This is a genomic window from Enterobacter sp. LU1, assembly GCF_008271405.2.
GTDB classification, from domain to species: domain Bacteria; phylum Pseudomonadota; class Gammaproteobacteria; order Enterobacterales; family Enterobacteriaceae; genus Enterobacter; species Enterobacter hormaechei_C.
Genome location: NZ_CP043438.2, coordinates 573487 through 629557, shown reverse-complemented (window position 1 = coordinate 629557; position 56071 = coordinate 573487). Strand labels below are relative to the sequence as shown.

At 58.8% G+C, this 56071-nt stretch carries 56 protein-coding genes (2 of these 56 running past the window's edge); 32 read left to right on the top strand and 24 right to left on the bottom strand.

What is annotated here, in order from left to right; all coding sequences use genetic code 11:
• A protein-coding gene (hpaR, locus tag FZF21_RS02995) for a homoprotocatechuate degradation operon regulator HpaR (RefSeq protein WP_017383846.1) crosses the window boundary here: on the bottom strand, positions 1 to 235 show its 5' portion. The gene continues 206 nt to the left of window position 1, outside the view; only the first 235 of its 441 coding nucleotides appear in the window; its start codon is at positions 233 to 235; its stop codon lies off the left edge, out of view.
• A gap of 268 nt (positions 236 to 503) precedes the next feature.
• On the opposite strand from hpaR, the gene hpaG reads away from it, so the two are divergent.
• The 14 genes from hpaG to yjiA all read left to right on the top strand — a co-directional run bounded on the left by hpaG (position 504) and on the right by yjiA (position 14698).
• The gene (hpaG, locus tag FZF21_RS02990) at positions 504 to 1781 is read left to right on the top strand and encodes a 4-hydroxyphenylacetate degradation bifunctional isomerase/decarboxylase (protein ID WP_023295879.1); all 1278 of its coding nucleotides are present in this window, start codon (positions 504 to 506) and stop codon (positions 1779 to 1781) included.
• Entirely contained in the window at positions 1778 to 3244 is a 1467-nt protein-coding gene (gene hpaE, locus FZF21_RS02985; protein ID WP_149121077.1) for a 5-carboxymethyl-2-hydroxymuconate semialdehyde dehydrogenase, read from the top strand. The genes hpaG and hpaE overlap by 4 nt, the downstream gene beginning before the upstream one ends.
• A gap of 2 nt (positions 3245 to 3246) precedes the next feature.
• Complete coding sequence (gene hpaD / locus FZF21_RS02980; protein WP_149121078.1) at positions 3247 to 4098, top strand: 3,4-dihydroxyphenylacetate 2,3-dioxygenase; 852 nt, start codon at positions 3247 to 3249, stop codon at positions 4096 to 4098.
• 9 nt (positions 4099 to 4107) lie between these two features.
• Entirely contained in the window at positions 4108 to 4488 is a 381-nt protein-coding gene (locus FZF21_RS02975; protein WP_023295876.1) for a 5-carboxymethyl-2-hydroxymuconate Delta-isomerase, read from the top strand.
• Positions 4489 to 4594: 106 nt separating this feature from the next.
• Entirely contained in the window at positions 4595 to 5398 is an 804-nt protein-coding gene (gene hpaH / locus FZF21_RS02970) for a 2-oxo-hept-4-ene-1,7-dioate hydratase (RefSeq protein ID WP_045259529.1), read from the top strand.
• A 9-nt stretch (positions 5399 to 5407) separates the two neighbouring features.
• A complete protein-coding gene (gene hpaI, locus FZF21_RS02965; protein ID WP_015572592.1) occupies positions 5408 to 6202 on the top strand; it encodes a 4-hydroxy-2-oxoheptanedioate aldolase in 795 nt (264 codons plus the stop codon).
• A 21-nt stretch (positions 6203 to 6223) separates the two neighbouring features.
• On the top strand, positions 6224 to 7567 hold the full coding sequence (gene hpaX, locus FZF21_RS02960) for a 4-hydroxyphenylacetate permease (RefSeq protein ID WP_047736938.1): 1344 nt from the start codon (positions 6224 to 6226) through the stop codon (positions 7565 to 7567).
• A complete protein-coding gene (gene hpaA, locus FZF21_RS02955) occupies positions 7539 to 8429 on the top strand; it encodes a 4-hydroxyphenylacetate catabolism regulatory protein HpaA (protein WP_017383853.1) in 891 nt (296 codons plus the stop codon). Before hpaX ends, hpaA begins: the two co-directional genes overlap by 29 nt.
• A 195-nt stretch (positions 8430 to 8624) precedes the next feature.
• Positions 8625 to 10187 carry a 4-hydroxyphenylacetate 3-monooxygenase, oxygenase component gene (gene hpaB / locus FZF21_RS02950; RefSeq protein WP_023295873.1) on the top strand — a complete coding sequence of 521 codons (1563 nt, stop codon included), beginning with the start codon at positions 8625 to 8627 and terminating at the stop codon, positions 10185 to 10187.
• A 17-nt stretch (positions 10188 to 10204) separates the two neighbouring features.
• Positions 10205 to 10714, top strand: a complete 510-nt coding sequence (locus FZF21_RS02945; RefSeq protein ID WP_017383854.1) for a 4-hydroxyphenylacetate 3-monooxygenase reductase subunit — start codon at positions 10205 to 10207, stop codon at positions 10712 to 10714.
• Positions 10715 to 10834: 120 nt separating this feature from the next.
• Positions 10835 to 11092, top strand: coding sequence for an HTH domain-containing protein (locus FZF21_RS02940; protein WP_015572587.1), 258 nt, complete (start codon positions 10835 to 10837; stop codon positions 11090 to 11092).
• Between the two features lie 219 nt (positions 11093 to 11311).
• Positions 11312 to 13465, top strand: coding sequence for a carbon starvation CstA family protein (locus FZF21_RS02935; protein WP_149121079.1), 2154 nt, complete (start codon positions 11312 to 11314; stop codon positions 13463 to 13465).
• Between the two features lie 65 nt (positions 13466 to 13530).
• Positions 13531 to 13734 carry a YbdD/YjiX family protein gene (locus FZF21_RS02930; protein ID WP_003856610.1) on the top strand — a complete coding sequence of 68 codons (204 nt, stop codon included), beginning with the start codon at positions 13531 to 13533 and terminating at the stop codon, positions 13732 to 13734.
• A 10-nt stretch (positions 13735 to 13744) separates the two neighbouring features.
• The gene (gene yjiA / locus FZF21_RS02925; RefSeq protein ID WP_045141645.1) at positions 13745 to 14698 is read left to right on the top strand and encodes a GTPase; all 954 of its coding nucleotides are present in this window, start codon (positions 13745 to 13747) and stop codon (positions 14696 to 14698) included.
• Positions 14699 to 14752: 54 nt separating this feature from the next.
• Here the strand turns inward: yjiA and FZF21_RS02920 are convergent, their stop codons facing one another.
• A complete protein-coding gene (locus FZF21_RS02920) occupies positions 14753 to 16111 on the bottom strand; it encodes an esterase-like activity of phytase family protein (RefSeq protein ID WP_045330235.1) in 1359 nt (452 codons plus the stop codon).
• Between the two features lie 411 nt (positions 16112 to 16522).
• On the opposite strand from FZF21_RS02920, the gene FZF21_RS02915 reads away from it, so the two are divergent.
• Entirely contained in the window at positions 16523 to 17068 is a 546-nt protein-coding gene (locus FZF21_RS02915) for a YfaZ family outer membrane protein (protein WP_006810254.1), read from the top strand.
• Positions 17069 to 17248: 180 nt separating this feature from the next.
• Here FZF21_RS02915 and FZF21_RS02910 read toward each other — a convergent pair whose 3' ends face one another.
• The gene (locus tag FZF21_RS02910) at positions 17249 to 18619 is read right to left on the bottom strand and encodes an NAD-dependent succinate-semialdehyde dehydrogenase (RefSeq protein ID WP_015572583.1); all 1371 of its coding nucleotides are present in this window, start codon (positions 18617 to 18619) and stop codon (positions 17249 to 17251) included.
• Positions 18620 to 18772: 153 nt separating this feature from the next.
• On the opposite strand from FZF21_RS02910, the gene FZF21_RS02905 reads away from it, so the two are divergent.
• Together FZF21_RS02905 and FZF21_RS02900 are read left to right on the top strand one after the other, a co-directional pair.
• On the top strand, positions 18773 to 19525 hold the full coding sequence (locus tag FZF21_RS02905; RefSeq protein WP_017383861.1) for an AraC family transcriptional regulator: 753 nt from the start codon (positions 18773 to 18775) through the stop codon (positions 19523 to 19525).
• A 38-nt stretch (positions 19526 to 19563) separates the two neighbouring features.
• Positions 19564 to 20202 (top strand): LysE family translocator, encoded by a 639-nt coding sequence (locus FZF21_RS02900; RefSeq protein WP_047736941.1) that lies wholly within the window; start codon positions 19564 to 19566, stop codon positions 20200 to 20202.
• A gap of 28 nt (positions 20203 to 20230) precedes the next feature.
• Here FZF21_RS02900 and FZF21_RS02895 read toward each other — a convergent pair whose 3' ends face one another.
• Positions 20231 to 20533, bottom strand: a complete 303-nt coding sequence (locus FZF21_RS02895) for a BrnA antitoxin family protein (protein WP_017694570.1) — start codon at positions 20531 to 20533, stop codon at positions 20231 to 20233.
• The gene (locus FZF21_RS02890; RefSeq protein WP_015572580.1) at positions 20520 to 20807 is read right to left on the bottom strand and encodes a BrnT family toxin; all 288 of its coding nucleotides are present in this window, start codon (positions 20805 to 20807) and stop codon (positions 20520 to 20522) included. Before FZF21_RS02890 ends, FZF21_RS02895 begins: the two co-directional genes overlap by 14 nt.
• A 169-nt stretch (positions 20808 to 20976) precedes the next feature.
• Here FZF21_RS02890 and FZF21_RS02885 point away from each other — a divergent pair, with 169 nt between their 5' ends.
• Positions 20977 to 22248 (top strand): DUF445 domain-containing protein, encoded by a 1272-nt coding sequence (locus tag FZF21_RS02885; protein ID WP_015572579.1) that lies wholly within the window; start codon positions 20977 to 20979, stop codon positions 22246 to 22248.
• On the opposite strand, the gene FZF21_RS02880 is transcribed toward FZF21_RS02885, so the two are convergent.
• From FZF21_RS02880 to FZF21_RS02855, 6 genes are all read right to left on the bottom strand, one after another.
• Complete coding sequence (locus FZF21_RS02880; protein ID WP_015572578.1) at positions 22245 to 23321, bottom strand: DUF2955 domain-containing protein; 1077 nt, start codon at positions 23319 to 23321, stop codon at positions 22245 to 22247. The two genes, FZF21_RS02885 and FZF21_RS02880, sit on opposite strands and share 4 nt — an antisense overlap.
• Positions 23311 to 24378 (bottom strand): HlyD family secretion protein, encoded by a 1068-nt coding sequence (locus tag FZF21_RS02875; RefSeq protein ID WP_026094404.1) that lies wholly within the window; start codon positions 24376 to 24378, stop codon positions 23311 to 23313. The genes FZF21_RS02880 and FZF21_RS02875 overlap by 11 nt, the downstream gene beginning before the upstream one ends.
• Complete coding sequence (locus FZF21_RS02870; protein WP_023303035.1) at positions 24375 to 24845, bottom strand: MarR family transcriptional regulator; 471 nt, start codon at positions 24843 to 24845, stop codon at positions 24375 to 24377. The genes FZF21_RS02875 and FZF21_RS02870 overlap by 4 nt, the downstream gene beginning before the upstream one ends.
• A 149-nt stretch (positions 24846 to 24994) precedes the next feature.
• Entirely contained in the window at positions 24995 to 25714 is a 720-nt protein-coding gene (locus tag FZF21_RS02865) for a winged helix-turn-helix domain-containing protein (RefSeq protein ID WP_047062293.1), read from the bottom strand.
• Complete coding sequence (locus FZF21_RS02860) at positions 25707 to 26030, bottom strand: antibiotic biosynthesis monooxygenase (RefSeq protein WP_015572574.1); 324 nt, start codon at positions 26028 to 26030, stop codon at positions 25707 to 25709. The genes FZF21_RS02865 and FZF21_RS02860 overlap by 8 nt, the downstream gene beginning before the upstream one ends.
• A gap of 259 nt (positions 26031 to 26289) precedes the next feature.
• On the bottom strand, positions 26290 to 26769 hold the full coding sequence (locus FZF21_RS02855) for a carboxymuconolactone decarboxylase family protein (RefSeq protein ID WP_010427243.1): 480 nt from the start codon (positions 26767 to 26769) through the stop codon (positions 26290 to 26292).
• A 102-nt stretch (positions 26770 to 26871) separates the two neighbouring features.
• Here FZF21_RS02855 and FZF21_RS02850 point away from each other — a divergent pair, with 102 nt between their 5' ends.
• Complete coding sequence (locus tag FZF21_RS02850) at positions 26872 to 28260, top strand: PLP-dependent aminotransferase family protein (protein ID WP_017694575.1); 1389 nt, start codon at positions 26872 to 26874, stop codon at positions 28258 to 28260.
• 85 nt (positions 28261 to 28345) lie between these two features.
• On the opposite strand, the gene FZF21_RS02845 is transcribed toward FZF21_RS02850, so the two are convergent.
• The gene (locus tag FZF21_RS02845; protein WP_003863073.1) at positions 28346 to 28507 is read right to left on the bottom strand and encodes a DUF1127 domain-containing protein; all 162 of its coding nucleotides are present in this window, start codon (positions 28505 to 28507) and stop codon (positions 28346 to 28348) included.
• 176 nt (positions 28508 to 28683) lie between these two features.
• Between FZF21_RS02845 and FZF21_RS02840 the strand changes: the two genes are divergently transcribed.
• Positions 28684 to 30099 carry a PLP-dependent aminotransferase family protein gene (locus tag FZF21_RS02840; protein ID WP_026080655.1) on the top strand — a complete coding sequence of 472 codons (1416 nt, stop codon included), beginning with the start codon at positions 28684 to 28686 and terminating at the stop codon, positions 30097 to 30099.
• Between the two features lie 76 nt (positions 30100 to 30175).
• Here FZF21_RS02840 and foxA read toward each other — a convergent pair whose 3' ends face one another.
• The 3 genes from foxA to FZF21_RS02825 form a co-directional block, all read right to left on the bottom strand.
• Positions 30176 to 32284, bottom strand: coding sequence for a ferrioxamine B receptor FoxA (gene foxA / locus FZF21_RS02835; RefSeq protein WP_149121080.1), 2109 nt, complete (start codon positions 32282 to 32284; stop codon positions 30176 to 30178).
• 121 nt (positions 32285 to 32405) lie between these two features.
• Positions 32406 to 33362: an AraC family transcriptional regulator gene (locus tag FZF21_RS02830; protein ID WP_149121081.1), complete on the bottom strand. Its 957-nt coding sequence runs from the start codon at positions 33360 to 33362 to the stop codon at positions 32406 to 32408.
• Positions 33363 to 33497: 135 nt separating this feature from the next.
• Entirely contained in the window at positions 33498 to 33731 is a 234-nt protein-coding gene (locus FZF21_RS02825) for a DUF2171 domain-containing protein (protein WP_003863067.1), read from the bottom strand.
• 219 nt (positions 33732 to 33950) lie between these two features.
• Between FZF21_RS02825 and FZF21_RS02820 the strand changes: the two genes are divergently transcribed.
• Entirely contained in the window at positions 33951 to 34136 is a 186-nt protein-coding gene (locus FZF21_RS02820) for a DUF2767 domain-containing protein (protein ID WP_149121082.1), read from the top strand.
• Between the two features lie 38 nt (positions 34137 to 34174).
• Here FZF21_RS02820 and FZF21_RS02815 read toward each other — a convergent pair whose 3' ends face one another.
• Together FZF21_RS02815 and FZF21_RS02810 are read right to left on the bottom strand one after the other, a co-directional pair.
• Positions 34175 to 35296, bottom strand: coding sequence for a cupin domain-containing protein (locus tag FZF21_RS02815; RefSeq protein WP_015572567.1), 1122 nt, complete (start codon positions 35294 to 35296; stop codon positions 34175 to 34177).
• 134 nt (positions 35297 to 35430) lie between these two features.
• Entirely contained in the window at positions 35431 to 36033 is a 603-nt protein-coding gene (locus tag FZF21_RS02810) for an ATP-dependent Clp protease proteolytic subunit (protein ID WP_015572566.1), read from the bottom strand.
• An 88-nt stretch (positions 36034 to 36121) separates the two neighbouring features.
• Between FZF21_RS02810 and FZF21_RS02805 the strand changes: the two genes are divergently transcribed.
• Together FZF21_RS02805 and FZF21_RS02800 are read left to right on the top strand one after the other, a co-directional pair.
• Positions 36122 to 36508, top strand: a complete 387-nt coding sequence (locus FZF21_RS02805) for a VOC family protein (protein ID WP_017383871.1) — start codon at positions 36122 to 36124, stop codon at positions 36506 to 36508.
• A gap of 179 nt (positions 36509 to 36687) precedes the next feature.
• On the top strand, positions 36688 to 37305 hold the full coding sequence (locus FZF21_RS02800) for a response regulator (protein WP_017383872.1): 618 nt from the start codon (positions 36688 to 36690) through the stop codon (positions 37303 to 37305).
• A 3-nt stretch (positions 37306 to 37308) separates the two neighbouring features.
• Here FZF21_RS02800 and FZF21_RS02795 read toward each other — a convergent pair whose 3' ends face one another.
• From FZF21_RS02795 to FZF21_RS02775, 5 genes are all read right to left on the bottom strand, one after another.
• Positions 37309 to 42894 carry an ATP-binding sensor histidine kinase gene (locus FZF21_RS02795; RefSeq protein ID WP_149121083.1) on the bottom strand — a complete coding sequence of 1862 codons (5586 nt, stop codon included), beginning with the start codon at positions 42892 to 42894 and terminating at the stop codon, positions 37309 to 37311.
• A gap of 9 nt (positions 42895 to 42903) precedes the next feature.
• Positions 42904 to 43284, bottom strand: a complete 381-nt coding sequence (locus FZF21_RS02790) for a response regulator (RefSeq protein ID WP_023295862.1) — start codon at positions 43282 to 43284, stop codon at positions 42904 to 42906.
• Between the two features lie 23 nt (positions 43285 to 43307).
• Positions 43308 to 43568: a XapX domain-containing protein gene (locus FZF21_RS02785; RefSeq protein ID WP_003863056.1), complete on the bottom strand. Its 261-nt coding sequence runs from the start codon at positions 43566 to 43568 to the stop codon at positions 43308 to 43310.
• Positions 43565 to 43786, bottom strand: coding sequence for a DUF1427 family protein (locus FZF21_RS02780; RefSeq protein ID WP_017383875.1), 222 nt, complete (start codon positions 43784 to 43786; stop codon positions 43565 to 43567). Before FZF21_RS02780 ends, FZF21_RS02785 begins: the two co-directional genes overlap by 4 nt.
• 61 nt (positions 43787 to 43847) lie before the next feature.
• Entirely contained in the window at positions 43848 to 44534 is a 687-nt protein-coding gene (locus FZF21_RS02775) for a hydrolase (protein ID WP_015572562.1), read from the bottom strand.
• 220 nt (positions 44535 to 44754) lie between these two features.
• On the opposite strand from FZF21_RS02775, the gene FZF21_RS02770 reads away from it, so the two are divergent.
• The 4 genes from FZF21_RS02770 to FZF21_RS02755 are packed head-to-tail and all read left to right on the top strand — an operon-like array spanning position 44755 to position 49495.
• Positions 44755 to 46626: an amidohydrolase gene (locus tag FZF21_RS02770; protein ID WP_045141653.1), complete on the top strand. Its 1872-nt coding sequence runs from the start codon at positions 44755 to 44757 to the stop codon at positions 46624 to 46626.
• Entirely contained in the window at positions 46626 to 47033 is a 408-nt protein-coding gene (locus FZF21_RS02765) for a DoxX family protein (protein WP_039271837.1), read from the top strand. Before FZF21_RS02770 ends, FZF21_RS02765 begins: the two co-directional genes overlap by 1 nt.
• Positions 47030 to 48643 (top strand): MFS transporter, encoded by a 1614-nt coding sequence (locus tag FZF21_RS02760; RefSeq protein ID WP_032647119.1) that lies wholly within the window; start codon positions 47030 to 47032, stop codon positions 48641 to 48643. The genes FZF21_RS02765 and FZF21_RS02760 overlap by 4 nt, the downstream gene beginning before the upstream one ends.
• A 30-nt stretch (positions 48644 to 48673) precedes the next feature.
• Positions 48674 to 49495 carry an alpha/beta hydrolase gene (locus FZF21_RS02755; RefSeq protein ID WP_023295858.1) on the top strand — a complete coding sequence of 274 codons (822 nt, stop codon included), beginning with the start codon at positions 48674 to 48676 and terminating at the stop codon, positions 49493 to 49495.
• A 39-nt stretch (positions 49496 to 49534) separates the two neighbouring features.
• Here the strand turns inward: FZF21_RS02755 and FZF21_RS02750 are convergent, their stop codons facing one another.
• Together FZF21_RS02750 and FZF21_RS02745 are read right to left on the bottom strand one after the other, a co-directional pair.
• Positions 49535 to 50929 carry an MFS transporter gene (locus tag FZF21_RS02750; protein WP_047637762.1) on the bottom strand — a complete coding sequence of 465 codons (1395 nt, stop codon included), beginning with the start codon at positions 50927 to 50929 and terminating at the stop codon, positions 49535 to 49537.
• A 45-nt stretch (positions 50930 to 50974) separates the two neighbouring features.
• Positions 50975 to 52063 (bottom strand): cellulase family glycosylhydrolase, encoded by a 1089-nt coding sequence (locus FZF21_RS02745; protein WP_149121084.1) that lies wholly within the window; start codon positions 52061 to 52063, stop codon positions 50975 to 50977.
• Positions 52064 to 52248: 185 nt separating this feature from the next.
• On the opposite strand from FZF21_RS02745, the gene FZF21_RS02740 reads away from it, so the two are divergent.
• From FZF21_RS02740 to FZF21_RS02725, 5 genes are all read left to right on the top strand, one after another.
• Positions 52249 to 53259: a LacI family DNA-binding transcriptional regulator gene (locus FZF21_RS02740; RefSeq protein WP_149121085.1), complete on the top strand. Its 1011-nt coding sequence runs from the start codon at positions 52249 to 52251 to the stop codon at positions 53257 to 53259.
• A 194-nt stretch (positions 53260 to 53453) separates the two neighbouring features.
• The gene (gene trpS / locus FZF21_RS02735) at positions 53454 to 54455 is read left to right on the top strand and encodes a tryptophan--tRNA ligase (protein ID WP_149121086.1); all 1002 of its coding nucleotides are present in this window, start codon (positions 53454 to 53456) and stop codon (positions 54453 to 54455) included.
• Between the two features lie 251 nt (positions 54456 to 54706).
• Positions 54707 to 54928 (top strand): hypothetical protein, encoded by a 222-nt coding sequence (locus tag FZF21_RS22165; RefSeq protein WP_244323625.1) that lies wholly within the window; start codon positions 54707 to 54709, stop codon positions 54926 to 54928.
• Between the two features lie 6 nt (positions 54929 to 54934).
• Positions 54935 to 55189, top strand: coding sequence for a hypothetical protein (locus FZF21_RS22160; RefSeq protein ID WP_244323624.1), 255 nt, complete (start codon positions 54935 to 54937; stop codon positions 55187 to 55189).
• A gap of 3 nt (positions 55190 to 55192) precedes the next feature.
• Positions 55193 to 56071 carry the 5' portion of an S-type pyocin domain-containing protein gene (locus FZF21_RS02725; RefSeq protein ID WP_149121087.1) on the top strand. The gene runs 780 nt beyond the window's last position, so 879 of the gene's 1659 nt are visible here — the first part of the coding sequence; its start codon is at positions 55193 to 55195; its stop codon lies off the right edge, out of view.

Here is a 56071-nt window from a genome sequence, read left to right as displayed (position 1 = left end):
TTAAGCGCAGCACCAGACCGTCGCGCTCCATCCGCGTCAGAATGCCGGTCAGGCTTGGGCGCAAAATACAGGTGCGGAACGCCAGATCGTGAAAATCCATGGAGGGATGCTCGGCCAGCACGCGGACGATACGCCACTGCTGCTCGGTCAGATTATGCCGCTTCACTATCGGGCGGAAGTAGCCCATCGCCGCTTCACGCGCCTGCAACAGCGCGATGGTTAATGAGTCATGCATCATCTACCCCTTACATCATTAACAAATAAACAATTAAAAACAGATGCTTTTATAGACAACACGTTTTAACCCAAAAAGTCTAACAGAAACAAAGCTATTTTTTTAACTTATTGATTTAAATATCAATCCACCCTTTTATGTAAATTTATTGTTATTTGCATCACAAATTATTCACTTCTGATTGCGAAACGAACAGCAAAAGCATAAAACCAGATCATTAACATATTAATGAAATCAAAACCGGACAGCCGGTTTGAGGAGTATGGGAATGAAAGGTACTGTTTTTGCCGTAGCGCTAAACCACCAAAGCCAGCGTGTGGCCTGGGCTGAGGCGTTTGAAAAAGCCCCCTATAACGCGCCGCCAAAAACGGCGGTGTGGTTTATCAAGCCACATAACACTGTTATCCGCGCAGGCGAACCGATTCCCTTCCCGCAGGGAGAAACCGTGTTAAGCGGCGCGACGGTGGCGCTGGTGGTGGGCAAAACCGCCAGCAAAGTACGCGTTGAAGAGGCGGCGGCGTACATCGCCGGCTACGCGCTGGCTAACGAAATCAGCCTGCCGGAAGAGAGCTTCTACCGTCCGGCGATCAAAGCCAAATGCCGGGATGGATTTTGCCCGCTCGGCGAACCTGTCGCCGTTGATAACGTGGATAATCTGACCATCATCACCGAGATCAACGGCCGCGAAGCGGACCACTGGAACACGGCCGATCTGCACCGCAACGCCGCCGAACTGCTGAGCGCCCTGAGCGAATTTGCCACCCTGAACCCCGGCGATGCGATATTGCTCGGCACTCCGCAAAGCCGCGTCGAAGTTCGCCCGGGCGATCGGGTACGTATTCTGGCAGAAGGATTTCCGCCGCTGGAAAACCCGGTGGTGGAGGAACGCGACGTTGCCATCGCTTCGCGCACGCCGCCGCTCGCCACGCTGTTTGCCCTCGGTCTGAACTATGCCGACCACGCCAGCGAGCTGGACTTCAAGCCACCCACCGAGCCGCTGGTGTTTATCAAAGCGCCAAACACCTTTAACGGCGACAACCAGACCTCGGTGCGCCCAGACAACATTGAATACATGCATTACGAAGCCGAGCTGGTGGTGGTCATCGGCAAAACCGCGCGCAAGGTCAGCGAAGCCGAGGCGATGGACTATGTTGCGGGCTACACGGTGTGCAACGACTACGCCATCCGCGATTATCTCGAAAACTACTATCGCCCGAACCTGCGGGTGAAAAGCCGCGACGGGCTGACCCCAATCAGCCCGAACGTAGTGCCAAAAGAAGCCATTCCTGACCCGCACAACCTTCGTCTTCGCACCTACGTCAACGGTGAACTGCGTCAGGAAGGCACCACGGCAGACCTGATCTTCAGCATCCCCTACTTGATTGCGTATCTGAGTGATTTCATGACCCTGCAACCGGGCGACATGATTGCCACCGGCACGCCGAAGGGGCTGTCCGACGTGGTGCCGGGCGATGAGGTAGTGGTGGAAGTGGAAGGCGTAGGCCGTCTGGTAAACCGAATTGTCAGTGAGGAGACTGCAAAATGAAAAAGATTAACCACTGGATCAACGGTAAAAACGTCGCCGGAAGTGAGTACTTTCAAACCACTAACCCGGCCTCCGGCGAGGTGCTGGCAGAAGTGGCCTCAGGCGGCGAAGCCGAAATCCATCAGGCCGTTGCCGCCGCCAAAGAGGCGTTTCCGAAATGGGCCAACCTGCCGATGAAGGAGCGCGCGCGCCTGATGCGTCGCCTGGGGGATCTGATTGACCAGAACGTGCCGGACATTGCCGCGATGGAAACCGCCGACACCGGCCTGCCGATCCACCAGACCAAAAACGTGCTCATTCCGCGCGCCTCGCACAACTTCGAGTTCTTCGCCGAGGTGTGCCAGCAGATGAACGGCAAAACCTACCCGGTCGACGACAAGATGCTCAACTACACCCTGGTGCAGCCGGTGGGTGTCTGCGCGCTGGTGTCGCCGTGGAACGTGCCGTTTATGACCGCCACCTGGAAGGTCGCGCCGTGCCTGGCCTTAGGGAATACCGCGGTGCTGAAGATGTCTGAACTCTCCCCGCTGACCGCTGACCGTCTGGGCGAGCTGGCTCTCGAAGCGGGCATTCCGGCGGGCGTGCTCAACATGGTGCAGGGCTATGGCGCCACGGCGGGCGACGCGCTGGTGCGTCATCATGACGTGCGCGCCGTCTCCTTCACCGGCGGTACCGCCACCGGGCGCAACATCATGAAAAACGCCGGGCTGAAGAAGTATTCCATGGAGCTGGGCGGCAAATCGCCGGTGCTGATTTTCGAAGATGCCGACATTGAGCGCGCGCTGGACGCCGCCCTGTTTACCATCTTCTCCATCAACGGCGAACGCTGCACCGCCGGCTCGCGCATCTTCATCCAGCAGAGCATCTACCCGGAGTTCGTCAAACGCTTTGCCGAGCGCGCCAACCGCCTGCGCGTGGGCGACCCGACCGATCCGAACACCCAGATTGGCGCGCTCATCAGCCAGCAGCACTGGGAAAAAGTCTCCGGCTATATCCGCCTCGGCATTGAAGAGGGGGCAACCCTGCTGGCGGGCGGCCCGGACAAACCGACCGATCTGCCTGCGCACCTGAAAGGCGGCAACTTCCTGCGCCCGACCGTGCTGGCGGATGTCGATAACCGCATGCGCGTGGCGCAGGAGGAGATCTTCGGGCCAGTGGCCTGCCTGCTGCCGTTTAAGGATGAAGCGGAAGGCCTGCGCCTGGCGAACGACGTGGAGTACGGCCTGGCATCTTACATCTGGACCCAGGACGTTAGCAAAGTGCTGCGTCTGGCGCGCAGCATCGAAGCGGGCATGGTGTTCGTCAACACCCAGAACGTGCGCGACCTACGCCAGCCGTTTGGCGGCGTGAAGGCCTCCGGCACCGGCCGTGAGGGCGGCGAGTACAGCTTCGAGGTCTTCGCGGAGATGAAGAACGTCTGTATCTCCATGGGCGACCATCCGATTCCAAAGTGGGGGATCTGATCATGGGAAAATTAGCCTTAGCAGCAAAAATCACACACGTTCCGTCAATGTATCTCTCTGAACTGCCGGGCAAAAACCACGGCTGCCGCCAGTCGGCCATCGACGGGCATAAAGAGATCAGCAAGCGCTGCCGCGAGCTGGGCGTGGACACCATTATCGTCTTCGACACCCACTGGCTGGTGAACAGCGCGTATCACATCAACTGCGCGGACCATTTTTCGGGCGTCTACACCAGCAACGAGCTGCCGCATTTTATTCGCGACATGACCTACGACTACGACGGCAACCCGGAACTCGGCCAGCTGATTGCCGACGAAGCGGTGAAGCTTGGCGTTCGCGCCAAGGCGCACAACATCCCGAGCCTGAAGCTGGAGTACGGCACGCTGGTGCCGATGCGCTACATGAACGCGGATAAGCACTTCAAAGTGATCTCCATCTCGGCGTTCTGCACGGTTCACGACTTCGCCGACAGCCGCAGGCTGGGCGAGGCCATCATCAGTGCCATCGAAAAATACGACGGCACCGTGGCAGTGCTCGCCAGCGGCTCGCTGTCGCACCGCTTTATGGACGACCAGCGCGCGGAGGAAGGGATGAACAGCTACACCCGCGAGTTTGACCGTCAGATGGACGAGCGCGTGGTGAAGCTGTGGCGCGAGGGGCAGTTCAAGGAGTTTTGCAGCATGCTGCCGGAGTACGCCGACTACTGCTACGGCGAGGGCAATATGCACGACACGGTGATGCTGCTGGGGATGCTCGGCTGGGACAAATACGACGGTAAGGTGGAGTTTCTCACCGAGCTGTTCGCCAGCTCCGGCACCGGCCAGGTCAACGCCGTTTTCCCGCTGCCCGCGTAAGGAGCCGCCATGCCGCACTTTATTGCTGAATGTACCGACAACATCCGCGAGCAGGCCGACCTGCCAGGGCTGTTCGCCAAAGTGAACGAGGCGCTCGCCGCTACGGGCATCTTCCCCATCGGCGGTATCCGCAGCCGCGCCCACTGGCTGGACACCTGGCAGATGGCAGACGGTAAGCACGATTACGCCTTTGTGCATATGACGCTGAAGATTGGCGCGGGGCGCAGCCTGGAAAGCCGGAAAGAGGTCGGTGAAATGCTGTTTGCGCTGATCAAAACGCACTTCGCGGAGCTAATGGCGGGCCGTTATCTGGCGCTCTCTTTCGCCATGGAAGAACTCGATCCGACGCTGAACTACAAACAAAACAACGTGCACGCGTTGTTTAAGTAGACATCTTTTTCGCCCGGTGGCGCTTCGCTTACCGGGCCTACAACGGCTCGAACGTAGGCCGGGTAAGCGAAGCGCCACCCGGCAACAGCCGCACAAAGGATACGCCATGCTCGACAAACACACCCATACCCTGATCGCCCACCGCCTGCATCAGGCGGAACAATCCCGGGAGCAGATCCGCGCGATCTCGCTGGAGTACCCGGAGATCACCATTGAAGACGCCTACGCCGTCCAGCGCGAATGGGTGAGCCTGAAAATCGCCGAAGGCCGCGTGCTGAAAGGCCACAAGATCGGCCTCACCTCCAAAGCGATGCAGGCCAGCTCGCAGATCAGCGAGCCGGACTACGGCGCGCTGCTGGACGATATGTTCTTCCACGACGGCAGCGACATCCCCGTGGATCGCTTTATCGTCCCGCGCATCGAAGTGGAGCTGGCCTTCGTGCTGGCAAAACCGCTGCGCGGCCCGAACTGCACGATCTTCGACGTCTACAACGCCACGGATTACGTCATCCCCGCCCTGGAGCTGATCGACGCCCGCTGCCATAACGTTGACCCGGAAACCCAGCGCCCGCGCAAGGTGTTCGACACCATCTCCGATAACGCCGCCAACGCGGGCGTGATCCTCGGCGGCCGCCCGATTAAACCCGACGCGCTGGATCTGCGCTGGATCTCCGCCCTGCTCTACCGCAACGGTGTGATCGAAGAGACCGGGGTCGCCGCAGGCGTGCTTAACCACCCGGCAAACGGCGTGGCGTGGCTGGCGAACAAACTCGCGCCATACGACGTGCAGCTTGAGCCAGGCCAGATCATCCTCGGCGGCTCGTTTACCCGCCCGGTTGCCGCCAGCAGAGGCGACACCTTCCACGTCGACTACGGCAACATGGGCTCGATTAGCTGCCGCTTTGTGTAGGAGTGCACCATGGAAAACGCATTTAAGACCGCGCTGAAAGCAGGAAAGCCACAAATCGGCCTGTGGCTGGGGCTGACCAGCAGCTACAGCGCTGAGCTACTGGCCGGGGCCGGTTTTGACTGGCTGCTGATCGACGGGGAGCACGCGCCGAACAGCGTGCAGACCGTCCTGACTCAGCTCCAGGCCATCGCCCCTTATCCCAGCCAGCCGGTGGTGCGCCCATCGTGGAACGATCCGGTGCAGATCAAGCAGCTGCTGGACGTGGGGGCGCAAACCCTGCTGGTGCCGATGGTGCAAAACGCCGACGAAGCCCGTCTGGCGGTCAGCGCCACCCGCTATCCGCCTGCCGGCATTCGCGGCGTCGGCAGCGCGCTGGCGCGGGCGTCGCGCTGGAACCGCATCCCGGAGTATCTGCATCAGGCTAACGACGCCATGTGCGTGCTGGTGCAAATCGAAACTCGCGAGGCGCTGAAAAACCTGCCGCAGATCCTGGACGTGGAAGGGGTGGACGGCGTGTTTATCGGCCCGGCGGATCTGAGCGCCGACATGGGCTTCGCCGGTAATCCGCAGCACCCGGAGGTGCAGGCCGCCATTGAACAGGCGATCGCGCAGATCCTCAGCGCGGGCAAAGCGCCCGGCATCCTGATGGCGAATGAACAGTTGGCAAAACGCTATCTCAGCCTCGGCGCGTTGTTTGTCGCGGTCGGCGTGGATACCACCCTGCTCGCCCGCAGCGCCGAAGCGCTGGCGGCCCGCTTTACCGACGTCACCACAGCAGTTGATAACAATAAATCCGTCTACTAAACGTACGATGTGGAGCGCAACATGACGACCTCAACCCTGCATAATAAAGCTGTTGAACATCGCGTTATTAATAAGCTGTTCCGTCGTTTGATCGTGTTTCTTTTTATCCTGTTTGTTTTCTCGTTTCTCGATCGCATCAACATCGGCTTTGCCGGGCTGACGATGGGCAAAGATCTGGGCCTCACGTCAACCATGTTTGGCCTGGCCGCGACGCTGTTTTACGTGACCTACGTGCTGTGCGGTATCCCCAGCAACATCATGCTGGCGAAGGTCGGCGCCCGCCGCTGGATCGCCGGGATCATGGTGGTGTGGGGCATCGCCTCTACCTGCACCATGTTCGCCACCAGCCCCGAAACGCTTTATGTCCTGCGCATGCTGGTGGGCATTGCCGAAGCCGGTTTCCTGCCAGGCATTCTGGTCTATCTCACCTGGTGGTTCCCGGCGTATCACCGCGCCCGCGCCAACGCGCTGTTTATGATCGCCATGCCGGTGACCATGATGCTCGGCTCGATCCTCTCCGGGTACATTCTGGCGATGGACGGGCTGTGGAACCTGAAGGGCTGGCAGTGGCTGTTCCTGCTGGAGGGGCTGCCATCGGTGGTGCTCGGCGTGGTGACCTGGTTCTACCTTAACGACACCCCGGATCAGGCCACCTGGCTGGATGATTACGAAAAGCAGGCACTCAAAACGATGATCGCCCGCGAGCAGGAGCTGGCCATTGCGCACGCCGCCACGCCGCGCTCGACGCTGCGCGAGGTGCTGACGCCCGCCGTGCTGCTCTACACGCTGGCCTACTTCTGCCTGACGAATACGCTGAGCGCGATCAACATCTGGACGCCGCAGATCCTGCAAAGCTTCAACACCGGCAGCAGCAATATTGTGATTGGCCTGCTGGCGGCGATCCCGCAGTTTTGCACCATCCTCGGGATGATCTGGTGGAGCCGCCGCTCCGACAGGCTGAAAGAGCGAAAAAAGCACACCATCCTGCCGTATCTGTTTGCAGCGGCGGGATGGATGCTGGCCTCGGCGACCGATCACAGCCTGATCCAGCTGCTTGGCATCATCATGGCCTCAACCGGATCGTTTACCGCCATGGCGATATTCTGGACCACGCCGGATCAGGTGATTAGCCTGCAATCCCGCGCGGTGGCGCTGGCGGTGATCAACGCCATCGGCAACGTCGGGTCTGCCGTCAGCCCATTGCTGATAGGTATTCTGCGCGACGCGACCGGCAGCTTCAGCTCGGGACTGTGGTTCGTGGCGGGTCTGCTGGTGGTGGGCGCGCTGGTGCTGACGCGCATTCCGATGACGCAGCGGGATCAACAGAGGAACGATCATGTGCCAGAGCCCCATCGCCAACATTGATATCAGCAAGGATTACGACGAAAGTCTGGGCACCGACGATGTGCACTACCAGTCGTTTGCCCGCATGGCGGCCTTTTTTGGCCGCGACATGCAGGCGCACCGCCACGACCAGTATTTTCAGATGCATTTTCTCGACACCGGGCAGATTGAGCTCCAGCTCGACGACCACCGTTACTCGGTGCAGGCGCCGCTGTTCGTGCTAACGCCACCGTCGGTGCCGCACGCGTTTATTACCGAATCCGACAGCGACGGCCACGTGCTGACGGTGCGCGAGGATCTCATCTGGCCGCTGTTAGAAGTGCTCTACCCCGGTACGCGGGAAGCGTTCGGCCTGCCGGGGATCTGCCTGTCGCTTGCCGACAGGCCTGACGAGCTGGCGGCGCTGAAGCACTACTGGCAGCTGATTGCCCGGGAATCCACGGAACAACTGCCCGGTCGCGAGCATACGCTGGTCCTGCTGGCCCAGGCCGTTTTTACCCTGCTGCTGCGCAACGCGAAGCTCGACGACCACGCGTCAGGCGGCATGCGCGGTGAGCTGAAGCTTTTTCAGCGCTTTAACCAGCTGACAGATGCTCATTACCACGAGCACTGGACGGTGCCGGAGTATGCAAGCGAATTGCATCTCACCGAATCTCGCCTGACCGATATCTGTCGCCGCTTCGCCAACCGCTCGCCGAAACGGCTGATCTTCGACCGCCAGCTGCGGGAAGCCAGGCGTTTGCTGCTGTTTTCCGACAGCACAGTGAGCGAAATTGCCTGGCAGCTGGGGTTTAAAGATCCGGCCTATTTCGCCCGTTTTTTTAACCGACTGACGGGGTGTTCACCCAGTGCATACCGGGCGCAGAAAGTACCGGTTTCCTGAACGCATAACGGTTCGTAGGGCGGGTAAGCGCAGCGCCACCCGCCGAAAAGCCGCACAGATCACAAATCCACCTCTCACCCGAAAAGTACCTGCCGTTGTCCCAATCGTCCCTTCACGTTTCGCCCCTCTCACGCTTCAATTAAACAACAAAAACAAAACATAAATTTAACAACCATCTTCCGATACGAGGTCCCTATGAAGCCTGAAGATTTCCGCGCTGATGCCAAACGTCCGTTAACCGGTGAAGAGTATTTAAAAAGCCTGCAAGATGGCCGTGAGATTTATATCTACGGCGAGCGCGTTAAGGACGTCACTACCCACCCGGCATTTCGCAATGCGGCGGCGTCCATCGCCCAGATGTACGATGCCCTGCACAAGCCAGACATGCAGGATACCCTCTGCTGGGGTACCGACACCGGCAGCGGCGGCTACACCCATAAATTCTTCCGCGTGGCGAAAAGTGCCGACGATCTGCGCCAGCAGCGTGACGCCATCGCCGAGTGGTCGCGCCTGAGCTACGGCTGGATGGGGCGTACGCCGGACTACAAAGCCGCGTTCGGCTGCGCGCTCGGCGCTAACCCTGCCTTCTACGGTCAGTTCGAGCAGAACGCCCGCAACTGGTACACCCGTATTCAGGAAACCGGACTGTACTTTAACCACGCCATCGTCAACCCGCCGATCGATCGCCATAAACCGGCGGACGAGGTGAAAGACGTTTACATCAAGCTGGAGAAAGAGACCGACGCCGGGATCATCGTCAGCGGCGCGAAAGTGGTGGCCACCAACTCGGCATTGACCCACTACAACATGATCGGCTTCGGCTCCGCGCAGGTGATGGGGGAAAATCCGGACTTCGCGCTGATGTTCGTCGCGCCGATGGATGCCGAAGGGGTGAAGCTGATCTCCCGCGCCTCATACGAGATGGTGGCAGGGGCGACAGGCTCTCCGTACGACTACCCGCTCTCCAGCCGCTTTGACGAGAACGACGCCATTCTGGTAATGGATCATGTGCTGATCCCGTGGGAAAACGTGCTGATCTACCGTGATTTCGACCGCTGCCGTCGCTGGACGATGGAAGGTGGCTTCGCCCGCATGTACCCGCTTCAGGCCTGCGTGCGTCTGGCAGTGAAGCTCGACTTCATCACCGCTCTGCTGAAGAAGTCGCTGGAGTGTACCGGCACCCTCGAGTTCCGCGGCGTGCAGGCGGATCTCGGCGAAGTGGTGGCATGGCGCAACATGTTCTGGGCGCTGAGCGACTCCATGTGCTCCGAAGCCACGCCGTGGGTAAACGGCGCGTATCTGCCTGACCACGCGGCGTTACAGACCTACCGCGTGATGGCGCCAATGGCCTATGCGAAGATCAAGAACATCATCGAACGTAACGTGACCTCGGGGCTGATCTATCTGCCGTCCAGCGCGCGGGACCTGAACAACCCGCAGATCGACCAGTACCTGGCGAAGTACGTGCGCGGCTCCAACGGGATGGATCATGTCGAACGCATCAAGATTCTGAAACTGATGTGGGATGCCATCGGCAGCGAGTTTGGCGGACGTCACGAGCTGTACGAAATCAACTACTCCGGTAGCCAGGATGAGGTCCGCCTGCAATGCCTGCGTCAGGCGCAAAGCTCCGGCAACATGGACAAGATGATGGCGATGGTTGACCGCTGCATGTCCGAGTACGACCAGCACGGCTGGACCGTACCGCACCTGCACAACAACACTGATATCAATATGCTGGATAAGCTGCTGAAATAACGCAGCGGGAGGTTTCAATGCAATCTGAAGAACGCCTGCGTTTTCGAGACGCGATGGCCAGCCTGTCGGCGGCGGTGAATGTGGTCACTACCGAGGGCGATGCGGGTCGCTGCGGCATTACCGCCACCGCCGTCTGTTCGGTCACGGACACCCCGCCCTCGGTCATGGTCTGCATCAACGCCAACAGCGCCATGAACCCGGTCTTCCAGGGCAACGGCAAACTGTGCGTCAACGTGCTGAACCATGAGCAGGAGATCATGGCCCGCCACTTTGCCGGGATGACTGGCATGGCAATGGAGGAACGCTTTGCTCTCTCCTGCTGGCAGAAAGGACCGCTGGCGCAGCCGGTGCTGAAAGGCGCTCTGGCAAGCCTGGAAGGTGAGATAACCCAGGTGCAAACCATCGGCACCCATCTGGTTTACCTTGTAGAGATTAAGAACATCATCCTCAGCAGCGAGGGGCACGGCCTGATCTACTTCAAACGCCGTTTCCACCCGGTGATGATGGAGATGGAAGCCGCGATTTGATCCCGTTGCACAAAAAAACGCTAAGGTTTCCGCAAAGGTGCGCCGTTAACTATCCATAAGATAAATTTTCCGGGGCGGCTGGCAACGTCGTCAGCCGCCCCCTTAACGCTGGAAAGTCTTATGGCCCCTTCACCCCGAAGCCGCTCGGCTGAACGTCTGGTTGAAATCATTATTGCCCTGCATCGCAACGGAAGCGTTAATCGCCGCGATCTGATGCAAAAATTTGGCATTACCGAACGCACGGTGTACCGCGATTTACAGGCGCTTTCCCCGATTATTGAACACGACGGCAAAGGGCGCTATCAGCTGCTGCCCGCGTATCAGCCCTGCCGCTGCGTACACTACCCTGAAGCGAACGACAAAAGCCCACAGGGCTAGATTATTCTCAGTGATCTCAATCACATATTTTCTCCCACCGGGGGTGAGCCTTAACCACTCACCCTCGCTTTTGACCGCTCACGCATCGCTTTCAACCACTCACCCATTTACCGTGCTTTACACGCGCGAGGATCTGGCACGATCGCTCCAGCATTAATCAATACCTCCTCACAACGAACCCTGACCCTTTTTTCTTTACATAAAAAACCAGGTCTTATTATGGATACTAAAAAACTACTTAAGCACGTGCCCTGGGCCATCCTCGGGATCATCGGTGCTTTCTGTCTGGCGGTTGTCGCATTACGCCGGGGCGAGCACGTCAGCGCCCTGTGGATCGTGGTCGCGTCGGTTTCCGTCTACCTTGTGGCTTATCGCTACTACAGCTTGTACATCGCGCAGAAGGTTATGAAGCTCGACCCGACGCGCGCCACGCCGGCGGTTATTAACAACGACGGCCTGAACTACGTGCCAACCAACCGTTACGTGCTGTTTGGTCACCACTTCGCCGCCATTGCAGGCGCGGGTCCGCTGGTCGGTCCGGTGCTGGCTGCGCAGATGGGCTACCTGCCGGGTACGCTCTGGCTGCTGGCGGGCGTGGTGCTGGCGGGAGCGGTGCAGGACTTTATGGTGCTGTTTGTCTCCTCGCGCCGTAACGGTTCGTCGCTGGGCGAAATGATCAAAGAGGAGATGGGCCGCGTGCCAGGCACGATCGCCCTGTTCGGCTGCTTCCTGATCATGATCATCATCCTGGCGGTGCTGGCCCTGATCGTGGTGAAAGCGCTGGCCGAAAGTCCGTGGGGCGTCTTCACCGTCTGCTCTACCGTACCGATTGCGCTGTTCATGGGCATCTACATGCGCTTCCTGCGCCCTGGCCGCGTTGGCGAGGTGTCGATCATCGGTATCGTGCTGCTGGTCGCCTCCATCTACTTCGGCGGCGTGATTGCGCACGACCCGTACTGGGGTCCGGCGCTGACCTTTAAAGACACCACCATCACCTTCGCGCTGATCGGCTACGCATTCATCTCAGCGCTGCTGCCGGTGTGGCTGATTCTGGCTCCGCGTGACTACCTGGCAACCTTCCTGAAAATCGGCGTTATCGTCGGGCTGGCCATTGGTATTGTGATCATCAACCCGGAGCTGAAAATGCCGGCGGTGACGCAGTACATTGACGGTACCGGTCCGCTGTGGAAAGGCGCCCTGTTCCCGTTCCTGTTTATCACCATTGCCTGCGGTGCCGTGTCTGGCTTCCACGCGCTGATCGCCTCCGGCACCACGCCGAAGCTGATGGCCAACGAAACCGACGCGCGCTTCATCGGTTACGGCGCGATGCTGATGGAATCCTTCGTGGCGATCATGGCGCTGGTTGCGGCGTCGATTATCGAGCCTGGCCTGTACTTTGCGATGAACACCCCGCCGGCGGGTCTCGGCATTACCATGCCAAACCTGCATGAGATGGGCGGCGAAAATACCGCGCTGATCCTGGCACAGCTGAAAGACGCCAGCGCGCATGCGGCGGCGACCGTCAGCTCCTGGGGCTTCGTGATTTCGCCCGAGCAGATCATGCAGACCGCGAAAGACATCGGCGAACCGTCCGTGCTGAACCGCGCAGGTGGCGCGCCAACGCTGGCGGTGGGTATCGCACACGTGTTCCACAAAGTGCTGCCGTGGGCGGACATGGGCTTCTGGTACCACTTCGGTATTCTGTTTGAAGCGCTGTTCATCCTCACCGCGCTGGATGCCGGTACGCGTGCAGGCCGCTTCATGTTGCAGGATCTGCTGGGTAACTTCGTGCCATTCCTGAAGAAAACCGACTCTCTGGTGGCCGGCGTTCTGGGCACTGCGGGCTGCGTAGGCCTGTGGGGTTATCTGCTGTATCAGGGCGTTGTTGACCCGTTGGGCGGCGTGAAGAGCCTGTGGCCGCTGTTCGGTATCTCTAACCAGATGCTGGCGGCTGTGGCCCTGGTGCTGGGTACCGTTGTCCTCGTGAAGATGAAACGCACCAAATACATCTGGGTCACCGTGGTGCCTGCGCTGTGGCTGCTGCTCTGCACTACCTGGGCGCTGGGTCTGAAACTGTTCAGCACCAACCCGCAGCTGGAAGGCTTCTTCTTCATGGCTAACCAGTACAAAGAGAAGATTGCCGCAGGCGGCGCGGATCTGACCGCGCAGCAGATTGCCAACATGAACCATATCGTGGTGAACAACTACACCAACGCGGGTCTGAGCATTCTGTTCCTGGTGGTGGTGTACAGCATTATCTTCTACGGCATCAAAACCTGGATGAAAGTGCGTAACGTTGAGGGCCGTACGGACAAAGAGACCCCGTACGTACCGGTGCCGGAAGGCGGCGTGAAGACCTCCTCACACCATTAATTAAGCATGTTACTGTAGGCCCGGTAAGCGTAGCGCCACCGGGCTTCTTCTATCTGGAACCCTCAATGTTTGGTAACTTAGGCGAAGCAAAAAAATACCTCGGTCAGGCGGCGAAAATGCTGATTGGCATTCCGGACTATGACAACTACGTTGAGCATATGAAGACCAACCATCCGGATAAGCCGTACATGACCTACACTGAATTCTTCCGCGAGCGCCAGGAAGCGCGCTACGGCGGAAGTGGAGAAGGCGGCGTCCGCTGCTGCTAAAGGAGAAACCATGACCCCGATTGCCGTTACCCTGCTGACCGGTTTCCTCGGCGCCGGTAAAACCACCCTGCTGCGCCACATTCTGAACGAGCAGCACGGCTTCAAAATCGCCGTCATCGAAAACGAATTTGGCGAAGTCTCCGTTGACGATCAGCTGATTGGCGACCGCGCCACCCAGATCAAAACCCTGACCAACGGCTGCATCTGCTGCACCCGCTCTAACGAATTAGAAGACGCCCTGCTGGACCTGCTCGACAGCCGCGATCGCGGTGACATCGACTTCGACCGTCTGGTGATCGAGTGCACCGGCATGGCCGACCCCGGCCCGATTATTCAGACTTTTTTCTCTCATGAGATCATCTGCCAGCGCTACCTGCTGGACGGCGTCATCGCTCTGGTGGATGCGGTCCATGCCGACGAGCAGATGAACCAGTTCACCATCGCCCAGTCCCAGGTTGGCTACGCCGACCGCATCCTGCTGACCAAAACCGACGTGGCGGGTGAAAGCGAAAAACTGCGCGAGCGCCTGACGCGCATCAACTCGCGTGCGCCAGTTTACACGGTGACGCACGGCGATATCGATCTCGCCCAGCTGTTCAACACCAACGGCTTTATGCTGGAAGAGAACGTCACCGCGAAACCGCGCTTCCACTTTATGTCCGACAAGCAAAACGACGTGACGTCGATTGTGGTGGAGCTGGACTACCCGGTGGACATCAGCGAGGTCTCCCGCGTGATGGAGAACCTGCTGCTGTCATTTGCCGACAAGCTGCTGCGCTATAAAGGGATGCTGTGGATCGACGGCGAGCCGAACCGCCTGCTGTTCCAGGGCGTGCAGCGCCTGTACAGCGCCGACTGGGATCGCCCGTGGGACGATGAGGCGCCGCACAGCGTGATGGTGTTTATTGGAATACAGCTGCCGGAAGAAGAAATTCGGGCAGCGTTTGCGGGGCTGAAGAAATAACCCCACCGATCATCCCCTCTCCCCCGCGGGGAGGGGGTTAGGGTGAGGGGGAACTTATTTCAACGCCTCCGGCAGCGTCACAATCCACAGCTCGCTGTCGGACTCCGGTTTCTTCAACGGCTTCACGCTGAGGGTGGTTTCAACCGGTTTGTCATCCAGCGTCAGCGCCCCCTGCGCGTTCACCCGATAATCCTTGAGCTTCTTGCCCTCGACTGGCTTCTGCATCGCCACCTTCACGCCAAAGTCATTATCGTTCGCTACCGCCAGCGTTTTGCTGTCAATCAGCGCCAGCCCTTCGGCCTTTTCCTGCTGCCAGCCTAGCGCACGCAGATCGACCACCTGCGTTTTTTCCGCAAGCGTGATGCCGCGCTGCGCCAGCGTTTTCTCATCATCAAACTCCGGGTATTCGCCCGGCTTGTCGAAGGCCGCCAGATCGCTCGCCTTGCTCAGATCAACCCTGTAGATGAGGTTACGCATTGCGTCATTTTTATCCTCGCCCTGTTCAATCAGCAGGATGGTGTGGTTATCCAGCGCCACTATGTCACCGATTTTGGCGTCGCTGTTTTTGCTGTAGGCCGCGCTGTCGACAGGGTAGCCGTACATCGCGGTTTTCCCGGTCGCCGGATCGAAGCTCACCAGACGCGTAAACAGCGCCTGTTTTTTGCTCTTCCCGTCGATATCCAGCGTGCTTTGCACGGCGGCGATAATGCGTCCGTCCGGCATGCGGGTCAGCCCTTCAAAGCCCCGGTTTGCCTGACGCCATTTGATAACGTTTGGCAGACCGCCCGCGATGGATTTCTCCCCTTCCGTCGCCTGCGGACCGTGGATCGCGAGGATTTTCCCTTTACTGTCGACGTTAATCAGGAACGGGCCATACTCATCGCACAGCCAGTAACCGCCCTTACCGTCCGGCGTGATGCCTTCCGTATCCAGCCCGCGGTTATCACCTTTCAGCACTTTTAAGGTGTCGCTTAGCGCGACTTCATTGGTAGATCCAATCACGCCGCTTTGCAGCGGCAGGCCGTTGATCTCGCCTTTATCGTCATGCAGCGGTCGCGCGTCCACGGCCTCCGCTTTGCCGTTTAGCACACGGATCGTCATCAGCAGCGGGGCGAAATCCGGGGTAGCAAAGATTTTGGCATCGTTTTTCCCCATTTTTGGCGAATCCGCGTTAGGACCGCGATCGGTCACGGTCGCAAACGTCAGCGCATCGCCCTGCTTGCCCGTGAATAACAAACCCGAACCAATCCCCACCGGGAGCCCGTTCGGGAATGCGCTGGCAAACGCACCGCTGTATTTGACATGCGCGCCTTCGGGAAAGCTGACGACGTAGCGCTCCGCGGTTGGCTGTGCCGCCAGGCCAGAGAAAGAGAGCGCACAACCGATTAGCACAGGAATAATTTTTCTTTTCATATTGTTAGCATCCAGTAAGTGAAGCCAACAACGTAATGAAGAAACGTGTCAGAAAAATGACATGTAATGGCAACGAAGCGGCGCGTACGGACGTATATCAATCACCAGAAATGTAAACCTCTGTCTTTATCTGTGTCAGCTGAAATACTTTTGGAAATTATTAGAAACCCAATTAATTCATGGCGAAGGACTATTTTCGCCTCGTTCATTTTACGTTTAGCCAGGAATGTAAACTGTCCCTAAACGCGAATGTATTGGACATTGACGATTTGCCATATAAACAATTCATCAACATTTACCATTCAAAAACCCAACACAAACAGCATATAAATGCGAGACCTATCACATTTGCAGTCATAAACATCGCTTGTTAAGGTGCCCTCAGATTAATTTAATGACGAGGAAACACTCATGAAAAAACTTAACATCCTGATCCTTTCTGCTCTGACCGCCGTATCGGGCTCCGCACTGGCCATGGGTGGCAGCATTGAGCAGGGTAAAAACTTTACTAACCTCAATCTGGAAATGGGGAAATCCTCATCCGGCCTGTATGCGGAGAGCAACTGGCTGAAAAACACCGATGACGGCACCCAGACCGGCGGCGTTGGGGCAGGCTACAACCTGGAAGTGGGTCCGGTGATGCTGAATGCTGGCGCGAAAGCCATCTACATCGGCCCGAAAAAAGGCGATAACGGCGTGGCATTCCCGATTGGCGGCGGCGTTAACGTTGCGCTTACGGACAGCATTCACGTGTTTGGTGAAGGTTATGTGGCGCCAGACGGCCTGAACAACAGCGTGAAGAACTATGTTGAAGCTAACGGCGGCGTAAGCTGGACGCCAGTCAAACCTGTCACGCTGAAAGTGGGCTATCGCCACGTGAGCGTAGACGGTAAAGACGGTCGTCCAAACCACACGCTGATCGATGGTGCATATGTAGGCGGTGGAGTGTCCTTCTAAGCCTGTTTGCGCGTTTCGCCCGGCGGCGCTACGCTTGCACGGGCCTACAATGAAGGGTGCAATGTATTAAAATTATTGCACATTGATTGTAGGCCGGGTAAGCGCAGCGCCACCCGGCAAGAAAGGCGATGCGACCGTTAATAAAAAACCTGCCGGATGGCAGGTTTTTTTATTAACGCATTACTTGCGAACGACCACCAGCTTCTGGTTCACAAACTCTTTGATCCCCAGGTCCGACAGCTCGCGTCCGTAACCCGAACGTTTTACGCCGCCGAACGGCAGCTCTGCCGCAGTGTCGGTGAGCCAGTTGATGTATACCATCCCGGTCTCAATGCGCGACGCCATTTTCTTCGCGCGCTCGATGTTCTGGCTGAACACCGCGCCGCCCAGACCGTAGTGGGAATCGTTAGCCAGTGCGACCGCTTCGTCGTCGCTTTTCACCACGTAAACCTGCGCTACCGGACCGAAGAACTCCTCGAAGTACGCCGGGTTATCGCGCGAGATATGTGTCAGGATCGTCGGCTCAAAGAAGCTTCCGTCACGCTGAACCGGCTTGCCGCCATGGTGCAGCTTCGCGCCATTTTTCACCGCCTCGTTAACCTGTTTAGTTAGCGTCTCCAGCGCGTCTTTGGATGACAAAGGCCCCAGCGTGGTGCTTTCGTCCAGCGGATCGCCAATTTTCACCTGCTTAAACGCCTCGGTGAATTTGCTCAGGAAGGCGTCTGCAATCTTTTCATGCAGGATAAAGCGCTTCGCCGCGGTACAGACCTGCCCGGCATTGTTCAGCCGCGCGTTAACGCCGATCTTCACGGCTTTATCCAGGTCGGCATCGTCCAGCACCACGAACACGTCGTTCCCGCCCAGTTCCAGGGTCGATTTTTTGATGTGCTTCGCAGCCTGTGCCGCAACCACGCTACCCGCTTTTTCTGAACCGGTCAGCGCCGCCCCCTGTACGCGATTGTCGGCGATAATGTTCGCCACCTGTTCGGACGAGATAAACAGGTTGGTCCACGCCCCTTCCGGCGCGCCCGCTTCACGTACCAGCTGTGCAAAGGTCTCTGCACAGTGCGGCACGATGCTGGCGTGCTTGGCGATCACCGGGTTGCCCGCTGCCAGGTTTGGCGCCAGAACGCGCATCAGCTGATAGTACGGGAAGTTCCATGGCTCGACGGCCATCAGCACGCCGATGGGGTGATGTTCAACCCATGCTTCCCCGAGTTCAGAGTCATACTTCACCGGGGCCAGGAACTGCTTCGCGTTGTCCGCATAGTAGCGGGCGATTTGCGCGCACAGCTTCACTTCGCCGCGGCTTTGTTCGATGAGCTTACCCATCTCCTGACTGGCGATTTTCGCCAGATCCTCCACGCGTTCGTCGATCAGGTCCGCCAGCTTATGCAGCACCGGCAGGCGCTGGCTTATGTCGCCTTTCGCCCAGTCGGAGTGATAGAGCGCATCGGCTGCCTTCAGCGCCGCTTCAACGTCTGCGTCAGTGTGAGAGGGATATTCTTTGATGAGCTGGTTCGTGGCAGGATTTACTGTCTGGTAAGCCATATCGAATCTCCTTGTTTTACCGCTTAGGGTATTAAGGGTAGTCAATCTGACTGGCTTTGAAGGTAAAGTTGGGTATATACGGAGGGTTCTTAACAAGACGCTGCCAGGCGATGCGCAGACATGGTATAAAAAATGCTCATCAATGGAGTTCCTATGACCGATACCCGCCACATCCGCCAGACCTTTAACCGCGCAGCAGGCCTTGAGCTGCGCAGTACGTGGCAAAGCACCCGGGCATATAAACGTCATTGCCATCCACAGCTCTCCATCGGCGCGATTGTGGAAGGCCAGACCTGCTGCGTAAGTCATGGCAATGCGTACGTTCTTGATCCCGGTGATCTTATCATGATCCCGGCTTATGCCCCGCACAGCTGCAACCCCGTTGTCGGGAAGCCGCGCAGTTACCATATGCTCTATATCGACACCGATCTTCCCCTGGCGCTACAGGTTATTCGCGATCCCACGCTCTTTAAGCACTTTCTTGCCGTTGTCGGGACGATGTCCTCCGCATCCGTGGAGACCCTGCTTTCTGCCCTTCCCCGTTGCGCGGGTGAGATGAATGCACCTCGCTCAACCAGCCAGCAGGTTCAGCAGGCGTTACTCTCCGACCTTGCCGCACCGCCTTCCCTTGACGAACTCGCCCAACGATTCTCACTGCGCAAGGAGACGCTGATCCGCACTTTCAGGCAGGATACCGGCCTGACGCCGGGCAGTTTCCTCAACATTTCGCGCGTGGAGTACGCCAAAGCGCGGCTGCGCGCGGGGGATGATATCGCCGACGTGGGCTACCAGAGCGGGTTTGCCGACCAGAGTCATTTTCATAAGACCTTCGTGAATTATACCGCTGCCACGCCGCGCCAGTACGCCACGGGCCGATCAATATCAGACAATAATCAGGATACGTAACGTCGTAAGGTGACCTCAGATTTGTCACTGAGGTCGCTATGGAACTGTTATTTCCCTCCGCCTTTCTTGCCCTGGCGCTGGCCCATTTTGTTGCCCTGTTAAGCCCGGGCCCGGATTTCTTCCTGCTGGTAGGCTACGCCGCCCGCTACCGGCTGCGCGGCAGCGCCGGATTGTGTCTCGGCATCGCAGCAGGTAACGGGTTGTATATCTTACTGGTGATTATCGGCTGGAGCGCGCTGCGCCAGTTTGGGTGGCTGTTTACGCTTATCGAACTGTCCGGCGCGCTGTACCTGCTGTGGATTGGCTCGCATCTTGTGCGCAGCCGCCCGCAGCCGCTGGCGCTGGAAGAAACCCGCCAGCGCTGCCCTTCTCTGCGGAAGCAAATCCTGCTGGGGCTGGGTTCGGCGCTGTTAAATCCCAAAAACGCGTTGTTCTACCTGGCGCTAATGACAGCGTTACTCGGGCCGGACGTCACACTGCTTCAGCAGGCGACCTGCGGCGTCTGGATGGTGATGGTGGTGCTGGTATGGGATCTGGCGCTGGTATCGCTGATGGGGTTACCGGCGGTTCAGCGAAAGCTCAGCCGTTCGCTCTGGCTGATAGAGCGCACGGCAGGGGTGGTGTTGATGGGGTTTGGTGGGTGGGTGCTGTGGCGGGTAGTGGCAAATATCCTCTGAGAGAAAAGGCAGCCTGACGCTGCCTGTGTTATTTTTTGTTCTGATCGCGCAGCATCGCCTCGCGCAAAATGGCATTAAGCCGCGTCTGGTAACCTTTCCCTGGCCGTTTAAGCCACTCCATCACGTCGGCGTCAATGCGTACTGATGCCTGAGTTTTGAGCGGTCGATAGAATTTTCCCCGCACGGCACCGGCCCAGCGATCATCCTCCGTGGCCGGTATATCGCTGTAATCAATTTCCCTGTCGGGTTTATCCGCCAGCGCTTTGAGTTCAGCCTCCCGGCGGGCACTCACTTCCGGTGCACTACCGCGTTTATGTTTAACGATGCTCATAACGCCTCCTCTCTTTACGATCCGCTTTACGCGCACTGATGATACGTATGATTTCATCCCCGCTTTCAAAACGTACCGTGTGCGCGACCAGAATGACAATAACGCCCTGTACAAGACCAATGGTTTGCCAGCGAAACTCCCCGTTTTCATAACGATCCTGAACAGACAAATGGCAGGGATCGTCAAAAACCAGAACTGCATCTTCAAAACGAATGGCGTGTTTTTGCAGATTGCTTTTCGCCTTATTGCTATCCCACTCATACTCTATAGGCATAGTGTACCCTTCCCTGATTGTATATACAAAAAAGCATATACAAACAGAGCAGTATTTGAACGAAAAAGACAATGTTTTGATTTGATTTCTGAAGGAGCATTCCAGAAAGTGAGATGACTGGCCTCGTGCAGCTTTGCACTTTTCCCCCGTATCCCTCTATCCTTAACCCATGGAAAAACATACCGAACTCAAACGCGCCAAGCTTCTCGCGCTGTCGCTGCTGCTGATTGCCGTCGCAGCGTTTATCACCACCCTGTTCCTGCCGCAAACCTTCTGGGTGCGCGGCGTAAAGGCCATTGCCGAAGCGGCGATGGTCGGCGCGCTGGCGGACTGGTTTGCCGTTGTCGCGCTGTTCCGCCGGGTGCCAATTCCCTTTATCTCGCGCCATACGGCGATTATCCCGCGCAATAAAGACCGCATCGGCGACAATCTCGGCCAGTTCGTGCAGGAAAAGTTTCTCGATACGCAATCCCTTGTCGATCTTATCCGTCGCTACGAGCCCGCACAGATGATTGGGACCTGGTTCAGCCAGCCCGATAACGCCCGGCGCGTGGGGCAGCATCTGGTGCAGGTGATGAGCGGTTTTCTGGAACTTACCGACGATGGGCGCATTCAGCGCCTGCTCAAACGCGCCGTCCACAAGGCTATCGACAAGGTCGATCTAACCGAGACCAGCGCCGTCATGCTGGAAAGCATGACCAAAAACAACCGTCACCAGGTGCTGCTGGACGCCATCATCAACCGCCTGATTACCCTGATTCAGCGGGAAAGCACGCGGGAATTTATTGCCGACCAGATCGTCCACTGGCTTAAGACCGAGCATCCGCGCAAGGCGATGGTGCTGCCCACCGAGTGGCTGGGCGATCAAAGCGCGGAGATGGTGTCGAACGCGGTGAACACTCTGCTGGACGATATCAGCCACGACCGCACGCACCAGATCCGTCAGGCGTTTGACCGCGCCACGATCAAGTTCATCGACAATCTGAAAAACGATCCGGAGATGACGGCGAAAGCCGAGAATATCAAACACTACCTGAAGAATGACGAAGCCTTTAACCGCTATCTGGGGGAAATGTGGGCTGACCTGCGCCAGTGGCTGAAAAATGACATGCAGAGCGATGATTCCCGCGTGAAGCAGCGTATCGCCAACGCCGGGCTGTGGTTTGGCGAAACGCTGACCAACGACGCCAGCCTGCGGGCGTCGCTGAATGAGCATCTGGAGCAGGCCGCGCACCGCGTGGCGCCGGATTTCGCCGCGTTCCTGACGCGCCATATCAGCGACACGGTGAAAAGCTGGGATGCCAAAGACATGTCACGCCAGATAGAACTCAATATCGGTAAAGATCTTCAGTTCATTCGCGTTAACGGTACCCTGGTGGGCGGAACAATTGGCCTGATCCTGTTTCTGCTCTCGCAGTTGCCCGCCGTGCTGGGGCATTAATCTGCTTTTGGCGGCGCGATAACGTAGCGCGTCGCCTCGAAGCGGTTCAGGATCAGGTGCACCAGAAAGACCATCGTCAGCGTGACCACCAGCGCGAAGGTGACGGAGGTGATGCGGTACAGATCGCTGAACACCAGGTCGCTGTCCGGATGCATGTTCTGCCCGAACATAATGCCGATGGTGGTGATACTGGCGAAGCCTACCCCGGCGCCGACCTTCTCCATTACGTGCAGACGCGCGCCAAACGCCAGTCCAAGGCCAATCAGCGGCATCATCAGCAGCATATGGCTGCTGTGATCGTAGAGGATAAGCTGGACGACAAGGATATAAAGACACCCCAGCACCACGCCGACTACGCGCCAGATGGAGCTGATAACCGATCCGCGATAGTGCATCGGGAACAGGATCAGAATGCCCGCCATCAGCGCCGAAAGCGAATCGCTTAAGTCGCTCATCTGGAACACCACGAAAATCAGCGTCGCCACGGTGCCCGAGAGCAGAGACTCGTGGCGCACGCGGGCGTCATCTTTCTCGATCAGCGGCGGCGGCTTACGCGGCTCCACGTCCGGCAGCAGGTAGTTCATCAGCGCGCTCAGGCACACCGCCATTACGCTCGCTTCGATGTTAGAGAATAAAAGCGTGTGCCAGTTGGTGGTGGGGTAGCTCATAAAGTTGAGCATCACGCTCTGGCAAACCACGCCCATCGAGCCGAACAGGAACAGCGGTCCCTTACTCATAAAGCGAAAACGCATCACGTACAGGGCAAACACCACCAGCGTCATAATGACCGGCCACTGGGACAGATAGCCGATGATAAACACCATTTCGATGCAGTTCAGCGAGGCGCTGAAGATAAACTGCTTCGCCACGTGGCGGTTAAACACCGGCACCAGCGAGAGCAGCATGATCGGATAGACCACAAAAAACACGCCGTAGCTGGTGTTGTAGAAACTCGAAATACTGAGCGCAATCATCCCGGCAAAGACGATACGCAGGGTCTGGCGAAAGTCGTTTGCCGTATAGACGATGTTGCCGTGCGGGGTAAATACCCGCGCCAGGGTGCTAATAGACATAGTGAAGCAGGCTCACCAGATGGATTTGCATCCCGGAGAAGAATCGCGCAAACGGCCCTTCGCTATTGTAGAGCTGCACGGTGGCGCGCGCGCCGGTCGGCAGCGACTTCGGTAAGGCTTCGTCCAGCGCCACGTGAATGCGCATACGCTGGGCATCACGCACCCAGCGGTTGGAGGTTTCCGGTTCAGAAAGTTGACCGTTTACGGCCTCCTGTCCGGCGAGGATCCCCGCGTCGCTGCTGGTGACGTGGGCACGGAAAACTTGCCCCGGGAAGGCGTCAAACACCACGGCGGCGTCGGTCCCCTGGTGGGTATGCCGCAGGCTCTTCTCGCGGAAATCCGCCACGATATCGATCCGGGTGTTCACCAGCGCCAGCGCAGCCGAACCGGACGAGGCGTAAAAACCGGGGCTTAATTGCAGGTTACTGACCGTGCCGTCCGCCTCGGCGTAGACCTTCGTCCAGCCAAGATTCAGCTCCGCTTCATCCAGCGCGTTACGGTATTTTTGCAGCGTCACGTTGCGGTGCTCATCCCGCTCGCCGCGCTGAATGCGCAGGTTATGAATATTCGCCTGAATCGAGCTGACGGACTGCTCGCTGCTCTGCCAGGTGGTACGGACCTTATCCAGATCCGCCTGCGACACGTTCTGCAAGGTACTCAGTTTCTGGTAGCGGTCGAAGGTCACTTTGTCATTACGCGCCGTCAGCACCGCGGTTTTCAGGCTGGCCTGCGCCGCGGCAATCTGCGCGTCCAGCTGATCGTTAGACAGACGCGCCTGTTCCAGCGCAATCTGCGCCGCTTCGACCTTATTGCGAAACGGCGTGGCGTCGAGCTCAAACAGCAGATCGCCTCTCTTAACCTGGCTATTGTTGTGGACATGTACCGCCGCCACATACCCGGAGACGCGGGCAGACACCGGGGTCACCACGCGCATCACGGTGGAGTCCGGCGTCAGCGGGATCCAGATATCCGCGACGATAAAGTAGACAAACATCAGCAGGAAAGAGGCAATACTCACCCTTACCCAGCGGGCAAACTTTTGTTCAGGAGTCATTATTTTTCGGTCTTATTATCTTCTTCGCGGATTGTCCGCAAATTGCAGGCGATTTGATTGAGTGTGGCGCTGAAAATATTGATATGTTCCGGCGCGATGTTTTGCGATACGCGCGCCTGATACGTCTCAATCACCTGAGAGAGCCTTTCAAGAATGGCTTTTCCCTCAGGCGTCAGCGTCAGCAGCCGGATACGCTTGTCATACGGCGAGACGGTGCGCAGCAGGTAGCCCTGCTTTTCCAGCTGTGTCAGCGTACGCATTAGCGGAGGCAGTTCAATCCCCTGCACTTCCGCCAGCTCGCTGACCGAGACGTTATCCCCGAGTTGATGAAGCTGCATCATCACCGTCCAGCTCGACTGGGTTAACCCGGTGTCGAGAATGGCGTCGTCGATGACTGCGCGCCACTGACGCACGATCATCGCCATCCGCATGCCCATCGGCCTGCGGCTAAACAGATCTTCTTCACTCATGGGGAATCCTCTCGTAGTACGCCATTACGATAATAGTTATCAGGGTAAGTATCAAGAAACGAGAAGTTAAAGCGCAGGAATTGCGAAACGATGTTCTCCCTCTCCCTGTGGGAGAGGGTCGGGGTGAGGGCATCAGCCCGCAACGGCGTTTAGCGGCTAAAATGCTTCCTGACGGCACTTTTCCCCGAAGCCGTCACCACCACCTCCCTGTACCCCGCCACCCGCTGGAGCCAACCTTTGCTTTCCATGTGGATGAGCAGCGCCGCGCCGGCCTCTCCCCCCAGATGAAACCGCCGCTCGCTCCAGTCCAGGCAGGCGCAGCACGCCTTGCGACGGGTATTGGGATTTAACGGAATACCAAGCTTCAGAAACTGCTCGCGGCCATGTAGCGTGAGCGCTGAACCGTCTGCCTCAAGCCAGCCTTCCGCCTGCATGAATTCATAGATATGCACCGCCACCGTTCCGGCAAGATGGTCGTAGCAGGTTCGTGCTTCGCGCAGGGCTTTTGGCGCGGAGGTTTCCGGCGGCGTGATGCGGCTCCAGGAGAGCCCCATCATCTGCTCGACAAGCGCCGCCACGTCGTGTCCCGCCAGGCGATAGTAGCGATGCCGCCCCTGAGACAGGCAGGTAATCAACTTTCCCTCCAACAGCCGCGCGAGATGCCCACTGGCGGTCGACGGCGCAACGTCTGCCGCCACGCTCAGCTCTGTAGCCGTCCACGCCCGCCCGTCCATCAGAGCACAGAGCATCTTCACGCGCGACGGATCGGCCATTGTAGCCGCTACAGCGGCAATGGCCTGTTCCAGCGCCGCCGCAATTTCACCCTGCTCGCCGGGCCTGTTGTCGAAAATCACATGAACGTCATACATGCGCGTGCCCTCCCGTTTCGGAGCTGTACTCCCGCATCAGCTGCGCCACGCGAATACGGTAGAAAGAAAAAATCGACGCCCGGCCTTCGGCCTGCGCGGCCTGATGGAAGACATTCTGCTTCCAGCGGCGGACGGCCTCTTCATCCCGCCACCAGGAAAGGGACAGGATTTTGCCGTCGGTCGTCAGGCTCTGGAACCGTTCGATATCAATAAAGCCGTCGATATCGGCCAGCAAAGGCTTAAGCTCTGCGGCAAGTTGAAGATAGCGCGCCTGATGCGCCGGTGCAGCTTTAGCTTCGAAAAGGACTGCGATCATGAAGGTCTCTCCGTTGTGATGATATGGAGAGAATGCGGGACTAATGGTGTGGATGCTTCGGTATGGAGCGAAGTGTTTGCCGGATGGCGCTGCGCTTATCCGGCCTACGGTGTTTTGTAGGCCCGGTAAGCGTAGCGCCACCGGGCAGGGTTTAACCCACAATCGACCTCGGCTCCATAAACGCCCGAATCCCCCACTCGCCATCGTCACGTCCCGCCAGGCTTACGGGTGCTGGTGGCGATAATCCGCGAGCGCGGGATTACTCCAGGTTAGCCTTGTTCAGCCCATATGCCGCATCCAGCGAGCCCGGCTCCATGCGGGAGGTAATGCCCAGGCGGTTCCAGGCGTTGATCGCTACGATGGCGAAGTTCAGCTCTGAAATCTCCACGTCCGAGAAGTGCTCCGCCACGCTGCGGTACAGCGCGTCGCTCACGCCGTGAACGCCAATCTGGGTCAGCGCTTCGGTGAAGGCCAGCGCGGCTTTCTCGCGGGCGCTGAACAGCGGCGACTCGCGCCATGCCGCCAGATGGTACAGGCGCAGCTCGCGCTCGCCGGCAATTTTGGCCTCTTTCGAATGCATATCCAGGCAGAAGGTACAGCCGTTCAGCTGCGAGACGCGAATGTCGATCAGGTGCTTCAGCGCCGGATCAATGGAGGTTTTCGCCACTTCCATGCTCAGGGCGGAAAGCGCGTTGGCGAGTGCAGGTGTGGCTTTGTGGTGGTTTACGCGGGTGCTCATTGTCTTTCCTCTTTTTTGTGCGGTTTTTATCATGCGATGAGGCAAATCTACGCCGTTAATGACATAGTAAAAAGACACAAAAAACCTGAAATGAGGTAGGACATGAAGCCAGGCTATCACGACATTTATACCCGCTATCGCGATAACATCACGCGCGGCGTACTGAAGCCCGGCGACAAAGTGCCTGCCATCCGCGTGCTGGCTGAAGAGCTTAAGGTCGCGCGAAAAACCGTTGAAACAGCCTATGCCATTCTGACGGGGGAAGGATATCTGGTAAGCCAGGGCGCGCGCGGCACGCGGGTGAATCCGGATCTTCTGCTGCCCGCGCAAAACGCTCCGGCAGAACAAGCGACCGGCACGCTGCCGGCGTCGTTGATTAGCCAGCGCGAACGGGCCGGTTTTCTGCGCCCCGGCATTCCCGCGCTCGACAGCTTCCCCTATAAAAAATGGCTGCTGCTGGCAGGCCAGGCGACGCGCGCCATGCGTCAGGATGAAATGCTCAACCCGCCGGTGCTGGGCTGGTATCCGCTGCGCGAGGCAATTGCCCGCTATCTCAATATCTCGCGCGGGTTGTCCTGCACCGCAGAACAGGTGCTGATCACCAGCGGCTACAGCGGCAGCCTGCGCCTGATCCTCGACACGCTCGCCAGCCGCAGCGATAAGGTGGTATTTGAGGATCCGGGCTACTTTATGGGCCAGCAGTTGCTCAAGCGCATTGTGCCCCGCCTGCACACCGTGCCGGTCGATCGCGCAGGGATGGATACGGACTACCTGCTGCGTAATCACCACGATGCCCGCTTCGCCATCGTTACCCCGTCGCACCAGAGTCCGCTGGCGGTGACGCTCTCCCTGCCGCGCAAGCAGCAGCTGCTCGACTGGGCGTCACAAAACGAGGCATGGATTATCGAAGATGACTATGACGGCGAATTTCACTACACCCGCAAAGTGCTGCCGTCGCTGAAAAGCCTCGACCAGCATGACAGGGTGATCTTTATGGGCACCTTCAGCAAAACCATCATGCCTTCACTGCGCATGGGCTACGTGGTGATGCCCGCCAGCACCGTCGGCGCGTTTACCGACAGCGCGGACATCCTCACCAGCGGCCAGCCGGTGCTGACGCAAAAGATCCTCACAGCCTTTCTCAACGAGGGGCATTTTTTCCGTCATCTGAAAAAGATGCGCGCGCTCTATCAAACCCGCCGCGACTGGATGATTGCCGCCCTGCGTGAGGTCTATGGTGATCTGTTCTTCACCGAGCAAAACGACGGTGGAATGCATATTGTCGCGTTCCTCGCAAAGGGAAGCGCTGACCGGGAGATCGCCCGCTGCTGGCAGGAACAGCAATTGCAGGTCAATGCGCTTTCGGCGTGGTATCGCGGGTCGGGCAAACGCTACGGGCTGGTGATGGGCTATAACAACGTGCGGTCATATCAGGAGGCGGTTGAGCTGCTGGAAAGGCCGAAACGGCAGACGCTTGCGCTGTTGAGCTGAAAACCGCCGGGTGGCGGCTGCGCCTTACCCGGCCTACGGTCTCCTGTAGGCCCGGTAAGCGTAGCGCCACCGGGCAACCCTATGCTCACACATCATATCGCGATAACCCGACGTCCTTGAGCTGCTCGTCGCTCATCTGGCTCAGAATACGGCGGGTACGGTTGATGCGATACCAGTTACGCAGCGTTTTCGCTACCCAGACAAACGCGATAAACGGACGTTTTGAACGATTCTCGTAGAATTCCATGATGCTCTCCTCGCTGTGCCAGTGGAGTTATCATCATGGAAAACGACAAGTACAATACAGATTCAAAAACTGCTTTTGTTTACCATACAGATCCGCTAAAACGGTATCTGCATGGTGGTTTACCCATCAATCTGTACTGGTTTAATGCTCTGTATGGTGAAAAAAAAGGATACAGCATGACGCGCTATCAACATCTGGCCAACCTCCTGGCGGAACGTATCGAACAAGGGCTGTATCGCAGCGGTGAACGTCTGCCGTCGGTACGCACGCTGAGCCAGGAGCACGGCGTGAGCATCAGCACCATACAGCAGGCCTACCAGATCCTCGAAAACCGCCAGCTGATTACGCCTCAGCCGCGCTCCGGCTATTTTGTCTCGAAACGCAAAGCCCAGCCGCCCGTCCCGGCGATGACGCGCCCGGTACAGCGCCCCGTGGACGTCACCCAGTGGGACGAAGTGATGATGCTGCTGGACGCCCGCGCCGACAAAGAGATGATCTCCTTTGGCGGCGGCTCACCGGACATTAACCAACCGAGCCTAAAGCCGCTGTGGCGTGAGATGAGCCGCATTGCGCAGCATAATCCGGGCGAAATGCTGAGCTATGACGTGCTCGACGGGCGCCTGGAGCTACGCGAGCAAATCGCCCGTCTGATGCTGGATGGCGGCTCCACCGTGGCGGCAAACGAGATTGTCATCACCAACGGCTGCCACGGCGCGCTGTCGATCGCTCTGCTCTCGGTGTGCAAGCCGGGTGACATCGTGGCGGTCGAGTCACCATCGTTTCACGGCACCATGCAGATGCTGCGCGGCTTTGACATCAAGGCCATTGAAATTCCCACCGATCCCGAGACCGGGATCAGCATCGAGGCGTTAGAGCTGGCGCTGGAGCAATGGCCGATCAAGGCGGTGATCCTGGTGCCGAACTGCAATAACCCGCTCGGGTTTATCATGCCGGAGTCTCGCAAGAAGCAGGTCTTAGCCCTGGCACAGCGGCACGATATCGTGATTGTTGAGGATGACATTTACGGCGAGCTGGCGGCGGAGTACCCGCGTCCGCGCACCATTCATTCTATGGACATAGATGGCCGCGTGCTCTTATGCAGCTCGTTTACCAAAACCGTGGCGCCGGGCCTGCGCGTCGGCTGGATCGTGCCGGGGCGCTATTACGACCGGGTGATGCACATGAAGTACGCCGCGGGCGGGTTTAACGTGCCGGGCACGCAGATGGCGGTGGCGGCGTTTATTCGCGACGGCCATTACCATCGCCACGTGCGCCGTATGCGTCAGATTTATCAGCAGAATATGGAAACCTATACCTGCTGGGTGCGGCAGTATTTTCCGGCAGAGATATGCGTCACCCGCCCGCAGGGAAGCTTCCTGCTGTGGGTTGAGCTGCCGGAGACGGTCGATATGGTGTGCGTCAGCAAGCAGCTGTGCCGTCTGAAGATCCAGGCTGCGGCCGGGTCGCTGTTTTCTGCCTCCGGGAAGTACCGCAACTGCCTGCGGATCAACGTGGCGTTGCCGCCGACGGAGAAGAACCGCGAAGCGCTGAGGAAGATGGGCGAGGCAATTGTGATTGCGATGGAGGAGTAGTGCGGCCTGTTGCCCTCACCCCAACCCTCTCCCAAAGGGAGAGGGTGGAAACCGCCACCGGGCAATGGTCAACGACTCAGAACTTCCACGAAACGCTGCCAACAATGCTGCGTTCTGCACCGAAGTAGCAGTAAGAGAGCGAGTTACACGCCGCGACGTAGCTTCTGTCCGTCAGGTTATTGACGTTCAACTGCGCGCTCACGCCCGTGAGCCCCACTTTCGACAGGTCATACCCCACGGTCATATCCACCAGCGTGTACGACGGAAGCGTATGGGTGTTCTGGCGATCGCTGGCGATTCCGTTGACATAGCGCACGCCGGAGCCGACGGTCAGGCCGTCCAGAGGGCCGGTTTTGACGTCGTAACTCAGCCAGGCGCTGGCCATGTTACGCGGGGCATAAACGGCGCGCTTGCCCTCCTCTTCCGGGCTGCTCTTCTTGTAGCGAATATCCGTGTAGGTGTACGCGGCCTGCATACGCAGGCTGTCGGTCAGCTGACCAATCGCCTCCAGTTCAACGCCTTCGGATTCGATTTCACCGATGGAACGGTACGGATCGGTCGGCTCCTCTTTAGTGGCAATGTTCTTCTGGTTAATGCGGAACACCGAGGCGCTGAACTGGCTGTTCATCCCCTCCGGCTCATACTTCACACCCGCTTCCCACTGCTTGCCCTTCATCGGATCCAAAATGTTGCCCTGCTCGTCGGCAAAGCTGGTCGGCGTAAAGGCGGTAGAGTAGCTGACGTACGGCGCGACGCCGTTATCAAACAGATACAGCAGCGCCGCGCGGCTGCTGAAGTTATTTTTATCCAGATCGCTGCGGGTGTGGTTGAAGTTGTCGACGTTCGACACGCTCACCTGGTCGTAACGCCCGCCCAGCGTGAGGCGCCAGCGGTCAATGGACATCTGATCCTGTAGGTAGTAGCCGGTCTGGCGCAGCTTGTGTTTTTCCCTGCTGTACTGGGTGATGTAGTCCGGCTTCGCGCCGTAAACAGGATGGAAAGCGTCAATCGGCGGGAAGCCGCCGTAGTAGCCAGTGACGTTGTTGGTGCGGTCCTGGTAGTCCATGCCGATCAGCACGCGGTGGTTTACCGCCCCGGTATCGAAGCTGCCGTCGACCTGGTTATCCAGGGTGATGGCGTTCATCTTCTCGTCGGAGCCGGAATAGCCGCGGTTCAGCTCGGTGTCATTCAGCCAGCCTGCGGCATACACCTGGTTCAGCTCGACTTTGGTGTGCAGGTAGCGCAGCTTCTGGCGCACGGACCAGCCGCTGTCAAACAGGTGCTCGATGTTATAGCCGACCATGTTTTCCCGACGATCGTACTTGTCGTAATCGTCCTCGCCCTCGAAGAAGGTGTTGGAGAATTTCTTACCGCTGTGCGGTACAACGGTGCCCTCATATGGCAGGCCGGAGTGGCTGCCGCCTTCCGGATCGCGGTGCAGGTAGGCCATCAGATCCAGACGGGTGTTGTCGGTGATACGCCAGGTCAGGCTCGGCATCAGGGCGTAACGCTCTTCCTTCAGCGGATCGAACTGGGAATCGGCATAGCGGGTCATCCCGCTGAGGCGCACCGCCACGCGGTCGTTATCATCAACCGGGCCAGTGACGTCGAACATCGCCCCACGCTGGTTATTGTTACCGGCGAAGAGCTTGATCTCCCCGCCAGGATCGAACGATGGCTTACGGGAGGTGAGCGCCACAATCCCGCCCGGCGATGAGCGGCCATAGAGCACGGAGGCCGGACCGCGCACGACTTCGATACTGTCCAGGAACCACGGGTCAACCACCAGCGAGCTGTGGGAGTTGGTGTCGCCCATCATCTTCAGGCCGTCGAGGTAGACGTTGTCCAGGCTGCCGTCCGAGAAGCCGCGCAGCACCATGTAGTCAAAGCGGTTTGACGCCCCGATCTGGTTGCTGTAGACCCCCGGCGTGTAGCTCACGGCCTGACGCACGCTGGTTGCGCCCTGCTCTTCGAACTGCTCGCGAGTGACGATAGAGACCGACTGCGGGGTTTCAATATCCGGTGTTTCAAGCTTGGTGGCCGCAGACTGCATCTGCGAGGTCACCACCACGGTGTCAGTTTTTTGGGCATCCTGCGCCAGTAAAGGAAAAGCAACGCTACCGGTAACCCATCCCACCAGCAGTGCCAGACGCGATTTAGCAAACATAACCCTCTCCAGAGATATTTCTTATTGTTAATAAGAATTATTACCTTTTTGAGAGTGCAAACGGCTATGCGTGCCGCCAGGTTACGTATGCGCGATGCTAAACCACACGGAATGCATTCGCGCGACAGGAGAAATTACGTTAGCGGAGTTTGCGCACGTCCCCCGGTGAAATCCCGTAATGACGACGAAACGCGGTGGCAAAGTTGGTGGCATGCTGATACCCGCACATCCAAGCCGCCTGCTGCACGCTGTGGCCTTCCAGCAGATAGCGGCGCGCCAGCGCAAGGCGACAGTCGCGAAGGTAATCGAAAAGCGTGCAGCCGTAGCGCTGACGGAACTTGCTGCGCAGGCTGCTTGGGCTCATTGCGGCAAGGGCTGCCAGCTGCGCGAGAGTATGATCCCGTTCAGGAGACTGTTCCAGCAGGCTCCGCACGCGTTCAAGACGCTCATGCTCAGGCCGGCGCGGGCAAGGCTGCTGGCGCTGGTTGAGGCCGTGACCGAGCAGCTGATACATCAGCCCCTCCAGCAGCAGCCTGCGCGAGAGCACGCTTCCCCCCTGCCGCTGCGCATGCAGAATACCTGACATCACAAACTCGGGAACCTGCCAGACAAACGCGGGTGCATTCAGGCTTTGCCATTCCAGAAGCAATGACTCAAGCAGGGCTTCACGTCCGGCATCGTGCGGGTAGACGCCAAACGAGAGCGTTTTCAGCGTGCTGTCGGCATCGTGACGCGCGCTCATCACCTGATCTTCACTCAGACGTGAGCTGAACGCCATGCCCGGGCGGACGGGATAATCGATACCATTGAGCGTGAGCGTCACGCACCCTTCCAGCACCACCAGCATATAGAGCGGGCTGCTGTGGCGAGAGGTGGTTTCATAGGGCTGTAATACACGTACGTCGGAGTGGGTCAGCGAAATGCCGGACGAGAGCATCATCTCTTCAACATTCCCCTGCAACACGGGGCTACAGCTGACCTGCGCCTCTTTTAACTGGGGGAAACGGTAGTCGATGCCGTAGCGCTCGCCGAATACCTGAAAATCTTCAACAAAAAATATGCGTTTCGCTGATCTATTTTCACTCTGGAGCATCATTTGGGGCCTGCATCGGGGAAAGGACAGGCAAAACAGTACCATCCATTTGTAATGGCAGCAATCACCGGGCGCAGACACTATTACGCTCCGGACGAAGCCGGAGCGAAGGCATATATTTCCTTGCGAGAAATATATTTATGCTTCCTGCCACTCAGCAAAAACCTCTTTATGGTTTTTGGTCAGGACAACTTTATTATCTTCGACCTTATCAACCCAGCCGAGAGGAATAAAGTGGTGCTTGCCGCCCGATTCCGGATCGCTCTTCGCAAGCTTGATACGCTCACCATCAAGATGGTCCACAACCCCGACGTGCGTTCCGCAGCTGGCGACAACCTGAGTGTGATCCTTAATTGCGCTTTTATCTACCATAATTATTCTCCTGTTTCGGTTATTTGCCTGTTGCACGAAATTAACTGTAGCGCATAAATTCAGGCTTAAACGTCTTATTAGCATTTTGAAACATCATTGACAGAACCGAATATTAAGTCTACTTAACGCCGAAATGAAAAAATAAGAATGAGATGAATTATTACCGGCTGATTATTTCCCGTTCATAATTAAATTATCGCAACCAACGAGGAGGTATTTATGACGATTCGCAATAATCGGGCAGAAATTTCACTGGCTCTTGGTGAAGCGGTTTTAGACATCGTGCAAAAAGGCCATGAAGTATCGCGAGAAAATCTCGCCCATGCGATGAAAATCAAAGCGGAGAAAGAGCGCGACGATGAGCGGCTTCTTAACTACTGGAAGGCCTGTAATATGCTGGTTTGAACCTGGCGGCGTTTAGCCTGACTAAACGCCGCCTGCTGTTACTCGTCGAAGAACCAGTAGCCCTGATTAATCAAACCGGTCAGCTCTTCCACAAACGCCGGATTATTCAGCGCATCGCCCAGCTCAGCCTGGCCGAGCTCGGTGAAGCGGCACAGCGCATCCGCACCGTTCACATCCGCCGTTTCCAGCTGTTCGCTGTTGATAAAGACACTGCCGTTGATGTTCAGCACGCGCAGCCCGCTCAGGCGGGAGAGCGTTTCGCCCCCTTGCAGCGCGTCGAGCACCTCTTCTGCGGAATACGGCGGCTCGGCGGCGGCAATATCCAGCTCGTGACGCGGCGTGGAGACGAAGCTGCCAAACCATTTCGTAAAATCATCTGGCTTGCTAATCATGTCGATCATCATCTGGCGAATGCGATCGAGCTCGTACTGCTCCACGCGGCCAGGGTGTTCGCGGCAGGTCAGATCCGGATCGCTGTAATGTTCGCCGCCCAGATCGTTCTCCAGCGCGTAGTCGGCAAAGCTGCTGATCAGATCGCGACCGTTCGGCCCGCGGAAACCGACAGAGTAGTTGAGCGCGGTTTCATGGGTGAAGCCGTCATGCGGGAATCCAGGCGGAATGTAGAGGATATCGCCCGGGGCCAGATCTTCGTCGATGATCGGCTCAAACGGATCGACATGCAGCAGGGCCGGATGCGGACAGAACTGACGCATCGGCAGCTTGTCCCCCACGCGCCAGCGGCGGCTGCCCATCCCCTGGATAATAAACACATCGTACTGATCGATATGCGGCCCAACGCCGCCACCCGGGACGGAGAAGGAGATCATCAGGTCATCAAGACGCCAGTCCGGCAGGACGCGGAACGGACGCACCAGCTCTGCTGCGGGCATATGCCAGTGGTTCACCGCCTGCGCCAGCAGGGACCAGCCGGTTTCACCGAGGTTATCGAAATGCTCAAACGGGCCATTGCTCGCCTGCCACTTGCCGTTAGCATGGCTTACCAGGCGGCTATCAACTTCCGGCTCCATCGCCAGACCCGCCAGTTCATCAGGGGTAATGGGGTCGACAAAATTCGGGAAGGCATTTTTCAGCACAACGGGTTGTTTTTGCCAGTATTTTTCAAGAAATTCCGGCCAGTTCAGGTTCAGTTGATACGCCATGGGTAGCACCAGTGAGAGGGGAGACAGGCGCGATTATAGAAGAGACAGCGAGGGGGGAACTTGTCATGGGTCAATCGAGCGCGCGTAGGTCGGGTAAGGCGAAGCCGTCACCCGACGCACACGCGGGCTTAAACTTAATCCAGGTTCAGCTCGTCATAATGGGTAATCAGTTTACCCACGATGCCGTAGTCCAGCGCTTCCGCCGGTGACATCCAGAAGTTACGGTCGGTGTCTTTCTTCACTTTCTCCAGCGGCTGGCCGGTGGCGTCAGCAATCAGCTTGTTCACGCGCTCCAGCATGCGGATGATCTCGCGCGCTTCGATTTCGATATCCGTTGCCTGACCGCGCACGCCGCCCAGCGGCTGGTGGATCATAAAGCGGGTATTCGGCAGAGCGTAGCGGTGCTCTTTTTTCGCCGCCAGGAAGATGGTGATCCCGGCGCTCGCCACCCAACCGGTGCCGATCACATGCACTTCCGGACGGATAAACTTAATGAAGTCGTGGATGGTGTCGCCCGCTTCTACATGGCCGCCCTGACTGTTGATGTACAGCTTGATCGGATCGTTGCTGACGCTTTGCAGCAGGATCATCTGAGTGATGACCTTCTGGGCCAGCTCCTGGTTAATCTCTCCGGAGATGACAATCGAACGGGATTCCAGCAATTTTTGCTGTAGAGCGCCCGCGCCGTTTGTTCCTTCCGCTTTTTCCTTGTCGCTTTCTTTCAGTGTGTAGTGCATTGTTGTTTCCTCAGCTTGTCGCGCTCAAAACCAGAGTGTAGCCTGTTTTACCGGTGAAAGTCCTCACAGACAAATAACGAGGGATCTTATGAATATTGCACATGTCGCACTCTGGACCCGCAGCCTGGACGCGCAGGTTCAGTTCTGGGAAACGGTGTTTGGCGGCCGCAGTAATGACCGCTACGTCAGCAAAAATCGTCCGGGGTTTAAATCTCACTTTATTACCCTGGATGACGGGCCGACCATCGAGCTGATGACGCTGCCGGGCCTGCCCAGTGCACCTTCGCACCCGGAATTTGTCGGCTGGGCGCATATCGCCATCAACGTCGGCAGCAAAGCGCAGGTGGACAGTATGGCAGCGCAGGCGCAGGCAAGCGGCTCCCTGCTCAGCGCCCCGCGTATGACCGGGGACGGTTTCTATGAAGCGGTGATTGCGGACCCGGACGGCAACCGTATTGAGCTTGTCGGTGCATAAAAACAGCGTTTCGTTCCTTCATCGCCTCCGCTCCAGCTCGCTATACTTCATATGGTTATCATATTGCTAAATGATAATGATATTTAATGTGTTAAGATGAAAGTCAGCATAAACAGTCTCTTACGTAGCCATAGTGACTGTTTACATCCTCGACATTTAAATCAACACCGGGGCGGTGAATGGAACACATTGTTTATGTGGTTGATGACGATGACACAGTCAGGCAGTCCGTTGTCAGGCTGTTGGAATCTGCGGATATACATGCCCTTGGCTTTTCCTCAGCAGAGGCCTTTCTCAGCCATCCCTTTGAAGATCTGCCCTCCTGCGTGATCCTCGATATGCAAATGCCCACGATAACCGGGTTTGATGTCGCAGATGCGCTGAAAGACAGCGGGCGGGAAATACCGATCATCTTTCTCACCGGCCACGGCACCATCCCTATGTCCGTCCGGGCGATCAAAGGCGGGGCCTACGAATTTCTCACTAAGCCCGTTGAATCCAGCGCGCTCATCGGCTCTATCGAATCCGCGCTCAGGCTGGCACAGCACAACGCCGCCCGCGTCAAAGAGCACTACGCCCTGAAACAGCGCCATCTGTCCCTCACGCCGCGCGAGCATGAGGTGCTTGAGCTGGCCGTCAGCGGCAAGCTCAACAAGCAGATCGCCGCCGAGCTGGGCGTCAGTGAGATTACGGTGAAAGTGCACCGCCGCCGGGTGATGGAGAAAATGCAGGTCCGCTCCGTGGCTGAACTGGTCAGGGCCGTCGAGCGCCTGACCAAACATCAGCCAGCGGAATAACCGTTACATCTCCTGTCCGGCAAGCGGCAACGCGAAGGTAAACACCGTGCCGTACGGCTCTCTGCGGCGCGCGCTCAGTTTCCCCCGGTGCCGTTCAATAATGCTGGCGCTGATGGTCAGCCCCATGCCCATTCCCTGCGCTTTGGTCGAATAGAACGAGTCAAAGATCCGCTCGGTGAGCTCCGGCTCAATGCCGCTGCCGGTATCGGCGATCTCAAAGATCACCTTCCCTTCAGCGCAGTTCGCGGTGGCGATCGTGATGCTGCACGGGCGATCCGTCACTTCCGCCATCGCTTCCATCGCATTCATCACCAGGTTAAGCAACACCTGCTGGATCTGCACGCTGTCGCCGATGATAAAGCTGTCGTCAGCGTTCAGAAGATAATCAACGCTTATGTGTCGCAGCTCAAGTTCGCTGCGGGAAAGCATAATGATGTGGTGGATCAGGAAGTGCAGATCGATTCGCGTAAACGTGGGGTCCTGTTTGCGCGTCAGAGACTGAATGCTGCGGATGATCTCCCCTGCCCGCTCGCCCTCGGCGGCGATCTCCTCCAGCCCCTCGCGCACTTTTTCCAGCCGCGCCGGATCGCGGTTGAGCCAGCGCAGGCTCGCGCCGGCGTTCGAGACAATCGACATCAGCGGCTGGTTGATCTCGTGCGCGATCGAGGAGGTCAGTTGCCCGACGGTAGTGGCTCGTGAGACCCGCGCCAGATCCGCCTGCGCCACCCGCATCGCATCCTCCGCCGCCCGCTGGCTGGTGATGTCGGTAATGATGCCGTAATACTCATTCACCTCGCTGCCCACCCCCACCGGATCGCCAATCCCGAGGATGTAACGAACGGAGCCGTCGGTGCGGATGATGCGAAACTCCGCGCGCATCGACAGCCCGTCACGCACGCTCTGATTAACGAGGGTGCTGATCCGGCCATAATCATCCTCATGCACGAAGGTCAAAAACTCCGCCATTGAGATCATCTTTTGCTGCTCCGGCAGGCCAAGGATACGGGCGTACTCTTCGGACATAAACATCAGATCCTGCACCAGCTCCCAGCGCCAGCTGCCGGTATGGCTGATCTGCTCGCCCAGCATCAGCGAGGTCTGGCTGGCGCGCAGCTCTTTCTCCACCCGTCGGCGCTGGATGTTTTCCGCCAGCAGCTCGGCGTAGAGCCGCGCCGTCTCCAGCGAAACCGCCGCCTGCGCACCCAGCAGGCTGACCACGCGCGAATGTTCGGCGGTAAACACCTCCGGCATCAGGCGGTTTTCCAGATACAGCATCCCCACCAGCCGCGCCTGTTTGAACATCGGCACGCACATCACGGCGGCGCCGGACGTCACCAGATACGGATCCTGGCTGAACGGGTGGAACTCCTCCGGTTTGCCGGTGCGGATCTCCTGCCCGGTGCGGATCACCGCGGCCAGCACCGACAGCGGCATGTCCGTCGCCATCGGTGACGCTTTCAGGATGCGCACCCGCACGCCGTCGGTACTGGTCCAGGCGCTGGCTTCAATCTCCGGGATGTGATTATCGCTGACACGCAGCAGCAGGCCACGCTGCGCCCCGGCCCTTTCAAGCAGCAGCGTCATCAGGTTTTCGATTAAACGTTCAAGGTTGATCTCTTCGGATAAGGCGCGTGAGGCTTTGATGACGCTCTGTAAATCGCGGATCACCTCGTTCTGGGCAAACGCCGCCGTGTCATACGCGCGGCTCTGCCCGGAGGCCAGCAGATGGGGGAAATCCTGCTCCAGCTGGCGCACCTTGGCCTGCGCCCCGACGCGCCCCCAGGCGGCAATCGCGCCGCGGAAATGGGCGTCGGAGGCGGTCGGGTAGCCGCAGGCCAGCGAGAAACGCCCGGCCAGCTCGTGCGCCAGGGCATTGATCGGGTTAAACCCGCCCTCCCGCGAGAGTCGCACCGCTTTTTCATACTGCTCCAGCGCGATGCTGTTCATGCCGTCCAGACGGACGATTTCGGCATAAATCAGCGCCTCTTTATCGGCAAACGTGCCCGGATTGATCCGCGCCCAGAGGGCTATTTTGTCGTAATGGTGATGAATACTGCGGCGATAATCCGCCGAAAAGGTTTCCGGCGTGAGCTGGCGGGAGAGCGCCAGCGCGCTGTAAAAATGGTAATCCAGCAGATGAATATGACCCGGCGCGGACCACGCATACCAGCCCGCCATTTCTAAATCCGCCTGTGCGTCGGCGTATTCGCCGCAGGAAAAGTGCGCCATCCCGCGATAGAGCCAGTACCAGAAGAGCATGGTCGAGGTCTGCTCGGGCGCCTGCTCCGGCGGCGCGGGCAGCAGATCGTCAGGCAGCGCCTGGGCGGCGCTCCATGGGCCCGTCACCGGCGTGCGTAAAAACTCCACGTAGCGGCGCTGAATGTGCAGAACGGTTTCAATGTCCTGGTAATCCGTTTTGCGCACAAAGGCCAGACCGCGATCGATGCTGGTCAGCACGCCATCCAGATGATCGCCCCGGGAGAGGAAGTTAATGATCTGATGACAGGCCGCGAAGCAGGCCATCGTCATGTCGCCGTGGGTCACCGCTGAGGTAAAGCAGGCCTTGGCGCACTCGATAGTGTACGACAGCGGCTGGGTCCAGACGCTGAGCTGGTCGAGCGGCAGCAGAGTTTTGGCTTCATAGGCATCATAGCCGTGGCGGTTCACCAGCTCACGAGCCAGCGTGCCGTACTCAAACCCGAGACGGTATTCGGCGTAGCGGTGGCCAATCAGCACGCCAAACCAGGCCATCGCCGTGGTGGAAGCACCGGTTATGCCGTGATCGAGCGTGAGGTGCATCATCCGGCACAGGAGTAAAAAGTGCAGGCGCGGGCAGGTAAAGCTGGCGAAAATACTGGCGCTGTAAAGCAGGTTCATCACCGCTTCGGTCTCTGCGTTCTCCATCAGCTTAAGCTGAGAAAACGGGTTCTGCGGCGCGTCGGCGGTGCGTTGACAGAACTGCTGCCAGGCCTCGTCACATTCGGCATTTTCCGGGTAGCGGCTGATCTGGATCCCGAACACGCCCAGCCAGCATAACGACGCCTCCAGCGCCAGGCGGATCTCCGACTGGCGCATATAAACTTCCGCCAGCAGGTTGGCGGCCAGCGCTTTCTCCGTCAGCCCGCCCGGTGAACCGAGGATCGCATCGCACAGCGCACGCGTGCGCTCCAGGTGTCCGAGCGCAAACTCACAGCCCGCCTCTTCAATATCCAGCATAAAGTCCGAGACCGGGCCCGCATTCCCCAGCGCTCTGGCGGTCTGGATATAGCTTAAGGCGGAAAGGTAATCGCCGGTACGCTTCGCACGCCGCGCGGCCTGAAGGCTCAGCTCCCGGAATCGCTGCCGCTGGGGTGCAGGCTGGATGCAGTCCAGCGCGGCGCTGACGTGGTGAACCGCGCGGAACAGCAGTTCGTTGCCCGCCGTCTGCCGCGCGGCATCCGCCAGCAGGCTGGCGGTGGTCAGGTGCAGATGGCTTTTCTCGCCCTCATCCAGCAGGGCAAAGGCGGCTTCCTGCACCCGATCGTGGGTAAAAGCGTACTCTTTCTCCGTCAGCACAATCAGCTGAGCGGTAACCGCCGGATGAAGCGCGTAGCGGATTTCCGCCGCCGACCGCCCCACCACGCGGCACAGCATCTCCAGCTCGCCCGTGCAGCCGAGGCAGGCGATGCTGCCCAGCAGGCGGCGCGTCTCGTCGGGCATCTCCTTGAGCTGTTCAAGCACCAGCGTCACCACGTTCTCGGTGTAGTGCCGGGCGCGGATGGCCTGGAGATCGTAATGCCATTTCCCCTGATATTTGTTGTGCACCACCAGTCCGTCATCGACGATGCGGCGGAAAAATTCCTGCACGAACAGCGGGTTGCCGCCGGTTTTTTCATGGATCAGCGTGGCAAGATCGGCGGTACCGGTACTGCGGGTATGAAAAATCCCCCCGAGCCAGCGCGCCACGGCCTTCACCGACAGCGGCTGCGGCACGATCGTCGTGGCGTGTTGCGCCGCCTCCGGCAGGCTCGCCAGCGCGGTCTGCAAGGTGGGCTCAGAAAGCGAACTGAGATCGCGGTGCGCCACCACCACCAGCAGCGGGATGGCGCCGCAGGCGCGCAGCAGGTGATCGAGCGTTTGCAGGCTGGCGGCGTCGATCCACTGCACATTATCCAGCAGCAGCACCAGCGGCGCGCCCTGGGTGGCGAAGGTTTTCACCAGCGCCAGCACCATATGGCTGAAGCGCGCCCGCGCGTCGATGGAAAAGGTATCCGCAGAGAAACGCGGTTTGTTCTCAAGGAGTAAATTCAGCTCCGGCACCAGGCTGACGGCCAGCTCCTCGAAGCCTTCCAGCGCGCGCGACAGGCGGATTTTCCACGTTGCCACCTCCCCGGCTGGCAGCCCGAGCAGGTGCAGCGTGAGCGTCCGAAACGCCGAACTCAGCACGCCGTAGGGCAGCGTGGGAGAATATTGATCGACCTTGCCCACCGCCAGCAGCACCTTGCGCTGTTGCAGCGATTTCAGCGTGGTGGCGATCACGGAAGATTTGCCGATCCCCGACGGACCGCCAATCGTCACCAGTTCCGGCGCACCGCTCTGGCTGACCCGCTCAAACGCGGCGATGACGTCGCTGGCCTGCGGATGCGCAGAGAAAAGCGAATCGGCAAGATGGATCGCCGGAGAGCGATCCTGCTGGCCGGGAATAAAGTCGACGATCTCACCTTCGGCGGTCAGCGTCGCCTGGCAGCGCCTGAGGTCGGCAATCAGCCCGTCGACGGTCTGATAGCGATTCTCCGGATTCTTCTCCAGCAGCTTAAGGATAATGGTCGACAGCATGCCGGGTACGTCCGGGCGCACCCGCCCCGGCGCAAGCGGCTCAGAGGCAATGTGGTAATGCGCCCAGTTGGTCTGGTCATCAGCGCTCAGTTCAAACGGCAATCGCCCGGTCAGAAGTTCATAAAGCACGATACCCAGACTGTAGAGATCGCTCCGGCTGTCGACGGCGCGCCGGGTACGCGTGGTGTGTTCCGGTGACATGTAGGCGGGCGTGCCGCCAGACGCGGCAAGCCGTGACTGGGTGAACGCGTCGGAGGTGCCGCAGGAAAGACCGAAGCTGCAAAGACGGCAGGTGGCGTCGTGATGAACGAAGAACGCCCCGGGTTTGATATCGCCGTGGATCAGGTTGTGCAGATGCATCTGGCGCAGGGGACCGCAGATGCGGATCGCCATTTCGATAAAGCGGGCGATCCCGGAAATCGCCTTACCTGCCCGGCACGCCAGCAGTTCAAAGCAGAACGGCGCGTAGACCAGCGCAAAACGTCCGCGGTACTGGGTTGAAGCGACGGGCCGGATAGCCCAGCCGTCATGAAGCCGGTCGCGCAGGGCAAACTCGTTTTTCAGCAGCCGCGTTGCCCGCTCCTCTTCTTCATCGCTGACCGCGGTGGCAATAATAAACGAACCGCCGGACTGGGGATGCCGCCCGTTCATCCAGGAGATGCCGCCCTCCTGCGCCAGCACGGTAAAAATGACATCCTCTTTCAGAACAAAAGCCCGCCCTTCATGGAGACTTCCCCGGGCGGGCCAAAATGCAGGCGACGTATGTTCGTTCATCCGCGATCCTTATTGTCGGCGGGTCAGCTCCCGCTGAATATGATCCAGCAGAATATCGATGTTAATCGGCTTACGCAAAAATGCAGCGGCGCCCAGACTGAGTGCATACCGCTGCATATTTTCATCAGCATGGCCGGAGATAAACAGTATTGGCGGTGGCGGCATGGCCAGCAACCGCAGCTTCTCAAACAGCTCGATGCCGTTCATGCCGCGTAGCTTGATGTCGGTGATCACCAGCGACGCGCCGGACAGGGCGAGAGGGTGGCTCAAAAACACCTCTGCCGAATCGAAGGTATCGGTAGCATACCCTTCCGATTGCAGCAGGTTACTGAGCCCGCTGCGAACAGAGCGTTCGTCATCAATGATGGCAATGCGCCACGGCAGCGTCATGCTGTCTTTCCTCAAACAAATCGTTACGCGTCGCGGCTTTCCTTCGCGGGCGCTGGGGGCGCGGTACCGCTGATCTTCGGTACGCATTCATGACGAAACCAGGCCAGGGTCAACGGTTCGCGGCTCACCAGACGCCGTCCGATGGGGATCAGCTGTTCACCCACCAGCATGCCGAACAGGCCAAGCAGCGCGACGACCGGCGGCGCCGGGGAATGCACGTCGAGCAGGGCGTAAAGTACCCCAGCCGCGACCCCGCACACCAGCGAAATAATCCAGGCCTTCATGATGACGCTCCGGACAGGTGCTGAACGTGGGGAACCGTCACCTGCACGCCCGCGGGATTGTCGCGGGATAAAAGATGACGCATCGCCTGTTCCCCCGCCAGCATCCCCAGCAGGCCAATCAGCGCCAGCGCGGGCGGCGCGGGGGAACGCACCTTCAGCACGGCATACATCAGGCCAATCAACACGCCTGCCGCGAGGGATATCAACCCTGTACTCATTGTGAACTCCAGAGAAAAAGGCAGCGGCGAGCCGGATGAGGGACCAGCCCGCCAGCGGGACTTAGCGTGCCGGAACCGGCGCTAAGGTGCGGTGCTCGCTCTTCTGACGAGACGGCGCTTTGTGCACCATGGTGTAGGCGTAATCCACACCCATTCCGTAGGCGCCGGAGTGCTCGCGCACGATATCCATCACCGCGGTGTAGGTCTCTTTGCGCGCCCAGTCACGCTGCCACTCCAGCATCACCTGCTGCCAGGTCACCGGGATCACGCCCGCCTGGATCATGCGCTGCATCGCGAAGTCGTGGGCTTCTTTGGAGGTGCCGCCGGAGGCGTCTGCCACCATATAAATTTCGTAGTCGCCTTCCAGCATCGCGCACAGGGCAAAGCTGTTATTGCACACTTCGGTCCACAGGCCCGCGACAACCACCTTCTTCTTGCCGTTGGTCTTCAGCGCGTCGCGCACCTTCTGGTCGTCCCAGGAGTTCATGGAGGTACGCTCCAGAATGTCCTGGCCCGGGAACACGTCCAGCAGCTCCGGATAGGTATTGCCGGAGAAGCTTTCGGTCTCAACGGTGGTGATGATGGTTGGGATGTTGAACACCTTAGCCGCTTTCGCCAGCGCCACGGTGTTGTTTTTCAGCACCTGGCGGTCAATAGACTGCACGCCGAACGCCATCTGTGGCTGGTGATCGATGAAGATGATCTGACAGTTGGCAGGGGTTAAGACTTCGAGCTTAGAAGTGGTCATAAGATTATCCAGTGAGGTTAAAGGTTAAAATCGCCGCGAACAGCACGCCGATAAAATCGCGTTCATCCTATGACCCACAGCGCTGTGGTGTAATTATCTCTTCGTATAGTTAACCTTAGGTATAGTTATACTTTGGTATACCTATCCTATTGTATAACTGGATCTTTGCCGAAACCGGTTCCCATAATCCTGACCATTCCCCTCTTAGTCTGGAGCTATTATGGTTACCCTCGGTAAAGCCGATCTCATTCTGGTTAACGGCCAGTTTCACACCGTCGATCGCGAGAATCCTGTCGCGGAAGCCGTTGCCGTGCGCGACGGAAAATTTCTGGAAGTGGGTACCGTCGCCGAGGTGATGCAACACCACTGCGACGGCACTAAGGTGGTCGACTTAAAAGGCCACACCGCCATCCCCGGCCTGAACGACTCGCACCTGCATCTGATCCGCGGCGGGCTGAACTACAACCTCGAGCTGCGCTGGGAAGGCGTGCCGTCCCTGGCCGACGCCCTGCGGATGCTAAAAGAGCAGGCCCTGCGCACGCCGTCGCCCCAGTGGGTGCGCGTGGTGGGCGGCTGGAGCGAGTTCCAGTTCGCCGAGCGCCGCATGCCGACCCTGGACGAAATTAACGACGCCGCGCCTGACACCCCGGTGTTTATCCTCCACCTGTACGACCGCGCCCTGCTCAACCGCGCCGCGCTGAAGGTGGTCGGCTACACCAAAGACACGCCAAACCCGCCGGGCGGGGAGATCCAGCGCGACGCCAACGGCAACCCGACCGGAATGCTTATTGCCCGTCCGAACGCCATGATTTTGTACGCCACGCTGGCGAAAGGGCCGAAGCTGCCGCTGGAGCAGCAGATTAACTCCACGCGCCAGTTCATGCGCGAGCTGAACCGTCTGGGGCTGACCAGCGCCATCGACGCGGGCGGCGGCTTCCAGAACTACCCGGAAGATTACGAGGTGATTGCCGAGCTGCACGAGAAAAAGCAGATGACCATCCGCATCGCCTACAACCTGTTTACCCAGCGTCCGGGCCACGAGCTGGAAGACTTTGAAAAATGGACCGACATGCTGACGCCGGGCCAGGGCAGCGATTTCTTCCGCCACAACGGCGCGGGCGAGATGCTGGTCTTCTCCGCCGCCGATTTTGAAGACTTCCTCGAGCCGCGCCCGGATCTCGCACCGGGCATGGAGGACGAGCTGGAGCGCGTAGTGCGCCATCTGGTGGAGCACCGCTGGCCGTTCCGCCTGCACGCCACTTACAACGAATCCATCAGCCGCATGCTGGACGTGTTCGAGAAGGTGAACCGTGACATTCCGTTCAACGGGCTGCACTGGTTCTTCGACCACGCCGAAACCGTGTCGCAGGCCAACATTGACCGCATCAAAGCACTCGGCGGCGGCATTGCCGTCCAGCACCGCATGGCCTTCCAGGGCGAGTACTTTGCCGAGCGCTACGGCATCGAAGCCACCCGCCACACGCCGCCGGTGGCGAAAATGCTCGAGACCGGCGTGCCGGTGGGCCTGGGAACGGACGCCACCCGCGTGGCGAGCTATAACCCATGGACCGCGCTCTACTGGCTGGTCTCCGGCCGCACCGTTGGCGGGATGCAGATGTACGATCACAGCGCCCGTCTGGATCGCGATACCGCCCTGATGCTCTGGACCCAGGGCAGCGCGTGGTTCTCCAGCGAGCAGAACCAGAAGGGGCAGATCAAAGCGGGCCAGCTCGCGGATCTGGCGGTGCTCAGCAAAGATTACTTCCGCGTGCCGGAGGAGGAGATCAAGGGCATTGAGTCCGTCCTCACCGTGGTGAACGGCGATATCGTCTATGCCGCAGGCGCTTTTGGCCCACTCGCGCCGCCCGCCATTCCGGTCCTGCCCGAGTGGTCCCCGGTGGTGAAGGTGCCGGGCCACTACCGCAGCGCGCCGCCGCAGGCCGCACGCGTGGGTATGAGTGTGGCTCACCACTGTAGCGGCCCGTGCGGGGTTCACAACCACCAGCATGACTTTGCCCGCACGTCAGAGATGCCGGTATCCGACGATAACGCTTTCTGGGGGGCGCTGGGTTGCAGCTGCTTTGCATTCTGATGAAACAAAATGACGCTTCGCCCCGGATCGATCCGGGGCTGTTCTTTCTGCGCCTGACCGGCAGTCTGTTGCTGCTTTACGTGCACGGCCTGCCGAAGGTGCTGCACTTCAGCGAAGAGCTGACGCGCATTGAAGATCCGTTCGGCTTCGGGCCTTACGCCAGCCTGATCCCGGCGATCGTCGCCGAGGTGATCTGCCCGCTGTTTATCATTGCGGGGATTTACACCCGCCTGGCGTGCCTGCCGATTATCGCCGTGCTGCTGGTGGCGATGCTGGCGGTCCACCCGAACTGGTCGATTGCCGAGGGGCAGTTTGGCTGGCTGCTGCTGATTATCTTCACCACCCTCGCCCTTACCGGGCCGGGCCAGTGGCGAATGCAGCGTAAAACAACGGAGAGGTTCGCATGACCCAGGTAAACGACGTTCGCGACGCACACGTCGAGACGACGCCCGCGGTTTCACCCTGGCAGCCGCTGAGCCAACCGGTGTTCCGCATGCTGTGGATCGCCACGGTGGTCTCTAACGTCGGCTCATGGATGAGCGACGTCGGTATCAACTGGAGCATGCTGACGCTCAGCGCCGATCCGCTGGATATCGCGCTGGTGCAGGCGGCGAGCAGCCTGCCGATGTTCCTTTTCGCCCTGCCGTCCGGGGTGATGGCGGACATCGTTGATCGACGTAAATACCTGCTCTTCTCCCAGCTGTGGGTGTTCATTGCCGCCGCCGGGCTGACGCTGCTCTCTTTTACCGGACACGTCACCCCCACCGTTCTGCTGGCGGCGACGTTTCTGCTGAGCGTGGGTGCGGCCATGAGTTCGCCGCCGTTTCAGGCGATTGTCCCTGACCTGGTGAGCAAGCCCGAGCTGGGTTCCGCCGTGGCGCTTAACTCGCTCGGGGTCAATATCAGCCGGGCAATTGGCCCTGCGCTGGGCGGTTTTCTACTGTCGCTTGCCGGGCCGTGGATGGTGTTTGCCCTGAACGCGCTGTCCGTGATGGGCGTGGCGTGGGTGCTGTGGCGCTGGCGTCCGGCACCGTCCGTGCAGCGTTTGCCACCGGAGCACTTCTTCTCTGCGGTGCGCTCCGGGATTCGCTACGTGCACGCCGCGCCGGTGCTGCGCAACGTGCTGGTGCGCACCGTGGCCTTTTTTGTTTTCGGCAGCGCGGGCTGGGCATTGCTGCCGCTGGTGGCGCGCCGCGAGCTGGGCTTAGGCCCGGCGGGCTACGGCGTGATGCTGGCGTGTATCGGCCTTGGCGCCATTGCCGGGGCCATCCTGCTGCCGCGTCTGCGCCAGCGGCTGAACGCCGATCGGCTGATGGTGGCCGCCAGCCTGACGTTTGCGATCACCATGCTGGCGCTGGCATTTGTACGTCACTTTTGGCTGCTAAACTTGTTTGAGTTCTTTACCGGCTTCGCGTGGATTGCGGTGCTCTCCACCCTCAACCTTGGCGCGCAGCGCAGCGCCGCACGCTGGGTAAAAGCCCGGGCGCTGGCGGTGTATCTGACGGTCTTTTTCGGTTCGATGACCGCAGGCAGCGCCGTCTGGGGCCAGATCGCCTCGCAGTTCGGCACTCCGGCTTCGCTGGTTGTCGCCACGCTGGGGATGGTGCTGGCGAGCATGACGGTGTTCCGCTGGAAGCTGGAGAAAGATCCGGATTTAAATCTCGACCTGAGCGGGCAGCCGCTGGACGGGGTGGAGATTGAACTCCCGAACGAGCGTGGCCCGGTGCTGGTCTCGCATGAGTACATCATCGACCCGCAGAACGCGAAAGCGTTTTTGCAGGCCGTGCACGAGCTACGCCGGGTGCGCCGCCGCGCCGGGGCGATGAGCTGGGCGGTGTACGAAGATATTGAACGTCCGGGTCTGTTTATCGAAACCTTCCTGATGGGTTCCTGGATCGAGCATCTGCGCCAGCAGGAGCGCCACACCATGAATGACCTCCTGTTGCAGAGCCGCGTTCTGGCTTTTCATCAGGGCACAACATCACCGGCAATTCGTTATCTGGTCGCGCCGGTCTGAACATAACAATCACCTGTAGAGGAACACACTATGGCAACGTTTAAGGCAAAAGATGGTACGCAGATTTATTACAAAGACTGCGGCGCGGGCAAACCGGTTCTTTTCAGCCACGGCTGGCCGCTGGATGGGGATATGTGGGACAGCCAGCTGAACCACCTGGCCGAGCGCGGCTACCGCACCATCGCCTTTGACCGTCGCGGGTTTGGACGTTCAGATCAGCCGTGGAACGGCTATGACTACGATACCTTTGCATCCGACATTAACGACCTGATCACCACGCTGGATCTGCGCGACGTGACGCTGGTGGGCTTCTCCATGGGCGGCGGCGACGTGACGCGCTACATCAACAATTACGGCAGCGAACGCGTGGCCGGTCTTGCCCTGCTGGGCGCGGTAACGCCCATTTTCGGCAAATCCGAAAGCTACCCGGAAGGGGTCGATCAGAGCGTGTTCAGCGGGATTCGCGACGGACTGCGTAAAGATCGCGCTCAGTTCATCAGCGATTTCGCCACCCCATTCTACGGCACCAACGCCGGGCAGACCGTTTCTGCCGGTGCCCTGACGCAGACGCTGAACATCGCCCTGCTGGCGTCCCTGAAGGGCACCATCGACTGCGTAACCGCCTTCGCCGAAACCGACTTCCGCCCGGATATGGCGAAAATCGACGTGCCGACGCTGGTGATCCACGGCAGCAACGACCAGATCGTGCCGTTTGAAACGACCGGCAAGCTGGCGGCAGAGATGATCAAAAACGCCACGCTGAAAGTGTACGACAACGCGCCGCACGGCTTCGCGCTGACCCACCAGGACCAGCTCAACGAAGATCTGCTGGCGTTTGTGAAGTCGCTGTAAGTCATTACGCGAAGCCTGATGGCGCTTCGCTTATCAGGCCTACAAGGGCTGGTCCTGTAGGCCGGGTAAGGCGCAGCCGCCACCTGGCGCTTTCGCAGACGCATTCCGCTCCGCCAGCAGCCGACAAATCTCCGCATGCTTCTCTTCGGTAAAGGTAAAGCGCGACATAAACCCCATTCGGATCAGCGAGCCTATCGCCGGTAACAAACAAATCCCGAAGAACAGCCCCGCCAGCACGCTGTCGCTCTGGGCCTGCGCCTGCGGCACATAGTCGATCATCGTCAGAAACACGCCGATGAGCCCGCCGCCCACCGCCACCGACATCTTGCCGGTAAAGGTCTGCCCGGAGAAGGTGATAGCCGCGCAGCGCTTGTGGGTGTGATACTCCGCATACTCGATGGTGTCAGCAATCATCGACGAGGTGAGGATATTGGTCATCATCACGAACAGCGTGCTCAGGCCGAGCAGGATAAACAGCAACGCCGTGTGCTGATAGCCCGTGAACCACATCACCACGCGCACCGCCACGTCCAGCCCGCAAAGGATCATAAACAGCTTCCGCTTCTGCATCCGGCGGGTCAGCAGCGGGGCGACCAGGCACAGCACCGCCGCCACTATCCCCATCACGCCAATTGCCATTTGCAGGCTGCCGTCGCCCATATTGTTGATAAAGAAATAGATATAGAGACCGCCCGCCACGTTATGGAACACGCAGAAAAAGAACGACAGCAGGACAATAAACAGCGGCTTGTTCTGGCGCAGGTTGTGGAAGGTGTCGCGCATCGTCACCTTTTCCGGGCTCGGCGGCACGCGCTCTTTGATCTGCATAAAGCCGTTGAGCATCAACGGCAGGCCCACCAGCATCATCACCAGCGCCGCCATAAAGTAGCCTTTATCGTTGCTGTACTGGGCAAAGAACGCCGCCAGCTTCGGGAAGAAGATGTTAGCGCAGGCAATGCCCGCGTTCACCCCGAGCATCGCCGCCGTCACCGCGCGGGTGCGCTGGCCGGAGTCGTTGGTCATCACCGATGACATCGACCAGAACGGGATATCGGAGATGGCGTACAGCGTCCCCCACAGGATATACGTCACCCCGGCGTAGAGGATTTTGGTGGTCATATCCGCTTCGATTTTATAGAACGCCAGCAGGGTGACCCCGGTGATCAGCAGCGGGGCGATCAGTAAAAAGTGGCGAAACTTTCCGAACCGGCTGTTGATGGTGTCCATAATGCTGGCAAACAGCGGATCGTGAACCGCATCCCACGCACGGGCAATCAGGAAGATGGTACTTGCCGCCAGCGCCGAGATCCCCAGCACGTCGGTGTAAAAATAGTTAATAAACGAACCCACTAAACCAAAGCTAAAACACTGACCTAAACCATAGCCAAAGTAAGACCACAACTCGCGAGACGGTATTTTCATTGTCATTGCCATAGTGCGTACCTGGTTGCCCGGCGACAGCGCGCCGGGTCATTATTATTAGCCCTGCGGATTCGGGGCGATTTTGCGCAGCTTCTTCATCAGCGCGATTTCAGCGCGTGAGAACGGGATACCGTTCTCCTCAAACACGTCGTGGAACCACAGGCGGCAGTAGTCCGTGGACTCCTTCATCACTACCGGCCACGGCAGCCAGGTCTGGGTTTTACCGCGCACCAGCCCCCACTGATACGGCGCGACCTTCGCCATGTACATCAGCGGGAGCTGCTCTTCGATGGTGCCGCCCACGTGACGCGCCAGCCATTCGGTGCAGAAGATTGGGCGGCCCAGCGCCTGAAGCTGCTGGATAATCGCCGTCATGCGCCCGGTATTGGTATAGGCGTGGTAGCTCACCACATCTGACAGCGCCAGCGCGGTCTGGTCCAGCGGGTGCTGGTAAAACGTCTCGCCCTCTTCTTCCGCCGGCAGACGCCACGCGCAGACGGTGAGCGGCTGGGTTGGGTTTTCTTCACGCACCCACTGGAATGCGAGCTTCATAAGCTTATGTGCGCAGGTCTCCAGCTTCGCGTCGTACTGCACCTCCTGCGTGCCGGTGGCGAAAATGCCGCGGTTGCCCGGCTCGTTATACAGATCCCAGAGCAATACGCGCTTATCCTCGCGGAACTGGCGCACAACGTCGCGGATATAGCGCTCAATCTGTGGCCAGCAGTCGCGATCGCACACCTTATTGCGTCCCGGGCTCGCTGCCGCCTGGCTGTTGTGCTTGCCCGGTACGGGCGGCTTTTGCGGGCCGAGGTACGGCTCGTCGCCGGAGAACCCGCAGTCGTCCATCAGGGTCAGCATGGTGCTGAACCCATGACCGTCGGCAATCGTCAAAAAGCGGTCGATGCGCGCCATCAGCCCGTCGCGGTCGTGCTCCCAGACGATGAACGGCAGGTTGATGCGCAGGGTGTTATAGCCCGCGTCCGCCGCCCAGCCCAGCTCGCGGTCGATGGTGTCGGCATCGAAGGTCTCTTCCTGCCAAATATCGGTCCAGTTCACCGCCGTCGACGGCAGATAGTTAAACCCGCACAGCCAGCCTTTCTGCTGATACCACGCCTGTGCCTGCTCCCTGCTCCATTGCTCTTTCATTACGCATCCTCTTACTGATAATATTTAGCTAATAAATATTAGTCGCAGAATAAATGCGCAAATCGTGGCGCTCAGAAAAGCGATGCCTCTCACAAAGTTCACGCTTCGATGGATGAGAAACGTGATCGACGGCGCTAAAGCGTGCGGTTAGGGTATGATGCGAAATCGCGAAAGGGAGAGGACGGATGAAGCGAAAAACAAAAGTGACGATGAACGATATTGCGCGGGCAGCGGGCGTGTCGCAGGCGACGGTATCGCTGGTGCTTAACCAGTCCCGCAACATCAAGCTCAGCGACGACACCCGTCAGCGGGTGATCAACGTCGCCACCGAACTCGGCTATGACCGCCTCCCCGCCGTTCACGCTCCGCGCAACCAGGAGGAGATCGCCCTGCTGGTCAGCTCGTTGCAGAGCTTCGACCCGTTTATCGACGCCATCAGCCAGGCGCGGGAAGCAGCGTGGCGCAACGAGACCCTGCTCACCGTCTACGACTACGGCGACGACGTGAAGCTGGCCCTGAACATCATCTGCCAGCTGGACAAGCGCAACTGCATCGGGATTATCCTTGCCTCTCCGGTCACGAACGTCGTCGATATGACGGCATTCCAGGACTGCACCCGCATCCCGCTGGTGCTGCTCAACCAGCGCGACCCCGGCTCGCCGCTGCTGCCGTCGTTTATTCCAGACGACTACGCCAACGCTTTCCAGGTTACCAGACACCTCATCGCCTGCGGCGCCACGCGCATCGCCCACATCACCGGCGAGAGCTGGATGGAGGCCTCGCGCCAGCGTCTGGCGGGCTACCAGGCAGCATTACAGCAGGCCGGGCTGGCGTGCGACGACGGTCTGGTGCGCCAGACCAACTGGCAGTTCAGCGAGTCCTTTACCGCGACAGCTTCGCTGCTGGAACTGGCCGAGCGCCCGGACGCCATCTTCTGCGCCAGCGACTGGCTGGCGATCGGCTGCTACCAGGCGCTGGCGGTGAACGGCGTGCGCATTCCGCAGGATATGCTGCTGGCGGGCTACGACGACCAGAAGATTTCCGAGCAGCTCACCCCGCCGCTGACCAGCATCCAGTTGCCTTACAGCGAGCTGGGACGGCTGGCGGTGGAGTACCTGTGCAATCAGGAAGATGCCGCCACGCACGTGACGCTGGCGGGCAGGCTGAAGGTACGCGCCTCAAGCATCGGCGCCTGAGCCGCTTTACCCCTGCGTTTTTGCATGATAGGTTGATTCGATGAACACACGCTCCGCCGTACTCACCATTAAACGCTGGTGGCTGCCTTCTTAAAGGCGGCCCGGAGTTGTTTTCCCCATTTTCAGAGAGCCGCCGAAAGGCGGCTTTCACACATCCAGGACCCCTTTCGGCAATTGCACATTAAGGAGTCTTTATGAACGCACCAACCATCCTCACCGGCGATCGCCCAACCGGCCCGCTTCACCTCGGTCATTTCGTCGGATCGCTGCGCCAGCGCGTGGCGCTTCAGCAGACGCACAACCAGTTTGTGCTGATTGCTGACCTTCAGGGGCTGACCGACAACGGCAGCAACCCGCAGAAGATCCGCGACAACATCCCCGAAGTGCTGGCCGACTACCTCGCCGCGGGCATCGACCCGAACCTGACCACGATCTGCCTGCAATCCGCCCTGCCCGCCCTCGCCGAGCTGACGATGCTGTATATGAACATCGTCACCGTCGCCCGCGTGGAGCGTAACCCGACGGTGAAAAACGAGATTGTGCAGAAAAGCTTTGCCCGCTCGCTGCCGGTCGGGTTTATGGCCTACCCCATCAGCCAGGCGGCGGACATCACCGCGTTCAAGGCCGAGTGCGTGCCCGTCGGCGACGACCAGCTGCCGATGATTGAGCAGACCAACGAGATTGTGCACAAGATGAACAGCCTGCTGCCCGCCCCGGTGCTGCGCCGCTGCAAGGCGATGCTGAGCGACACCAGCCGCCTGCCCGGCATCGACGGCAGCGCCAAGATGTCGAAATCGCTCGGCAACACGCTGCACCTTTCGGCCAGCGAAGAGACGATTCACCGTGCGGTCAGCGCCATGTACACCGACCCGAACCACCTGAAGGTGAGCGACCCGGGGCAGATTGAGGGGAATGTGGTGTTTACGTACCTCGACGCGTTTCATCCGGACAAGGAGAAAGTGGCGGCGATGAAGGCGCATTATCAGGCGGGCGGGCTGGGCGACAGGGTGTGTAAGAACGAGCTGGAGGGGTGTTTGCAGGAACTGATTGCGCCAATGCGGGAGCGGAGGGCGATGTACATGCAGGATAAAGGGGAGCTGATGGCGATGCTGAAGCGCGGAACAGAACGGGCGCAGGGGGTGACGCAGGCGACGTTGAGGGAGGTGAAGGTGGGGCTGGGGGTGCCGGTGTTTTAAAATAACGTCATGCAGCGTATGTATTCAAATATTACATGCGCTGCATAATATTATTTATCGGCAATTCAGCGAATATTACATTTATAATTAACAGGAACCATTACTATCCCTTCTTTAAAAGATGACCAATATCAATCTGGATATTTATTTCGGATTTTATCCCGACTTATTAACCACTTTATGTATATTCGCCATACAGTCTAAAACCTAGCATTGCTGCATTTACTCTTCTGCCCCTACAAGGAATTGTCATGCAGCTTTATACCAATGAATTCACCGCTGAGTTAAAAGCGGAAATAGATCGTTCGCCTTTTTCTGATGAACAACTGGCCGCCATGCCTGAGGACGCGCGCGCCATTATTGCCGAACAGGAAGCCTTTCATCGACAACATCCCGTCACCGCCATCTGGCGGATTGCCACGGCTGGCAGCCAGACCCGAATGGGCGGCATGGTACTTCCCGTCGATCGTTAAGCCATAATGCTCATGGACGATGGGAGTTACACCAGCCCGATTGTCGAAGGAGACTGTGTGGCCTATCCGGATGGAACGCTCGCCACGATTATGACCTCATCAGGAACCGCGTTTACGTGGAAAGGACACGGCGTTGCCCTGGTAGGTAGCCTGCTTGATAACGATGACGAGATTATCAGCACACCGCTCGGCAGTACTTATCTGGTCACCCGCGAAGGTATTCCACCTCAAGAGGATTTCTTAACCTGGCCCGGAGAATAGGCCATGGGCTACCGATCCACGAACTACGGCCGCGGTCAGGCACTGCACGGCGACAGAACGACTACCGGCGCAATATGCTGTAGCACCCTGCCCAACTGCACCGAACACGGTCGCGGCGTTATCCGCGTTGGCGATAAAACTACGGCATGCCCTAAATGCGGCAAACAGGGCGTTGTTGCAGACGGCGAACCTCGCGTTAACTGGATGGGGCAAGCCTCAGCCGTCGATGGTTCTGTCGTCATTTGTGGCTGCCCGCACGAAACCAACCGCGTGATCGCCCCATCGGGAGAGTGGCTCAGCTCCGGTCCCTCTCCTGAACAGATCGCACAGGAAAAGCATCAGACCATGCTCGCAGCACGCCGAAAAGAGGAAGAGGACGAAGCACAGCGACAAACAGAAGAACGCGATCGCAACCGGGTCTTTGCGAAATCCTGCCTGCGCGGTGAAGGATGTAACGATGCAGGCACCGAAAGTGAGCCGCACACCAACTTCACCGAGATGGCGTTTTACCAGGCCATACCCAACAATGCCCCGCAACACGCCCAGGCGGCAAAGCGTAAGGCGATCCCAAAACCAAAGCAACGCAGCGCGCTTTATCTCTGGTGGAATGGACATCACGAGGAGATGGACTATCAGGCTGCCGTTGCAGCCGAAGAAAGGGCCTGGACCGCGCGGAACGCGATAGCCGATGCCAGCGAACTCGTACTGGTTAGCGGGCGTACTGTCATTTCCGGCACATGGGCCGTGCGCGGCGCTGCACTTGGCGAGATAGCCACGGGAGGCCTTGGTGCACCTGTCGCAGGGCTGCTGATAGGGATGTATCCCGGCAAGCTAAACGACGGAGAGCAGGATTTTATCGACAGGATGCGCGCCGAGCAGATG

What these genes read in the sequence shown, in the direction of transcription:
- hpaG (WP_023295879.1), top strand. Translation starts at nt 504, where the DNA reads ATGAAAGGTACTGTTTTTGCCGTAGCGCTAAACCACCAAAGCCAGCGT.
- hpaE (WP_149121077.1), top strand. Translation starts at nt 1,778, where the DNA reads ATGAAAAAGATTAACCACTGGATCAACGGTAAAAACGTCGCCGGAAGT.
- hpaD (WP_149121078.1), top strand. Translation starts at nt 3,247, where the DNA reads ATGGGAAAATTAGCCTTAGCAGCAAAAATCACACACGTTCCGTCAATG.
- FZF21_RS02975 (WP_023295876.1), top strand. Translation starts at nt 4,108, where the DNA reads ATGCCGCACTTTATTGCTGAATGTACCGACAACATCCGCGAGCAGGCC.
- hpaH (WP_045259529.1), top strand. Translation starts at nt 4,595, where the DNA reads ATGCTCGACAAACACACCCATACCCTGATCGCCCACCGCCTGCATCAG.
- hpaI (WP_015572592.1), top strand. Translation starts at nt 5,408, where the DNA reads ATGGAAAACGCATTTAAGACCGCGCTGAAAGCAGGAAAGCCACAAATC.
- hpaX (WP_047736938.1), top strand. Translation starts at nt 6,224, where the DNA reads ATGACGACCTCAACCCTGCATAATAAAGCTGTTGAACATCGCGTTATT.
- hpaA (WP_017383853.1), top strand. Translation starts at nt 7,539, where the DNA reads ATGTGCCAGAGCCCCATCGCCAACATTGATATCAGCAAGGATTACGAC.
- hpaB (WP_023295873.1), top strand. Translation starts at nt 8,625, where the DNA reads ATGAAGCCTGAAGATTTCCGCGCTGATGCCAAACGTCCGTTAACCGGT.
- FZF21_RS02945 (WP_017383854.1), top strand. Translation starts at nt 10,205, where the DNA reads ATGCAATCTGAAGAACGCCTGCGTTTTCGAGACGCGATGGCCAGCCTG.
- FZF21_RS02940 (WP_015572587.1), top strand. Translation starts at nt 10,835, where the DNA reads ATGGCCCCTTCACCCCGAAGCCGCTCGGCTGAACGTCTGGTTGAAATC.
- FZF21_RS02935 (WP_149121079.1), top strand. Translation starts at nt 11,312, where the DNA reads ATGGATACTAAAAAACTACTTAAGCACGTGCCCTGGGCCATCCTCGGG.
- FZF21_RS02930 (WP_003856610.1), top strand. Translation starts at nt 13,531, where the DNA reads ATGTTTGGTAACTTAGGCGAAGCAAAAAAATACCTCGGTCAGGCGGCG.
- yjiA (WP_045141645.1), top strand. Translation starts at nt 13,745, where the DNA reads ATGACCCCGATTGCCGTTACCCTGCTGACCGGTTTCCTCGGCGCCGGT.
- FZF21_RS02920 (WP_045330235.1), bottom strand. Translation starts at nt 16,111, where the DNA reads ATGAAAAGAAAAATTATTCCTGTGCTAATCGGTTGTGCGCTCTCTTTC.
- FZF21_RS02915 (WP_006810254.1), top strand. Translation starts at nt 16,523, where the DNA reads ATGAAAAAACTTAACATCCTGATCCTTTCTGCTCTGACCGCCGTATCG.
- FZF21_RS02910 (WP_015572583.1), bottom strand. Translation starts at nt 18,619, where the DNA reads ATGGCTTACCAGACAGTAAATCCTGCCACGAACCAGCTCATCAAAGAA.
- FZF21_RS02905 (WP_017383861.1), top strand. Translation starts at nt 18,773, where the DNA reads ATGACCGATACCCGCCACATCCGCCAGACCTTTAACCGCGCAGCAGGC.
- FZF21_RS02900 (WP_047736941.1), top strand. Translation starts at nt 19,564, where the DNA reads ATGGAACTGTTATTTCCCTCCGCCTTTCTTGCCCTGGCGCTGGCCCAT.
- FZF21_RS02895 (WP_017694570.1), bottom strand. Translation starts at nt 20,533, where the DNA reads ATGAGCATCGTTAAACATAAACGCGGTAGTGCACCGGAAGTGAGTGCC.
- FZF21_RS02890 (WP_015572580.1), bottom strand. Translation starts at nt 20,807, where the DNA reads ATGCCTATAGAGTATGAGTGGGATAGCAATAAGGCGAAAAGCAATCTG.
- FZF21_RS02885 (WP_015572579.1), top strand. Translation starts at nt 20,977, where the DNA reads ATGGAAAAACATACCGAACTCAAACGCGCCAAGCTTCTCGCGCTGTCG.
- FZF21_RS02880 (WP_015572578.1), bottom strand. Translation starts at nt 23,321, where the DNA reads ATGTCTATTAGCACCCTGGCGCGGGTATTTACCCCGCACGGCAACATC.
- FZF21_RS02870 (WP_023303035.1), bottom strand. Translation starts at nt 24,845, where the DNA reads ATGAGTGAAGAAGATCTGTTTAGCCGCAGGCCGATGGGCATGCGGATG.
- FZF21_RS02865 (WP_047062293.1), bottom strand. Translation starts at nt 25,714, where the DNA reads ATGTATGACGTTCATGTGATTTTCGACAACAGGCCCGGCGAGCAGGGT.
- FZF21_RS02860 (WP_015572574.1), bottom strand. Translation starts at nt 26,030, where the DNA reads ATGATCGCAGTCCTTTTCGAAGCTAAAGCTGCACCGGCGCATCAGGCG.
- FZF21_RS02855 (WP_010427243.1), bottom strand. Translation starts at nt 26,769, where the DNA reads ATGAGCACCCGCGTAAACCACCACAAAGCCACACCTGCACTCGCCAAC.
- FZF21_RS02850 (WP_017694575.1), top strand. Translation starts at nt 26,872, where the DNA reads ATGAAGCCAGGCTATCACGACATTTATACCCGCTATCGCGATAACATC.
- FZF21_RS02845 (WP_003863073.1), bottom strand. Translation starts at nt 28,507, where the DNA reads ATGGAATTCTACGAGAATCGTTCAAAACGTCCGTTTATCGCGTTTGTC.
- FZF21_RS02840 (WP_026080655.1), top strand. Translation starts at nt 28,684, where the DNA reads ATGACGCGCTATCAACATCTGGCCAACCTCCTGGCGGAACGTATCGAA.
- FZF21_RS02830 (WP_149121081.1), bottom strand. Translation starts at nt 33,362, where the DNA reads ATGATGCTCCAGAGTGAAAATAGATCAGCGAAACGCATATTTTTTGTT.
- FZF21_RS02825 (WP_003863067.1), bottom strand. Translation starts at nt 33,731, where the DNA reads ATGGTAGATAAAAGCGCAATTAAGGATCACACTCAGGTTGTCGCCAGC.
- FZF21_RS02820 (WP_149121082.1), top strand. Translation starts at nt 33,951, where the DNA reads ATGACGATTCGCAATAATCGGGCAGAAATTTCACTGGCTCTTGGTGAA.
- FZF21_RS02815 (WP_015572567.1), bottom strand. Translation starts at nt 35,296, where the DNA reads ATGGCGTATCAACTGAACCTGAACTGGCCGGAATTTCTTGAAAAATAC.
- FZF21_RS02810 (WP_015572566.1), bottom strand. Translation starts at nt 36,033, where the DNA reads ATGCACTACACACTGAAAGAAAGCGACAAGGAAAAAGCGGAAGGAACA.
- FZF21_RS02805 (WP_017383871.1), top strand. Translation starts at nt 36,122, where the DNA reads ATGAATATTGCACATGTCGCACTCTGGACCCGCAGCCTGGACGCGCAG.
- FZF21_RS02800 (WP_017383872.1), top strand. Translation starts at nt 36,688, where the DNA reads ATGGAACACATTGTTTATGTGGTTGATGACGATGACACAGTCAGGCAG.
- FZF21_RS02795 (WP_149121083.1), bottom strand. Translation starts at nt 42,894, where the DNA reads ATGAACGAACATACGTCGCCTGCATTTTGGCCCGCCCGGGGAAGTCTC.
- FZF21_RS02790 (WP_023295862.1), bottom strand. Translation starts at nt 43,284, where the DNA reads ATGACGCTGCCGTGGCGCATTGCCATCATTGATGACGAACGCTCTGTT.
- FZF21_RS02785 (WP_003863056.1), bottom strand. Translation starts at nt 43,568, where the DNA reads ATGAAGGCCTGGATTATTTCGCTGGTGTGCGGGGTCGCGGCTGGGGTA.
- FZF21_RS02780 (WP_017383875.1), bottom strand. Translation starts at nt 43,786, where the DNA reads ATGAGTACAGGGTTGATATCCCTCGCGGCAGGCGTGTTGATTGGCCTG.
- FZF21_RS02775 (WP_015572562.1), bottom strand. Translation starts at nt 44,534, where the DNA reads ATGACCACTTCTAAGCTCGAAGTCTTAACCCCTGCCAACTGTCAGATC.
- FZF21_RS02770 (WP_045141653.1), top strand. Translation starts at nt 44,755, where the DNA reads ATGGTTACCCTCGGTAAAGCCGATCTCATTCTGGTTAACGGCCAGTTT.
- FZF21_RS02765 (WP_039271837.1), top strand. Translation starts at nt 46,626, where the DNA reads ATGAAACAAAATGACGCTTCGCCCCGGATCGATCCGGGGCTGTTCTTT.
- FZF21_RS02760 (WP_032647119.1), top strand. Translation starts at nt 47,030, where the DNA reads ATGACCCAGGTAAACGACGTTCGCGACGCACACGTCGAGACGACGCCC.
- FZF21_RS02755 (WP_023295858.1), top strand. Translation starts at nt 48,674, where the DNA reads ATGGCAACGTTTAAGGCAAAAGATGGTACGCAGATTTATTACAAAGAC.
- FZF21_RS02750 (WP_047637762.1), bottom strand. Translation starts at nt 50,929, where the DNA reads ATGGCAATGACAATGAAAATACCGTCTCGCGAGTTGTGGTCTTACTTT.
- FZF21_RS02745 (WP_149121084.1), bottom strand. Translation starts at nt 52,063, where the DNA reads ATGAAAGAGCAATGGAGCAGGGAGCAGGCACAGGCGTGGTATCAGCAG.
- FZF21_RS02740 (WP_149121085.1), top strand. Translation starts at nt 52,249, where the DNA reads ATGAAGCGAAAAACAAAAGTGACGATGAACGATATTGCGCGGGCAGCG.
- trpS (WP_149121086.1), top strand. Translation starts at nt 53,454, where the DNA reads ATGAACGCACCAACCATCCTCACCGGCGATCGCCCAACCGGCCCGCTT.
- FZF21_RS22165 (WP_244323625.1), top strand. Translation starts at nt 54,707, where the DNA reads ATGCAGCTTTATACCAATGAATTCACCGCTGAGTTAAAAGCGGAAATA.
- FZF21_RS22160 (WP_244323624.1), top strand. Translation starts at nt 54,935, where the DNA reads ATGCTCATGGACGATGGGAGTTACACCAGCCCGATTGTCGAAGGAGAC.